At 60.2% G+C, this 57,671-nt stretch carries 49 protein-coding genes (2 of these 49 cut by a window edge); 7 read left to right on the top strand and 42 right to left on the bottom strand.

The features are described from left to right. The 11 genes from FGF54_RS24745 to FGF54_RS24695 all read right to left on the bottom strand — a co-directional run. Positions 1–479, bottom strand: partial view of a gamma-glutamyltransferase family protein gene (locus FGF54_RS24745; RefSeq protein ID WP_142781492.1) — the start only. Its footprint begins 1,306 nt before the window's first position; the window shows 479 of its 1,785 coding nt (coding positions 1–479); the start codon lies at positions 477–479; the stop codon falls past the left edge of the window. A 21-nt stretch (positions 480–500) separates the two neighbouring features. Beyond that, positions 501–1,373, bottom strand: coding sequence for an ABC transporter permease (locus FGF54_RS24740; RefSeq protein ID WP_003521670.1), 873 nt, complete (start codon positions 1,371–1,373; stop codon positions 501–503). A gap of 12 nt (positions 1,374–1,385) precedes the next feature. Next, positions 1,386–2,333 carry an ABC transporter permease gene (locus tag FGF54_RS24735; protein ID WP_020810606.1) on the bottom strand — a complete coding sequence of 316 codons (948 nt, stop codon included), beginning with the start codon at positions 2,331–2,333 and terminating at the stop codon, positions 1,386–1,388. 68 nt (positions 2,334–2,401) lie between these two features. After that, complete coding sequence (locus FGF54_RS24730) at positions 2,402–3,910, bottom strand: ABC transporter substrate-binding protein (RefSeq protein ID WP_142781491.1); 1,509 nt, start codon at positions 3,908–3,910, stop codon at positions 2,402–2,404. Between the two features lie 74 nt (positions 3,911–3,984). Next, positions 3,985–4,758 (bottom strand): FadR/GntR family transcriptional regulator, encoded by a 774-nt coding sequence (locus FGF54_RS24725; protein ID WP_142781490.1) that lies wholly within the window; start codon positions 4,756–4,758, stop codon positions 3,985–3,987. A gap of 160 nt (positions 4,759–4,918) precedes the next feature. Beyond that, positions 4,919–5,785 (bottom strand): aldose 1-epimerase, encoded by an 867-nt coding sequence (locus FGF54_RS24720; RefSeq protein ID WP_142781489.1) that lies wholly within the window; start codon positions 5,783–5,785, stop codon positions 4,919–4,921. Continuing rightward, the gene (locus FGF54_RS24715) at positions 5,772–6,959 is read right to left on the bottom strand and encodes a galactarate dehydratase (RefSeq protein ID WP_142781488.1); all 1,188 of its coding nucleotides are present in this window, start codon (positions 6,957–6,959) and stop codon (positions 5,772–5,774) included. Before FGF54_RS24715 ends, FGF54_RS24720 begins: the two co-directional genes overlap by 14 nt. A gap of 45 nt (positions 6,960–7,004) precedes the next feature. Next, the gene (locus tag FGF54_RS24710) at positions 7,005–8,729 is read right to left on the bottom strand and encodes an ABC transporter ATP-binding protein (protein WP_168208235.1); all 1,725 of its coding nucleotides are present in this window, start codon (positions 8,727–8,729) and stop codon (positions 7,005–7,007) included. Positions 8,730–8,737: 8 nt separating this feature from the next. Then, complete coding sequence (locus tag FGF54_RS24705) at positions 8,738–9,862, bottom strand: ABC transporter permease (RefSeq protein ID WP_142781487.1); 1,125 nt, start codon at positions 9,860–9,862, stop codon at positions 8,738–8,740. Between the two features lie 9 nt (positions 9,863–9,871). Next, the gene (locus FGF54_RS24700) at positions 9,872–10,858 is read right to left on the bottom strand and encodes an ABC transporter permease (RefSeq protein WP_003521681.1); all 987 of its coding nucleotides are present in this window, start codon (positions 10,856–10,858) and stop codon (positions 9,872–9,874) included. Positions 10,859–10,978: 120 nt separating this feature from the next. Then, on the bottom strand, positions 10,979–12,928 hold the full coding sequence (locus tag FGF54_RS24695; RefSeq protein ID WP_142781486.1) for an ABC transporter substrate-binding protein: 1,950 nt from the start codon (positions 12,926–12,928) through the stop codon (positions 10,979–10,981). 301 nt (positions 12,929–13,229) lie between these two features. On the opposite strand from FGF54_RS24695, the gene FGF54_RS24690 reads away from it, so the two are divergent. From FGF54_RS24690 to FGF54_RS24680, 3 genes are read left to right on the top strand one after another with little or no spacing between them, the layout of a single operon-like run. Beyond that, positions 13,230–13,949 carry a FadR/GntR family transcriptional regulator gene (locus tag FGF54_RS24690; RefSeq protein WP_003521683.1) on the top strand — a complete coding sequence of 240 codons (720 nt, stop codon included), beginning with the start codon at positions 13,230–13,232 and terminating at the stop codon, positions 13,947–13,949. A gap of 58 nt (positions 13,950–14,007) precedes the next feature. After that, complete coding sequence (locus FGF54_RS24685) at positions 14,008–14,889, top strand: SMP-30/gluconolactonase/LRE family protein (protein WP_142781485.1); 882 nt, start codon at positions 14,008–14,010, stop codon at positions 14,887–14,889. A gap of 31 nt (positions 14,890–14,920) precedes the next feature. After that, positions 14,921–15,817 carry a dihydrodipicolinate synthase family protein gene (locus FGF54_RS24680; protein WP_142781484.1) on the top strand — a complete coding sequence of 299 codons (897 nt, stop codon included), beginning with the start codon at positions 14,921–14,923 and terminating at the stop codon, positions 15,815–15,817. 91 nt (positions 15,818–15,908) lie between these two features. Here the strand turns inward: FGF54_RS24680 and FGF54_RS24675 are convergent, their stop codons facing one another. The 14 genes from FGF54_RS24675 to FGF54_RS24610 all read right to left on the bottom strand — a co-directional run bounded on the left by FGF54_RS24675 (position 15,909) and on the right by FGF54_RS24610 (position 33,212). After that, positions 15,909–17,561, bottom strand: coding sequence for an OFA family MFS transporter (locus FGF54_RS24675; protein WP_059756361.1), 1,653 nt, complete (start codon positions 17,559–17,561; stop codon positions 15,909–15,911). Between the two features lie 115 nt (positions 17,562–17,676). Next, positions 17,677–18,021 (bottom strand): formate dehydrogenase subunit delta, encoded by a 345-nt coding sequence (locus FGF54_RS24670; RefSeq protein ID WP_065657700.1) that lies wholly within the window; start codon positions 18,019–18,021, stop codon positions 17,677–17,679. A gap of 71 nt (positions 18,022–18,092) precedes the next feature. Further along, the gene (gene fdhF, locus FGF54_RS24665; RefSeq protein ID WP_059756356.1) at positions 18,093–20,975 is read right to left on the bottom strand and encodes a formate dehydrogenase subunit alpha; all 2,883 of its coding nucleotides are present in this window, start codon (positions 20,973–20,975) and stop codon (positions 18,093–18,095) included. Between the two features lie 4 nt (positions 20,976–20,979). Continuing rightward, positions 20,980–22,536 (bottom strand): NADH-quinone oxidoreductase subunit NuoF, encoded by a 1,557-nt coding sequence (locus FGF54_RS24660; protein WP_142781483.1) that lies wholly within the window; start codon positions 22,534–22,536, stop codon positions 20,980–20,982. Then, positions 22,533–23,012 (bottom strand): formate dehydrogenase subunit gamma, encoded by a 480-nt coding sequence (locus FGF54_RS24655; protein WP_142781482.1) that lies wholly within the window; start codon positions 23,010–23,012, stop codon positions 22,533–22,535. Before FGF54_RS24655 ends, FGF54_RS24660 begins: the two co-directional genes overlap by 4 nt. Positions 23,013–23,116: 104 nt before the next feature. Beyond that, positions 23,117–24,052, bottom strand: a complete 936-nt coding sequence (locus FGF54_RS24650; RefSeq protein WP_020810591.1) for a LysR family transcriptional regulator — start codon at positions 24,050–24,052, stop codon at positions 23,117–23,119. Between the two features lie 352 nt (positions 24,053–24,404). Further along, positions 24,405–25,034: a flavin reductase family protein gene (locus tag FGF54_RS24645; protein WP_142781481.1), complete on the bottom strand. Its 630-nt coding sequence runs from the start codon at positions 25,032–25,034 to the stop codon at positions 24,405–24,407. A gap of 321 nt (positions 25,035–25,355) precedes the next feature. Further along, the gene (locus tag FGF54_RS24640; protein WP_142781480.1) at positions 25,356–26,471 is read right to left on the bottom strand and encodes a porin; all 1,116 of its coding nucleotides are present in this window, start codon (positions 26,469–26,471) and stop codon (positions 25,356–25,358) included. A 450-nt stretch (positions 26,472–26,921) separates the two neighbouring features. Beyond that, positions 26,922–29,096, bottom strand: a complete 2,175-nt coding sequence (locus FGF54_RS24635) for a bifunctional diguanylate cyclase/phosphodiesterase (RefSeq protein WP_142781479.1) — start codon at positions 29,094–29,096, stop codon at positions 26,922–26,924. Between the two features lie 213 nt (positions 29,097–29,309). Continuing rightward, a complete protein-coding gene (locus tag FGF54_RS24630) occupies positions 29,310–30,245 on the bottom strand; it encodes a 2-hydroxyacid dehydrogenase (RefSeq protein WP_142781478.1) in 936 nt (311 codons plus the stop codon). A 23-nt stretch (positions 30,246–30,268) separates the two neighbouring features. Continuing rightward, positions 30,269–31,000, bottom strand: coding sequence for an amino acid ABC transporter ATP-binding protein (locus FGF54_RS24625; RefSeq protein WP_003521699.1), 732 nt, complete (start codon positions 30,998–31,000; stop codon positions 30,269–30,271). Further along, a complete protein-coding gene (locus FGF54_RS24620; RefSeq protein ID WP_003521700.1) occupies positions 30,981–31,640 on the bottom strand; it encodes an amino acid ABC transporter permease in 660 nt (219 codons plus the stop codon). The genes FGF54_RS24625 and FGF54_RS24620 overlap by 20 nt, the downstream gene beginning before the upstream one ends. Then, the gene (locus FGF54_RS24615; RefSeq protein ID WP_003505665.1) at positions 31,637–32,341 is read right to left on the bottom strand and encodes an amino acid ABC transporter permease; all 705 of its coding nucleotides are present in this window, start codon (positions 32,339–32,341) and stop codon (positions 31,637–31,639) included. The genes FGF54_RS24620 and FGF54_RS24615 overlap by 4 nt, the downstream gene beginning before the upstream one ends. 67 nt (positions 32,342–32,408) lie before the next feature. Further along, a complete protein-coding gene (locus FGF54_RS24610; protein ID WP_046801225.1) occupies positions 32,409–33,212 on the bottom strand; it encodes a transporter substrate-binding domain-containing protein in 804 nt (267 codons plus the stop codon). Between the two features lie 294 nt (positions 33,213–33,506). Here FGF54_RS24610 and FGF54_RS24605 point away from each other — a divergent pair, with 294 nt between their 5' ends. Continuing rightward, positions 33,507–33,827, top strand: coding sequence for a hypothetical protein (locus FGF54_RS24605; protein WP_003505663.1), 321 nt, complete (start codon positions 33,507–33,509; stop codon positions 33,825–33,827). A gap of 157 nt (positions 33,828–33,984) precedes the next feature. After that, on the top strand, positions 33,985–35,007 hold the full coding sequence (locus tag FGF54_RS24600; protein WP_125146216.1) for a LacI family DNA-binding transcriptional regulator: 1,023 nt from the start codon (positions 33,985–33,987) through the stop codon (positions 35,005–35,007). A gap of 204 nt (positions 35,008–35,211) precedes the next feature. On the opposite strand, the gene FGF54_RS24595 is transcribed toward FGF54_RS24600, so the two are convergent. The 7 genes from FGF54_RS24595 to FGF54_RS24565 all read right to left on the bottom strand — a co-directional run bounded on the left by FGF54_RS24595 (position 35,212) and on the right by FGF54_RS24565 (position 42,139). After that, a complete protein-coding gene (locus FGF54_RS24595; RefSeq protein ID WP_127757129.1) occupies positions 35,212–36,240 on the bottom strand; it encodes a proline racemase family protein in 1,029 nt (342 codons plus the stop codon). 10 nt (positions 36,241–36,250) lie between these two features. Beyond that, complete coding sequence (locus FGF54_RS24590; protein ID WP_142781477.1) at positions 36,251–37,960, bottom strand: aconitase X; 1,710 nt, start codon at positions 37,958–37,960, stop codon at positions 36,251–36,253. Positions 37,961–37,972: 12 nt separating this feature from the next. Further along, a complete protein-coding gene (locus FGF54_RS24585) occupies positions 37,973–39,214 on the bottom strand; it encodes an FAD-binding oxidoreductase (RefSeq protein WP_142781476.1) in 1,242 nt (413 codons plus the stop codon). Beyond that, positions 39,214–39,936 carry an amino acid ABC transporter ATP-binding protein gene (locus FGF54_RS24580; protein WP_020811659.1) on the bottom strand — a complete coding sequence of 241 codons (723 nt, stop codon included), beginning with the start codon at positions 39,934–39,936 and terminating at the stop codon, positions 39,214–39,216. Before FGF54_RS24580 ends, FGF54_RS24585 begins: the two co-directional genes overlap by 1 nt. Then, positions 39,929–40,582, bottom strand: a complete 654-nt coding sequence (locus FGF54_RS24575; RefSeq protein ID WP_080818941.1) for an amino acid ABC transporter permease — start codon at positions 40,580–40,582, stop codon at positions 39,929–39,931. The genes FGF54_RS24580 and FGF54_RS24575 overlap by 8 nt, the downstream gene beginning before the upstream one ends. Positions 40,583–40,594: 12 nt before the next feature. Beyond that, positions 40,595–41,260, bottom strand: a complete 666-nt coding sequence (locus FGF54_RS24570) for an amino acid ABC transporter permease (protein WP_003521708.1) — start codon at positions 41,258–41,260, stop codon at positions 40,595–40,597. A gap of 72 nt (positions 41,261–41,332) precedes the next feature. Further along, complete coding sequence (locus FGF54_RS24565) at positions 41,333–42,139, bottom strand: transporter substrate-binding domain-containing protein (protein ID WP_080840107.1); 807 nt, start codon at positions 42,137–42,139, stop codon at positions 41,333–41,335. Between the two features lie 442 nt (positions 42,140–42,581). Between FGF54_RS24565 and FGF54_RS24555 the strand changes: the two genes are divergently transcribed. Further along, positions 42,582–43,619, top strand: a complete 1,038-nt coding sequence (locus FGF54_RS24555; protein ID WP_142781475.1) for an Ldh family oxidoreductase — start codon at positions 42,582–42,584, stop codon at positions 43,617–43,619. Positions 43,620–43,908: 289 nt separating this feature from the next. On the opposite strand, the gene FGF54_RS24550 is transcribed toward FGF54_RS24555, so the two are convergent. From FGF54_RS24550 to ftsZ, 3 genes are all read right to left on the bottom strand, one after another. Further along, the gene (locus FGF54_RS24550; RefSeq protein ID WP_142781474.1) at positions 43,909–44,874 is read right to left on the bottom strand and encodes a dihydrodipicolinate synthase family protein; all 966 of its coding nucleotides are present in this window, start codon (positions 44,872–44,874) and stop codon (positions 43,909–43,911) included. 109 nt (positions 44,875–44,983) lie between these two features. Continuing rightward, positions 44,984–45,682: a GntR family transcriptional regulator gene (locus FGF54_RS24545; RefSeq protein WP_080820927.1), complete on the bottom strand. Its 699-nt coding sequence runs from the start codon at positions 45,680–45,682 to the stop codon at positions 44,984–44,986. A gap of 245 nt (positions 45,683–45,927) precedes the next feature. Beyond that, entirely contained in the window at positions 45,928–46,890 is a 963-nt protein-coding gene (ftsZ, locus tag FGF54_RS24540; RefSeq protein ID WP_003521714.1) for a cell division protein FtsZ, read from the bottom strand. 477 nt (positions 46,891–47,367) lie between these two features. On the opposite strand from ftsZ, the gene FGF54_RS24535 reads away from it, so the two are divergent. Next, on the top strand, positions 47,368–47,811 hold the full coding sequence (locus FGF54_RS24535; protein WP_059756315.1) for a response regulator: 444 nt from the start codon (positions 47,368–47,370) through the stop codon (positions 47,809–47,811). A 433-nt stretch (positions 47,812–48,244) separates the two neighbouring features. Here the strand turns inward: FGF54_RS24535 and FGF54_RS24530 are convergent, their stop codons facing one another. From FGF54_RS24530 to FGF54_RS24500, 7 genes are all read right to left on the bottom strand, one after another. Continuing rightward, on the bottom strand, positions 48,245–48,391 hold the full coding sequence (locus tag FGF54_RS24530; protein ID WP_003521716.1) for a DUF1127 domain-containing protein: 147 nt from the start codon (positions 48,389–48,391) through the stop codon (positions 48,245–48,247). 215 nt (positions 48,392–48,606) lie between these two features. After that, positions 48,607–49,209: a hypothetical protein gene (locus tag FGF54_RS24525; protein WP_168208234.1), complete on the bottom strand. Its 603-nt coding sequence runs from the start codon at positions 49,207–49,209 to the stop codon at positions 48,607–48,609. 137 nt (positions 49,210–49,346) lie between these two features. Next, positions 49,347–50,465 (bottom strand): ABC transporter permease, encoded by a 1,119-nt coding sequence (locus FGF54_RS24520; protein WP_142781473.1) that lies wholly within the window; start codon positions 50,463–50,465, stop codon positions 49,347–49,349. Continuing rightward, on the bottom strand, positions 50,462–53,230 hold the full coding sequence (rbbA, locus tag FGF54_RS24515; protein WP_142781472.1) for a ribosome-associated ATPase/putative transporter RbbA: 2,769 nt from the start codon (positions 53,228–53,230) through the stop codon (positions 50,462–50,464). Before rbbA ends, FGF54_RS24520 begins: the two co-directional genes overlap by 4 nt. An 11-nt stretch (positions 53,231–53,241) precedes the next feature. After that, a complete protein-coding gene (locus FGF54_RS24510) occupies positions 53,242–54,306 on the bottom strand; it encodes an HlyD family secretion protein (protein WP_020811649.1) in 1,065 nt (354 codons plus the stop codon). A gap of 439 nt (positions 54,307–54,745) precedes the next feature. After that, positions 54,746–56,119, bottom strand: a complete 1,374-nt coding sequence (locus FGF54_RS24505) for an alpha-glucosidase/alpha-galactosidase (RefSeq protein WP_137039768.1) — start codon at positions 56,117–56,119, stop codon at positions 54,746–54,748. Between the two features lie 22 nt (positions 56,120–56,141). Continuing rightward, positions 56,142–57,671, bottom strand: the 3' portion of a protein-coding gene (locus FGF54_RS24500; RefSeq protein ID WP_142781471.1) for an ABC transporter ATP-binding protein. It continues 141 nt past the right edge of the window; the window shows 1,530 of its 1,671 coding nt (coding positions 142–1,671); its start codon lies beyond the right edge, outside the window — the gene reads right to left on this strand; the stop codon is at positions 56,142–56,144.

The following is a 57,671-nucleotide window of genomic DNA, read 5'->3' as shown; positions in this document are numbered from 1 at the left end:
TCGGCCAGACCCTTGATGGTGGCGGAGACGCGCGGCAATGTCGGATGCCCGTGTTCGGCATAGTAGATGGCCGGTTCCAGCACGTCGCGCACGCTCATCGTGCCATAGTCGCGCAGCATCAGCATCCAGCCGTCGAAGGCGCCGGGAATGACGGTGGCGAGCAGCCCGTCGCCGGGGATCAGCTTCAGCCCTTCCGACGTGTAATGTTCAATCGTCGCACCGCTTGGCGCCGGGCCCTGTGCGCAGATGACTTCCACCTTGTCCTTCTGCTTCGAATAAAACACGGCGGGCATATCGCCGCCCGGACCGCACAGATGCGGCTCGACGATCTGCAGGACGAAACCGGTGGCGACGGCCGCGTCGAAAGCATTGCCGCCCTTTTCGAGGATCGCCATGCCGACGGCCGACGCGATCCAGTGGGTTGAGGTGACGACGCCGAAGGTGCCAAGGATTTCAGGGCGTGTGGTGAATTCATTCATTCGGATATTCCTTGTAAAAGATCATGCTTCGCGCGGATCGAGCGCGTCGCGCAGGCCGTCGCCCAGAAGATTGAAGCCGATGACGACGAGGAAGATGGCGATGCCGGGCCACATCGTCATCCACGGCGCCTGGCTGAGGAAATTCTTCGCGGTATTCAGCATCGAACCCCAGGAGGGCGCCGGCGCCTGCTGGCCGAGGCCGAGGAAAGAAAGGCTCGCCTCCGCGATGATGGCGGTCGCCACCGTCAGGGTCGCCTGCACGATGATGGGGGCAAAGACATTCGGCAGGATGTAACGCGTCATGATGTCGATGTGGTTGAGGCCGATGGACCTTGCGCCTTCGACATAGTCTTCGGTCTTGACCGCCAGCACCTGCCCACGCGTCAGCCGCACGAAAATCGGCATGGCGGAAAGGCCGATGGCGATCATCGCATTGGTGAGGCTCGGGCCGAGGAAGGCGGCAAGCGCAATCGCCATGATGAGAAACGGCATGGCCAGCAACGCTTCGGTGATGCGGGATATGACCATATCCACCCAGCCGCCGAAATAACCTGAAATCAGGCCAAAGGGCACGCCGATGACCACGGCGATCATCACCGAGACCACGCCCGCCATCAGCGAGGCGCGCGCGCCATAGATCATGCGGGAAAGGATGTCTCGGCCGAGATCGTCGGTGCCGAGCCAATGGGCGGCCGAGGGCGCCTTGCGGATGGCCGACCAGCTGGTCGCCACCGGATCGGCAATCGGCAGGATCGGCGCGGCGATGGCAAGGACTGCGAAAAACAGCACGATAACCATGCCGACAAGCGCCGATTTGTTGCGCTTCATCTTCTTCCAGGCGCGGCTTTCCTGCCGCGTTACCGCTACGGAGAGGTTTTGATCGAGAACGGTCATGATATCGGGGCCTCAGATCGTCGCCCTGAGGCGGGGGTTGAGCAGGACATAGGCAATGTCGGCCAGAAGGTTCATGAGAATGAAGCCGACGGCGGTGCAAAGAACGATGCCCTGCACGACGGCGTAATCGCGGGTGAACACCGCATCGACCGTCATCTTGCCGAAGCCGGGAATGGTGAAAATCTGCTCCGTCAGCACCGCCCCGGCCAGCAATTCGCCGAAGAGCAGCGCCAGCAATGTGATGACGGGCAGAAGCGCGTTGCGGAAACTATGCGACAGGATGATCTCGCGCGGCGAAAGACCCTTGGCGCGGGCGGTGCGGATATAGTCGGAACTGAGCACCGCCACCATCGCCGAACGTGTATGCCGCATCAGCGTCGCCGCAAGCGCGTTGCCCAGCACGAAGGCGGGCATGATCATGGTTTCGATGGAACGCACGGGATCGACAAAGATCGATTCATAACCGGATGCCGGTAACCAGCCGAGTTTCACCGACACCAGCAGGATCAGCATGATGCCGAGCCAGAAATTCGGGATGGAGAGGCCGGAAAGCGCCACGATATTGGCCGTGTAGTCGATCCACGTATTCTTCTTGACGGCGGCCAGAATGCCTATGGGAATGCCGATGACCATGGCAAAGAACATCGCCATAACAGCCAGTTGAATGGTGACCGGCAGCTTCTGACCGATAAGCTCCAGCACCGGCTGGTTGGTGCGCAGCGAAATACCGAAATCGCCCGTCACGACGCCGCCCAGCCAGTTGACATATTGCAGCGGCACAGGGTCGTTCAGGCGATATTTCTCCCGCAGGAATTCAATCGTCGCCGGATCGCGCTCCTCACCAGCCATGGCGAGCACCGGATCGCCCGGCAGCAATTTCTGCAGCGAGAAGACGAAGATCGAGATGATCAGAAGCGTCGGGATCGCGACCAGCAGTCGCTTGCCGATATAAACAGGCATGGCATGGCCCTCGTTCGTGCCAATTCGTGAGGGCCGCACGGCAAGGCCGTGCGGCGCATGCGAAGCGTTCAGTCCTTGGAGACGCCGAGAAGGCGGATCATGCCATCCGGCGACGGCGCCCAGTCCTTGACCTTGTTGGAAATGGCATAGGCATAGGGCTGGTGACCGAGATAGATGATCGGCATGTCATCGTTGAGGATGACGCTTGCGGCATCGTATTTTTCCTTGCGCACCGCATCCTCGGTCGAGGCGCGGGCCTCGTTCAGCAGCTTGTCGACCTCGGGATTGCAATATTTCACATCGTTGATGCCGCCCTTGCAGGTGACGAACTGATGCAGATTGCCATCCGGATCGATACGTCCCGACCAGTCGGAACGGCTGAGCTGGTAGTTGCCGGCCGTCTGCTCGGACAGAAGCGTCGCAAATTCCGTGGCCTTCAGGGTGACGTTGAAGCCCGCTTCCGCGACCATCGACTGGATGACCTGCATCATCTGCGTCTGCGTCGTGTTGTTGGCGTGTTGAAGCTCGATGTCGAGCTTTTCGTAACCCGCCTCCTTCATCAGTTGCTTGGCCTTGTCGATATCGCGCGCCGGCACCGGCAGATTCTGGTTGAACCACGGGCTTGTGGGCGGGAAGGCCTGATTGCCTGCCTTTGATGTGCCCTCGAAGACGATCTGGCCGATCGCTTCCCGGTCTATCGCATAAGAAAAGGCCTGACGCAGGCGCTTGTCCTTGCCGAGCGGATTATCCGCACGCGAACCATTGTTGATATTGACATACATGGCCATGTAGCCCGGTCCGATGACATCCGCATAGGTCAGATTGGCGTCGTTCTTGACGGACTCGGCATCGGAGGCCGAGATGCGCTCGGCGATATCGAGGTCTCCCGAGCGAAGATTGGCAAGCTTCACGGTCGTATCCGGGATCGGCAGATAAACGACCCTGTCGACCAGAATCCTGTCCTTGTCCCAATAATCGGCGAATTTCTCGAGCACGATACGGTCCTGCTGGATGCGCTCGACGAATTTGAACGGCCCGGCGCAAACCGGCTTCGAACCGAAATTCGCGCCCAGTTCCTTGGCCGCCTTCGGCGCGACGATCATGCCGGCGCGGTCGGAAAGCTGCGCAAGCAGCGTGACATCCGGCGTCTTCAGGGTGAATTTGACGTCCAGCGGCCCGGTGGCTTCGACCTTTTCGACCGAGGAAAGCTCGCTCTTGCGGCGGGATTCCGGCAGGGTCATGTTGCGCTCGATGGTGGCGACCACAGCCGCCGCATCCAGTGTCTCGCCGTCGTGGAATTTCACGCCGTCGCGGATCTTCATCGTCAGCACCTTGCCGCCCTCGGACCAGGCCCATTCGGTGGCAAGCTGGGGAACGATCTTCATGTCTTGCGAGATGTCGACGAGCTTGTCACACATGGCGGTGTAAACGATACGCCCGACGAAGGTGCGCGATTGCGCGGGGTCGAGAACGTCGGCGTCATCGTTAAGGCCGATGCGCAATTCGGACGAGATGGCTGGCGTGGACAGGAATGCACCGGCCAATAAGGCGGCAGTCAATGTCTTGATTTTCTTCATGTTCTATCCTCTGGTCAGGTTATCTTTGTTTTTCATTGGCCGGCCCGGAAAGGCCGGCAGGTCTGCCCTGCTGCCTATGAGGCCGGCGTGAGCGGATTGTCGGCATCGCCCGTGCTGCGGGCGGCAATCTCTTCTGCGGTTTTCTCCTCCAGAAAGCCGAGCGAGGTGGCGCGGATCAGCCTTTCCTGATGCATGAGAAGGTGCTGGCGCATCGCTTCGCCGGCTCTTGCGGGGTCGCGGTCGGCGATGGCATCGACAATCGCTATGTGCTGCTCGAAGGAAGCCTTGCCGTTCGTGCCGCTGCGGCGCGCCAGTTCCCGTATCGATTGCCATGCATCGTCCTGGCGAATGCGGTTGACGACATCGAAGATGGACAGGAACAATTTGTTGCCGGCGCTCTGGGCGATCTGGCGGTGAAGCGAACCATCCCACAACTCTTTGGCGTCGGCATCCGTGCTCTGGCCGGTCTTCTGGACGAGGGCGCGCATGCGCTCCACCTCGGCGGGTTTGGCGCGCATGGCCGCAAGCTGCGCCAGTTGCGGCTCGATGCGCAGGCGCACTTCCATGATTTCCATGATGTCCGTGCCGGCGACCAGTTCCGTCACCTGGGCGGACCAATCGTCCGGCTTTTCGCCCACAAAGGTTCCCGCCCCCTGCCGTCGCCAGATCAGACCTTCGGCTTCCAGAACCTCAAGAGCACGACGGACTGCACGCCGGCCGACATTGAAGGTTTCCGCGAAGGCCCGTTCCGTCGGCAGGCGACGGTCTTTCGCAAGATCTTGCGTTTGAATGTACTCCCGCAACTTCGCCAGCGCGTAGTTGGAGTTATCGTTGGGGTTCACCGTCAAGTCGCACCATTTACTGAACCAATCCTATATTGGTTCATTTGGTGAGAAATTTTTGCCGTCGTCAAGCTTATTTTTGAGCGGCAATAATTGGCGCTCAAAATATGGGCATACGGCTTTTTTTGAAGGTGAAGGGTGGGCGTCATAGACGCACCCACCCCTCCTAAAGATCAAGGAAGAGCCTGATGCGCCCCGACAGGCGCTCGCCGGGGGCAACCGTCCCTAGACCCTGCCCTTCCCGCTGCGCCTGCGGCAAACCAAGCGCTCCGGCGGCCATGGAAACGGGCTCAAGACAGAGATAGCGCTCCATGCGGTGCACGGCGAGATGGCCGAAAACAGGATCGGCCTTAAGCCGTAGTGAAAACCTGTCGAAGTCTACCTGTGCGCTTGACCAATCGGCGAAATGCAATGTGTATCCCGTTGCGGCGGGAATGGCGGGCTTCGGGCGAGGTGCCGGCGGCTGGCCGGTTGGCACGTTCTGCGCGTCCAGAGGATATTGCAATTTGGCGTCCGTTCGCGCATCGCAACCGAGCCCGGCCGCCAGATAGGGATGCCAGCCCAGCGACATCGGCGCTGGCCCGTTCGCGCGATTGGTTATCGACAGTTCCACGGTAAGGCTGTCGTCTTCCAGCAGAAAAGACTGCTCGGCGCGGAAGGAAAAAGGCCACTCCCCGTCAGCCTCGTAGTCCAGTGCCAGTGAGACCCGATCCGAAGACAGATCTGAAATCTCCCACGGCCGGCGGTGAGCCGGGCCATGCATGGCGTCAGGCGCAAGCGCCGGATGCGGCAGCAGGTCATGGCGGATACCCGCATGGACGAAGGACCCGCCATATAGGCGGTTGTGATAGGGAAACAGCGGGTATGCGCCGGCCCTCGGCCAGTTGAACGGCTCGAACTCCTGCTCCGTTGTCGGCACCAGAATATCGCCGTAGTCCTTGTGCCGCAGATGGGTCATTCTGCCACCCCAGGCGGGGCGCAGGCGGGCAGAGAGCCGCCCGCAGGCAATCACAACGGTTTCAGGCGAAGGCATAGGAGCCGTCAGGCCGTTTCGGCACCCGTCTTTGCCAGTGAACATAGCCATCCTCCTGCATGGCTTTTTCATCCATCTCCACGCCCCAGCCGGGGCGGTCCGGCCTCAGTTCCAGATATCCGTCCTTCGGCAGGTAGGGGTCGACGACATAGCGGGTTTCATCCTCGCGTTTTTCAAGATCGGTGCCGCCATAAACGTAGCATTGCCCTTTCGGCAGCCGGTATTCGAGAATGCGGAAATTCTGCTGGGCGGCGGAGAAGTGCACATTGACGGCGGTGGCGAGCGGTCCCATCGGGTTATGCGGCGCGATGCTCACGAAATGCGCTTCCGCCAGCGTGGCGATGCGGCGCATCTCCGAAATGCCGCCAACAACGCAGATGTCGGGCTGGATGATATCCGCACCCTTTACCTGAAGAAGACGCAGGAACTCATTGCGATTATAGAGACTTTCACCGGTTGCCAACGTGCAGCTCAGCCCCTGTTTCAGGTCTCCCCACATCTCGATATTTTCGGGACGCAAAGGCTCTTCGAAGAACAGCGGGTCGTAAGGGGCAAGCGCATTGCCAAGCTGGCGGGCGGCCGCTGGCTCGAAAATCTTGGCATGGGCGTCGAAGGCGATGTCGTAGTCGGGCCGCACCGTTTCGCGAAGCGAGCGGAAATATTCGGCCGAACTGCGCACCACCTCCCCCCAGCGATGGGCGTGAATATCGACGCGCCATGGGCTGAGCTTGAAGGCCGTGAAGCCCCAGTCCTCGTTCAGACGGTCGAATTCCTCCTTTGCCGCCGGCGCATCCGGGGCCGTATAGACACCGGCATAGACCTTGATACGGTCGCGCACTTCGCCGCCCAGCAGCTTGTAGACGGGCACACCCGCCGCCTTGGCTGCGAGGTCCCAGAGGCAATGATCGAGCGCCGAGATGGCGGACAGACCGAGCGCTCCGGGCGGAAAGCGGTTCTGCTGGAGCAGGAGGTTGTAGAGATACTCCACCCGTGTCGGGTCCTGCCCGGCAAGGAAGCTGTAGAGGTAGTCCAGCACCGGCGGCAGGGCGAGATCGGGGCCGTGATTGTAACATTCACCCCAGCCGGTCAAACCGTCATCGGTATCGAGAGCGACGATGACGCGGGGGCGGTCCTTGTCGCGGGTGACGAATACCCGCATGCGATCGATTTTCATGCTTTTAGTCTTCCTCGTGAATGACAGCGTGCAACAGACCCGGCACTATCGGGCCACGGCCCCGTTCTTGACTTCTGATGGTTCGACGTAGCGGAATCTGCGGGTACGATCCCGGTCACGCGGGTCCGGGCGCGGAATGGCGGAAAGAAGCGCCTGCGTGTAGGGATGATCCGGCGCGTTGCAGACCTTTTCGGCGTCTCCCACTTCCACCAGCTTGCCGCGATACATCACCCCGACGCGGTCGCACATGTAGCGGATGACGCCGATGTCGTGGCTGATGAAGATATAGGCGAGCCCCAGCTCATCCTGCAGCCGCATCAAAAGATCAAGCACCTGGAACCGCACCGAAACATCGAGCGCCGAGGTCGCCTCATCCGCCACGATGATGCGCGGCTTCAGGGTGATGGCGCGGGCGATGCCGATGCGCTGGCGCTGGCCGCCGGAAAAGGCGTGCGGGTAACGTTCACGCCCGGCAGGGTCGAGACCCACCTGCTCCATCAGCGCGCAGACGCGTTCATCCAGTTCCCTGCCCCTGGCAATGCCGTTAACCAGCAACGGCTCGCCGATGACCTGCGCCACCGTCATGCGCGGATTGAGCGAGCCGAAAGGATCCTGGAAGACCATGCGCAATTCACGCCGCGCGGCTTTCAGCTCCGGACCTTCGATCCTGGCCAGATCGACCACGCTACCATCCGCCCGGCGATAGAGCATCGCGCCACCGCTCGGATCGTAAAGACGCATGATGGAGCGACCCATCGTGGTCTTGCCGGAGCCGCTTTCGCCGACGATGCCGAGCGTCTCACCGGGCAATAGCTTGATCGACACGCCATCCAGCGCCTTCATCTCGCCGAAATGCATGGAAAGGTCGTTCACTTCGAGCACCGGCGCAGCCGTTAGATCGAGCGGAGGCCGCGCAAGCCGGATTTCCGCCTTCTGCTCCAGCTTCAGCACGGAGCCGATCAACATGCGGGTGTAGGCGTCCTGCGGGCTGTGGAATATCTGTTCGACGGTGCCATATTCCTTGGCGACGCCGTGATGCATGACCAGCACGTCATCGGCAATCTGCGCCACCACGCCCATGTCATGGGTGATGAACAGCACCGCCATGCCATGCGCCTTTTGCAGCCGCGATATCAGGTCGAGGATTTCGGCCTGTGTGGTGACATCGAGCGCCGTCGTCGGTTCGTCGGCGATCAGGAGCTGCGGTTTGCAGGCCAGCGCCATGGCGATCATGGCACGCTGGCGCATGCCGCCCGAATATTGGAAGGCGTAACGATCCAGCGCCTTTTCGGGATTGGGGATTTCCACCTGCCGCAGCAACTCGATGGCCTCGGCCCGCGCCTGCGCCTTGCTCATCTTCAGATGCAGACGCAGGACTTCGGTGATCTGGTCACCCACGGTATGCACGGGTGAAAGCGACGACATCGGCTCCTGAAAGATCATCGCGATATCAGCGCCGCGCACCGAGCGGATTGCCCGGCTGCGCGGATCGAGCTTTGCCAGATCCAGAGAGGTGCCGTCGGCGCGGTTGAGGATGATCGATCCGGACGCAATGCGGCCGGGGCTGTCGATGATCTGCAGGATCGAGCGGGCGGTGACGGATTTGCCGGAGCCGCTTTCGCCGACGACGCAGAGCGTCTTGCCGGGATCGATAGAGAAAGACAGATCGTTGACCGCCCGGAAAACGCCGTTTCTGACCGGAAATTCAGTGACCAGATTGCGGACTTCAAGCAGCGGCTTGGCTGGCTTCATGGAGAGAATGTCGCTCATCCGGGGCCTCACTTATTATAGGGGTCGGCTGCGTCGCGCAGACCGTCGCCGAGCAGATTGAGCGCCATGACGGCAATGACGACCGCCACACCGGGCAGGAACAGCCAGGGTGCAGTCGCTATCGAGCGGATATTCTGCGCCTCGCGAAGCAGCACGCCCCAGGAAATGGTGGGCGGCTGGAGACCGAGGCCTAGGAAGGAGAGCGATGTTTCCGCAAGGATCATGGCCGGAACCGCAAGCGTGACCGAAGCGATGATGTGGCTCGAAAAACTCGGCAACATATGGCGGAAAATGATGCGCCCTTCCGGCACGCCATCCAGCCGGGCCGCGGCCACGAATTCTTCGGTCCTGAGCGACAGGAACCGGCCGCGGACGACGCGGGCAAGCTGCGCCCAGCCGGTCAGGGACAGGATGATGGTAATCATCATATATTGCAGCGTGGCAGGCCAGCCCTGCGGCAGGGCGGCGGCCAGCGCCAGCCAGATGGGAATGGTGGGCAGCGACAGCACGAAGTCGATCACGCGCTGCATGACGAAATCGATGCGGCCGCCGTAATATCCTGAAATGCCGCCGAGAACGACGCCGAGCAGCAACGAGAAGAACACGCCGACAAGACCGATCGACAGGGAAACCTGCGCGCCCTGCACCACGCGGCTGAAGACATCGCGCCCGAGACGATCCGCGCCGAAAAGGAAGAGCGGGCGCGTTTTATCGGTGGAGGCCAGCAGATGGATATCCGTGGTGAACAGGCCGAATACGGAATATTCGTAACCGCGACCGAAAAGCTGGACCGGGATTTTCTTCGCCGTATCTTCGACGAAGACCGCCGCCAGTGTTTCAGGATTGCGGGTCAGCTTCAGCGGATAATAATGCAGCCCGAGCGAGAAACCCTCGGTCGTATCGATGAAATGAACACGCTGCGGCGGATGGAAGGTGGCGCGGGCATTCTGCAGCACCGGATCGTTGATGGCGAAGAAGCCGGGCATCAGCGCGACGATATACATGGCGATGGTGATGAACAGGGCTGCCATGGCCAGCTTGTGGCGCTTGAAAGCCCACCAGATGAGCTGCCACTGCGAGGCGACGGCGGCGCGGTCCTGCCGGGCATTGGTGGTCATGGTGATATCGCTCATGGCGCCCTCCTATTCGAGACGGATGCGCGGATCGACCAGCGCAAGCAGGATGTCGCTGATCAGCGATCCGATCAGCGTCAGCGCGCAGATCAACAGCACGAAAGCGCCGGCGAGATACATGTCCTGCGCCATCAGCGACTGCAGGAGCAGAGGCGCGGCCGTCGGCAGATTGAGCACGATGGCGACGACCACGGAGCCCGAAATGAGGTTGGGCAACAGCCATGCAATGGTGGAGATGAACGGATTGAGCGCAATTCTGAGCGGATATTTCGTCAGCAGCTTGAACTCCGACAGTCCCTTCGCCCGCGCGGTGGTGACATAGGGCTTGGGCAACTCGTCCAGCATATTGGCGCGCATGACACGGATGAGACTTGCGGTGGAAGACACGGCAAGAATGGCGACCGGCAGCCAGATATGGGCCATGAGGTCCATCATCTTGGCGATGCTCCACGAGGCGGTCTCATATTCCGCGGAAAACAGCCCGCCGACATCGGCCCCGAACTCCACCGCCGCGACATACATCAGCACCAGCGCCAGCAGGAACGAGGGTATGGAAAGGCCGAAGAAGGAAAAGGCGGTGAAGAGATAATCGCCAATCGAATATTTGCGCACGGCGGAGAAGACGCCGATGGGAAGCGCGATGGCCCAGGTTGCGAGAAGGCTTGCGATGGCCAGAACCAGTGTCAGCGCCATGCGCTCCCAGATGAGGCCTGAAACCGGCTGCTGCCACTCGAACGAAATGCCGAAATCGCCGCGGCTGACGATGCCCCATATCCATTTCAGATATTGCACGATCATCGGGTCATCGAGGCCGAAACGTTCGCGCAGCTGCGCCGCCGTATTGTGGTCGATAACCTCGTTGGAGGCGGCCAGTGTGGCGATATAGGTCGTCACATAGTCGCCGGGCGGCAGCTGGATCAGGACAAAGGCAAGGAAACTGACGGCAAACAGGGACGGTATCATCCACAGCAGGCGTTTTACGATGAAAAGCAGCATGTCGTTCTCGCAATCACATTGTGCCGCACGCGCCGCCCTCCACTAAGGAGACGGCTGTGGGTGGTCGAAGCAACCTGAGAGGCGTCGCCGCGTTACGGCAGCGACGCCCATGTGGCGATATCAGCTTGTGAAGGTGAACTGTTGCGGCAGCGCCGGGCCGGGATTGGGCCAGGTCCAGCTGTCGGGTTCCGTTTCCGGCACATTGCGCAGATTGTTGCGGATGATGCCGAAACCGCCCACCGCAAGGCAGAGGCCGATTGTCTCGAACTCTTCCGCCGCAATGTCGAAAATCTGCTTCATCTTCTCGCCGCGCTTGGCAAGGTCGGCCGTCGAGCGCGCTTCATCGAACAGCTTGAAGCGCTGCTTCTGGCTTTCCGGCGGCTCTTCGCCCTTCTGGCCATTCGAGGTGTACCAGAGCGCCCACGGAATGGCGTAACGCGACCCCTGCGGGTGGAAGGCGAAGAAATCGCGCGGGTCGAGCATCGGATCGAGACCGCCGGGACCGGGCCAGACGGCGGCATCATGGGCGTTGTCATCGCCGCGCGTATAATAGAGCGCGCGTTCGATGGTGTTGACCTTGATGTCGACGCCGATCTGCGCCCATTGCGCCTTCACCAGCTCCAGCGCATCGACCAGATCGGGATAGAGCGTCGGGATGACGTCAATCGAGAAGAAGACAGGCTGGCCGTCGGGCCGCAACCGCATGCCGTTGCCGTTCTTCTTGTCGTAACCGGCCTTGTCGAGAAGCTCGTTTGCCTTGTCGGCATCATATTCGGTGAATTGCCGCGCCAGCTTTTCATTATACCAGGGGTGTGTCGGGCGTGGCCCGGCCTGATAGCCCTCGCTCTGGCCGAAATAGACGATGTCGATGATTTCCTGCCGGTTGAGCGCGATGGACAACGCCTGACGGAACGACTTGTCGGCAAACATCTTGCGCATCGCCGGGTCTTTATGGGTGATGTTCAGGTAAATTTGGCACTGCTGCGCGGCAGACGGCACCAAAGTCAGCAGACGGTAGTCACCCTTCTTCATGTTCTGAGACAGGGTCGGCTTGTTGGCGAGAACGCTGATATGGCGCTCCTGAATGTCGATCTTGCCGGAAATGACGTTCAGCATCAGCGATTCGACATCCTGCGAAATGCCGAAATTGATTTCGTCGATATAGGGTAACTGGTTGCCTTCGGTATCGACCTGCCAGAAGTAGGGGTTGCGGGTCATCACCACCCGGGTCGCACCGCCCGAATAGGGTTCCTTGACCACCCAGGGATCGAGCGTCGGCTTGTCGACATTCGACCAGCGGGACGGAATTTCGATATCGCCGCATTTGGCGCGGAACAGCTCTGTCCAGCTGGAGACACCCGCCGCCTTCACATCGGCATCGAGCGCCGTGTTGTATTTCGGCAGGAACTTGCTGCAATAGTGCTTTGGAAACAGCGTCGGATGCTGGCCGAGCGGCGTGGCGAGATTTTCGAGATAAAGCGCATTCGGCGCTGCGAATTTGAACTTTACCGTGAAATCGTCGACTTTTTCGACATCGACCGCCTTGCCGGCCACGGAAAGCTGCGCCGGCGTGGCGCTGTAAAGCTCCTTGTTCTTGATGCAGTCCTCGATGGCGAACACCACGTCATCGGCTGTGAAGGGGTGGCCGTCCGACCATTTTGCGCCCTCCAGCAAATGGAAGGTGAATTGCGAGGCATCGTCGTTGACTTCCCATTTCACCGCAAGGTTCGGCAGAACCTCGGTGAAATCCATGTTCCAGCGGACAAGGCCCTGATTGCCGACCATGCGCAGGATGCCGTTATGGTCCGACGAACCGCGCAGGCCACGGCGCAATGTGCCGCCATAGGTGCCGATTTTCTCGTGCGGCGTCACCACCATCGGATTTTTCGGCAGACGTTCGGCCAAAGGCGGCAATTTGCCGTCCTTTACCAGCGCCTCCAGTTCCGGCGCCTGTTTGCCGGCAGCAGCCCGCGCCGAGGTCCCGATGACGGAAAGGGCGGCCACGCCGCCAATACCCGCCATAAAGGTTCGGCGCGTTACGCCCAGTGAAAATGCTTCGCCATCGCGCATCGACAATCCTCCCAAAAAATCACCGGCAGCGAGACGGCTTTCACCGAACCGCGACGGCCCTCCCGGCCAGCCAGCACGCCGATCCTCCATCGGCAGGGGCAGACCATATGGGCGTTTTCAGATGATTACAAGTATTGACATATTTTTACATCTTTTTTATTTGTAGGCCGGTTTTCAGGATCAGGCTTGAAGAAAAAATCAGTACGACAGCCCCCTCGCGCACAAAAACCCCGGTATTTCTGTTGCGATTGAAATGCAGGAAACCCATTAACTTCAGCGATTTGCAACGGAAGGGCTGCTGATGGACAATCACACTGCATCTGCCGCCGCTCGAGGCGAAACTCGGCTGAGCGACATCATCTACGAAAAAATCGTCGGCATGATTTCGGACGGGCGGTTTCCCGTGAACGAGCGGCTGCCATCGGAACAGAATCTGGCGTCGCTGTTCGGCGCGTCGCGGCCGGTTGTGCGGGAAGCGCTGGAGCGGCTTCGGAACGACGAGCTTATCGTTTCGCAAAAGGGATCCGGCTCCTATGTACGCCAGCAGCCGGATTCTTCCGTGTTGCAACAGGTGCCGGTCGGCTCGCTGGCCGACGTGCAGCGGTTTTTTGAGTTCAGGGCCGGATTGGAGGCTTCCGCGGCTGAGCTTGCGGCGCGCAACTGGCAGGCAGCGGACAGGGTGCGTATCGAGCAGGCGATTGCCGCGCTGGAACAGTGTCTCGAGCGCAACGATCTCGGTGCTGAGGAAGACTTCGCCCTGCACGAAGCCATCGCGAAGGCGAGCCATAACCAGTTCCACATCACGGTGCGGATATGGTTCAAACCCCATTTCGCCATCGGCCAGTCGGTGACACGCAGCCTCAGCCTCAAGCGGACGCCGCAGCATGTGCGCGAAGTCCAGAACGAGCACACGGCCATCGTGGAAGCGATTTTTGCGCGGCGCGAGCAGGCCGCGCATGACGCGATGAAAGACCACATATTGAAGGCGCGCGCCCGCATGTTTCAGGGCGTCGGCAGTTAGGCCGCACTCTGCAATGTCGAAAATAGAATCATAAAGGGCGGATGAGGGAGAGGAACCAGTGAGCCAGCCGCACATCATAGAACCGAAGCTCCGTTCCCTGATCGATACCCCGCTGAAGGTCGGCGAATCGCCTGCCTGGGACGAGCGAACCGGCGATCTGTGGTTCGTCGATATTCTCGCGCCCGCCATTTTCCGCCTGCATCCCGGCGGAAAACTCGACAGATACGACATGCCGGCCCAGGTGGGCTGTCTCGGCCTTTGCGACAATGGCTTGATCGTGGCGGGCCTCAAGACCGGCGTGCATCTTCTCGATCCCGCGAGCGGCAAGCTCGATCTTCTCTGCGACCCGGACGACGGGCGGCCCGACAGCCGCCTCAACGATGGAAAGGTTGGTCCGGACGGCCATTTCTGGGTGGGGACCCGCGACGAGGCCGCGATACAGACAGGCAATGCACGCCTCTATCGCATCGCCCCGGATGGCGGCGTCGAACGCATCATCGATGGCGACATGTTCACATCGAACGGGCTTGCCTGGAGTCCGGACGGCAGGCGCATGTACCATTCCGACAGCAGCGGGCTGATGTATCAGGTATTCGATTTTGACCCCGCGACCGGCAGAATCGGCCCGGCCGAACGCCTGCACGATTTCGCGCCCGATGAAGGCAGGCCGGACGGTGCGGCGACCGATTGCGAGGGCTGTTACTGGAGCGCCGGCGTTCAGGCGGGACGTCTCAACCGCTTTTCACCGGACGGCAAATTGTTCGAGGTCTACAGGCTGCCGTTCAAGGGGCCGACCATGCCGTGTTTCGGCGGTCCCGACCTCAAGACGATATACCTCACAAGTCTCGTCACCGAGACGGACGGAATAACCACCGCAGGCACGGTTGTCGCATTCGATGTCCCGGTCGCCGGCACGCCCGTTCACAAATTCTCCATCTGAAGATGACTTTTGATCCTAAGGAACCCAGTTGATGACGACATTCGATTTTCGCCAGGCCCTGCAGGGCATCTCCGGCGTTCCGGTAACGGCTTACGATGCAAGCGGCGAAGTGGAGACCGGTGTTACCGCCGAGGTTTACGCCCGTGTCGCAAAAGCGGGCATCCATAATATCGTCGCGGCGGGCAATACGGGCGAATTCTACGCCTTGACGCCCGCGGAAATTCTGAAGGTTTATGAGGCCGCGATAAAAGGCGTCAGCGGCAAAGCCCCGGTTACGGCGGCGATTGGACGCTCGCAGCGCGAAGCGCTCTCCATGGCGCGTCAGGCAAAAGAAATGGGCGCATCCGCCGTCATGTCGCATCAGCCGGTCGACCCTTTTGCAGCCCCGCAATCGCAGATCGACTATTTTATCGGTCTTGCGGAGGGCAGCGAATTGCCGCTGGTCGCCTATGTCCGGGCGGACGGCTTTTCGGTCGATGACATGGTACGGCTTGCGAGCCACCCGAATGTCGCCGGCATCAAGTTCGCAACGACCGACATCATGCTTCTGTCGCGCGCAATTGCCGCTTCCGATCCGAACGGCGCTCTATATGTCTGCGGACTGGCTGAAAGCTGGGCACCTGCCTTCGCGGCGGTTGGCGCGCGCGGCTTCACATCCGGTCTCGTCAATGTCGCGCCGCAATTTTCCCTGCAGGTTCACAACGCCCTGACGGCCGGCGATTTCCCGGCCGCACGGAAGATCATCGAAAAGATCGAATTGTTCGAACGGCTGCGGACACGATATCGCAACGGCGCAAACGTGACCGTGGTGAAGGAAGCGATGGAAATTCTGGGGATGACGGTTGGCCCCGTTCGCGCTCCGGGACTTGCCCGTCTGGACAAAGAGGACCGCGCAACACTCGAAGGACTGCTTGCCAGCTGGCGTTGATGGACGCCTTGCCGGCAAGCTGCACGTTTTCGCTTTTATCAGATCATATGCCGGCCATGAGCCGGCATATGTTTTCCGGGCCGATGGATGCTCAGCCGAACAGTGCAAGGCTGCTTTTCACGGTAACCCATACGCCCCACAGAAGCGGAATACCGACAGCAACCCAGGCAAGTGCCGCCTTGGTGTCCAGCCCGCCACGACCGATGCCGAAGGAGCCTGTCGGACCGGCATTGGCGGCGGCCGTCTTTGCCTGCAGCGTCGCGACCTCCGCATCCGACATGAACCACTTGTCCGAAAGCGGCCGCACGAAGGCATTGGCCACGAGGCCGATCGCCAGCATGCCCGCCAGAATATACATGGTGCTGGTGTAGAGCGCGGGTCCTGGCGCCACGCCCGCCGCGATCTGTGCTTCGCGGATGTAGTTGACGACGACCGGGCCGGCGATGCCCGCAGTCGCCCACGCCGTCAGCAGGCGGCCGTGGATTGCGCCGACGAACTGCGTGCCGAAAATATCCGCAAGATAAGCGGGAATGGTCGCAAAACCACCGCCATACATCGACAGAATGATACCGAAGGCCAGAACGAAGAGCGCCTTGTTGCCCATCGTCGCAAGCGTCGGCGCCAGCGCATAAAGAATGATGCCGAGAATGAAGAAGCAGAAATAAGTGTTCTTGCGGCCGATCTTGTCGGACATCGACGCCCAGAAGAAGCGGCCGCCGATATTAAACAGGGAAAGCAGCCCGGTGAAACCGGCAGCAATGGCCGCGATCTGCGCCTTCTGCCCGGCGTCGAGATCCGCAAAGCCGACGCCGGGCAGGCCGATCAGCGATCCCGCGAAGATTTCCTGCAGCATGGGCGAGGCCATGCCGATGACGCCGATACCCGCCGAAACGTTGAGGCACAGCACCGCCCAGATGAGCCAGAACTGCGGCGTCTTGTGCGCATCGCGCAGATGCACGTGACGATGGGTTATCATCGCGCTTTTGGCGGAAGGCGCGGTCCAGCCTTCCGGACGCCAGCCCGACGGCGGAATACGGTAACCGAAAGCGCCCGCCATCATGAAGACGAAATAGATCATGGCCATGACCACGAAAGTCTGCCAGACGCCGACCGAAACATCCGTCTTGAAGTTGTTCATCAGCAGATTGGCGAGCGGCGCGCCGATCATCGCACCACCGCCAAATCCCATGATCGCCATGCCCGTCGCCATGCCGCGACGGTCCGGAAACCATTTGATCAGGGTCGATACGGGCGAAATATAGCCAAGGCCGAGGCCGATACCACCGATGACACCGGCGCCCAGCCACATCAGCCAGAGTTGATGCGTGATGACGCCGATTGCCGCCACCAGAATACCGCCGCACCAGCAGCAGGCGGAAACGAAGCCGGCCTTGCGTGGCCCCACTCTTTCCAGCCAGCCGCCCCAGATGGCCGCCGAGCAGCCGAGAAGAACGAAGAAAAGCGTATAGATCCAGCCGAGATCGGCCACACGCCAGTTGCACTCAGTGGTGAACAGCGCACCCAGAAGGGTGAGGCTGGAGCAACTGGGGTCCGTGGCCGGCAGCGCCTTCGACAGCGGCAGCCAGAACACGCTGAAGCCATAGGCCATGCCGATGCATAGATGAATGGCAAGGGCCGCCGGCGGCACCAGCCAGCGATTGAAACCCGGTCTTGCGATTATTCGTTCGCGGTCCAAAAACCCGGCTTGCGCCGCCTCTCCCGCTGTCGCACCTGCTACTGCCATTGACATTACCTCCCTCGTGGATGTCTGGACATGTCACGTTCGCCCCGCCGGGCGAACACCGATATCGCCGGACGTCCCCCGTCCGGCCGAAAGTGTGATTTTGCGGTCGCGCCGCTCAAGCCTCTGTGCTTTCCGGTACGCTCGGTTCCGAAAGAGACTCGCCCGCAATTGGTCCTTTGCCGCCCGGCGCGCCCTTGGCATCGTCGCCGAGCCCCACGGCATCGGCCGCCGGATCGTCGGGCCGCTTGATCTTCTTCGATGCGGCAAGCACAAGCGGCAGAAAATCACCGGCCCCGGCATCCACCATCTCGAAGAACCGGCGTCGCATGCGCGGTTCCCAGAACTTGTTGATGTGGGTGGCGACACCTTCGATGCGTATATCTTCCGGCTGCGACAGAAAGAACGTCGCGATCTGGTTCGCCATTCTCACCAGCTTTTCATCGGTGTGGTTGAGCAACATGACCTCTTCCCCCGCGCCGCCTGCCGGCCGACGCCTCTGTGTGTGACAGGGCCGGGCGCACCCGGCGCTCCTTATTCCGCCGCTTCGAGCTTGCCGCTGATCCGCCGCGAACGGCGGCCGAGCGCATCATATTCCTCCTGCCATTCCGTCGGCCCGTTGGAAGGCGATACCTGCACGGCGGTCACCTTATATTCGGGACAGTTGGTCGCCCAGTCGGAGAAGTCGGTAGTGATGACATTCGCCTGCGTGCCGGGATGGTGGAAGGTCGTATAGACCACGCCCGGCGCCACACGGTCGGTGATCAGCGCCCGCAGCGTCGTGTCGCCCGACCGGCTGGCGAGCTTGATCCAGTCGCCGTCCTTCACGCCGCGCTGTTCGGCATCGTGCGGGTGGATTTCGAGCCGATCCTCCTCATGCCAGACAACGTTTTCGGTGCGCCGTGTCTGCGCGCCGACATTGTATTGCGACAGGATGCGGCCGGTGGTGAGCAGCAGCGGGAAACGCGGCCCCGTGCGTTCGTCCGTCGCCACATATTCGGTGCGGATGAATTTGCCCTTGCCGCGCACGAAACCGTCCACATGCATGATCGGCGAACCGTCCGGGAATTTCTCGTTGCAGGGCCACTGCACCGAGCCCTTTTCTTCCAGATAGTCATAGGAAACGCCGGCAAAGCTCGGTGTCGTCGCGGCGATCTCGTCCATGATCTCGGACGGATGCGCGTAATTCCACGCAAGACCCATGGCCTGCGCCAGCTTCTGCGTCACTTCCCAGTCGGCATAGCCGTTCTTCGGGGACATGACCTTGCGCACGCGGTTGATGCGGCGCTCGGCATTGGTGAAGGTGCCGTCCTTTTCGAGGAAGGTGGAACCCGGCAGGAAGACATGGGCGTAATTCGCCGTCTCGTTCAGGAAGAGATCGTGCACCACGACACATTCCATCGCGGCGAGACCGGCCGAAACGTGCTTCGTATCCGGATCGGACTGGAGAATATCCTCGCCCTGAATATAGATGCCCTTGAAGCTGCCATCCACGGCCGCATCGAGCATGTTGGGAATACGCAGCCCCGGCTCGTTGTTGAGCTTCACACCCCAGAGTTTCTCGAAGATGTCGCGCGTGGCATCGTCGGAAATATGCCGATAGCCCGGAAGCTCGTGCGGGAAAGACCCCATGTCGCAGGAACCCTGAACATTGTTCTGACCGCGCAGCGGATTAACGCCTACACCGGGGCGGCCGATATTGCCGGTCGCCATGGCCAGATTGGCGATTGCCATCACCGTGGTAGACCCCTGGCTGTGTTCGGTGACACCGAGCCCGTAATAGATGGCGCCATTGCCACCCCTGGCATAAAGACGTGCGGCGCCGCGCACCTCTTCCGCCGGCACGCCGGTGAAGCTTTCGGTTTCTTCCGGGCTATGCTGAGGCTCGGCGACGAAAGCGGCCCAATCCTCGAATTCCGACCAGTCGCAGCGCTCGCGAATGAAGGCTTCGTTGAACAGCCCTTCCGTGACGATGACATGCGCAAGCGCTGTCAGCACCGCAACATTCGTTCCGGGCTTCAGCGGCAGGTGGAAAGACGCCTCCACATGCGGCGTGCGGACGAGATCGATACGGCGCGGATCGATGACGATCAGCTTCGCGCCCTGTCGCAGCCGCTTCTTCAGCCGCGAGCCGAAAACAGGATGCCCATCCGTCGGATTGGCGCCGATGACCAGCACCACATCGGACTGCTCGACGCTATCGAAATTCTGCGTGCCGGCGGAGGTGCCGAAAGCCTGGCCAAGACCGTAGCCCGTCGGCGAATGGCAGACGCGGGCGCAGGTATCGACGTTGTTATTGCCGAAGCCGGCGCGGATGAGTTTCTGGACGAGGAAGGTTTCTTCGTTCGTGCAGCGGGACGAGGTGATGCCGCCGATGGATTCCCGGCCATATTGACCCTGGATACGCCGGAACTCTGACGCGACATGGGAGAAGGCCTCCTCCCATGTGACTTCCCGCCATGGATCGCTGATCTTCTCGCGGATCATCGGGTTGAGAATGCGGTCCCTGTGGGTGGCATAACCATAAGCGAAGCGGCCCTTGACGCAGGAATGGCCGCGATTGGCCTGCCCGTCCTTCCACGGCACCATGCGCACCAGCTCCTCACCGCGCATTTCCGCCTTGAAGGAACAGCCGACGCCGCAATAGGCGCAGGTCGTGACCAGCGAATGCTCCGGCTGGCCGATCTCGATCACCGATTTCTCCGTCAGCGTCGCCGTCGGACAGGCCTGCACGCAGGCGCCGCAGGAAACGCAGTCGGAATCGAGGAACGCCTCATGCGCGCCGGGCGACACACGGCTTTCAAAACCTCGTCCTTCGATCGTCAGCGCGAAGGTGCCCTGCACTTCCTCACAGGCGCGCACGCAACGCGAGCAGACGATGCATTTGGAAGGATCGTAGGTAAAATAGGGATTGCTCTCGTCCTTCGGCATCCAGCGGGCATTGAGATCGCCATCGCCGGTGCGGGCCTTGACGTGGTTGTCGCCTTCGTAACCGTAACGCACATCGCGCAGGCCAACGGCGCCGGCCATATCCTGCAGTTCGCAATCGCCATTGGCGGCGCAGGTCAGACAGTCGAGCGGGTGATCGGAGATATAAAGCTCCATCACGCCCTTGCGAATCTGCTTCAACCGCTCGGTCTGCGTGTGCACGACGAGACCGGGGGCGACAGGCGTGGTGCAGGAGGCAGGGGTACCGTTGCGGCCCTCCACCTCGATGAGACAGAGGCGGCAGGAACCGAAGGCATCCACCATGTCGGTGGCGCAGAGTTTCGGAACATCGATACCCGCTTCCCGCGAGGCGCGCATGATCGAGGTTCCCGCAGGCACAGTCACCTGCCTGCCGTCGATGGTGAGCGTCACCATGTCCGTTGCGTGGGATTTGGGGGTTCCATAGTCGAATTCTGTTACAAGGGCCATGGTCTTACTCCGCCGCTTCAACACGTGGGGTGGGGGCAAAATCATCAGGAAAATGCCGGAGTGCGCTCATGACGGGATAGGGCGTGAAACCGCCGAGCGCACAGAGCGAACCGAATTTCATGGTTTCGCAGAGGTCTGCGAGGAGTGCCGTATTTTTCTCCCGCTCGATGCCGAGCGCAATCCTGTCCACCGTCTCGACGCCGCGTGTGGAGCCGATGCGACAGGGCGTGCACTTGCCGCAGCTTTCGACGGCGCAGAATTCCAGCGCGAACCGGGCCTGATGGAGCATATCGGCGGTATCGTCGAAAACCACGATGCCGGCATGGCCGATCAGGCCACCGGCGGCGGTGAAGGCTTCATAGTCGAAGATCGTATCGAACAGCGAAACCGGGAAATAGGCCCCGAGCGGCCCGCCCACCTGCACCGCCTTGACGGGGCGGCCGGTGATCGTGCCGCCACCGATATCATTGACCAGCTGCCCGAGCGGCAGACCGAAGGCGGTCTCGTAAAGCCCGCCATGCCTGATGTTTCCGGCAAGCTGGATGGGGATGGTGCCATGCGAGCGGCCGACGCCGAAATCGCGATAAAACGCCGCGCCGCGATCCATGATGACCGGAATGGAGGCGAGCGAAATCACATTGTTGACGACGGTGGGCCTGCCGAACAGGCCCTGCAAAGCAGGAAGCGGCGGCTTGGCGCGCACGGTGCCGCGCTTGCCTTCCAGACTGTTCAGAAGCGAGGTTTCCTCGCCGCAGACATAGGCGCCGGCACCCATGCGCACTTCGAGATCGAAGGCCCGCCCGGAACCGAGCACGGATGGGCCGATGATGCCTTCGCGGCGGGCGATCTCGATCGCCTGCTCCATGACCTTGATGGCGTAAGGATATTCCGAGCGCGTATAGATGAAACCTTTCGTCGCGCCGACGGCGAGGCCGGCAATCGCCATGCCTTCGATCAGCACGAAGGGATCGCCTTCCATGATCATGCGGTCGGCGAAGGTGCCGCTGTCGCCCTCATCGGCATTGCAGACGATATATTTCTGATCGGCCACCGCATCGGCGACGGTCTTCCATTTGATACCGGTCGGGAAACCCGCGCCGCCGCGTCCGCGAAGGCCGCTTTCGGTTACTTGGGCAACGATATCGAGCGGCGCCATGGCGACGGCTTTTTCGAGGCCTTTCAAGCCCTGATAGGCGCGATAATCCGCAAGCGACAATGGATCGGTAACGCCGCAGCGGGCAAATGTCAGTCGCGTCTGGCTTTTCAGGAACGGTATGTCCTTCGTCGGCCCGAGACAGAGACGATGCTCGCCGCCGGTCAGAAAACCCGCATCGAAAAGCGAGGCAACGTCGCTGGCCTTGACCGGCCCATAGGCAATACGGCCATGTTCGGTGCGCACTTCCACCAGCACTTCAAGCCAGAGCATGCCGCGCGATCCATTGCGGACAATATGCACATCAAGATTGCGGCTGACCGCCTCGCGGCCGATCGCTTCGGCGACACGGTCTGCGCCAACGGCAAGCGCGGCGGAATCGCCCGGAACAAAAACGGTGACACTCATCGGCGCGCCTCCGCCAGAATGTCGCCAAGACAGTGCTCGTCCAGTCTGGCATGTAGCTCGCCATCCAGCATCAGCGCGGGCGCCTGCGCGCAAAGCCCGAGACAGAAGACCGGCTCCAGCGTGACGGAACCGTCGGCTGCCGTTTCGTGCCAGTCGAGACCGAGCCGGGACTTGATGGTTTCCGCAAGAGGCTCGCCACCCATCGACTGGCAAGCCTCGGCGCGACAGAGCTTCAGCACATGCCGGCCGGACGGATGATCGCGAAAATCAGGATAGAAGGTCACGACGCCATGAACCTCGGCGCGCGATATATTCAGCGCGGATGCGACGATCTGCTTGGCGCTTTCCGGTATGTAGCCGAATTCTTCCTGCACCGCGTGCAGAATGGGCAGCAATGGCCCCTCCAGGTGGAGAAGTTCGTCAATGATAGCGGAGACACGGGCCGCCTCATCTGCGGCAACCGCACGGATATTCATAAGCCAGTCCTCCCAAACCGACAGGGGCAGGTTTGGCGAGCGGCACATGTTTCAGTGCCAGCGCAGCCCCTGCATGGTTCGGGAGAATGGCGAGGTCGGCCGGATCAGGTCAATAATGTGTTTTCGTCAACCGATAGGAAATTCCTATCAAAAACCATCGCCGCTGCGCGCTGGCGCGCCTCATGAAGAAGCGCGGAAACGAGTGGCGTGTGTGGTTCGCGATAGGTCGCGATCAGCCCCACCAGATGTTCCGCATCCGGCTCGGTGATCGGTATCATTCTGATCTGCTTTGGAAAACCAAATGATTCCGCTATGTTACGCGGCATTATTGAAGCCCATTGTCCGGTTCGGATATGCGAAAACAGCACAATCATGGAGTTGGATTCCAATGTCGGCTTCACCTCTACGCCCGCTTCAGCCATATGCTTATTGATGATACGGCGGTTCTGCATATCCGAAGTCAATAGGCATAACCTAAGACCTGAAACCTGCTTCCAGGTAACGCTTTCCTGATCGGCGAGCGGCGTTCCGGCTGCTGCAATCAGGTGATATCGCTCCGAATAGAGCGGCACTGTGGTCACTCGGCCAAGAGGTTCATTGTCGAGATAGCTGATTCCCGCATCGATCTCGAGGTTTTCGATCTGGCTCAGGACCTGAAGCGAGGTGCGTGACGTCACGGAAAAGGTCACGTCGGGATGCCGCGCCTGAAAGGATTCCGTCAATCGCGGCACCATCGCAAGCGCCGTCGGAATGACCGCAAGGCGGATGTGGCCCGCCAGACCCTTGCGCGCCGCCCGCATTTCCTCACGCATGGTGCGCGTATCGGCGACGATGCGACGCGCCCATTCGAGAACGCGCTGGCCTTCCGGTGTCAGACCCTGATAACGCGCCGCACGCACCACAAGGACGACACCAAGCTGGTCCTCCAGCTGCCGGATCGCGGCCGAGAGACTGGGTTGGGAAACGCCGCACTCCTCCGCCGCGCGGCCAAAATGCCCTGCGCGCGCCAATGCAATGAAAAATTCCAGCTTGTCGATCATGCGTCCTCCCGCGTCGCTCGCGACCCTGCGGATGGTGCGAGCAGGAGAACACTAGAACGAGGCGGGGAAGCCCGCAAATGGATGCCGTTGTTTTCCTGAAACCGCGCGGGGTGGCAAGACTGGATTCCGTCAGGCACGGGCAGTCATGGGCGTCGACGTTCGGTCGTCCACTCCAACCGCACTGGACGCAGCTTTATGGCGGCATTGACCCATCCGTCGTTTCGCCTGACCTGCCGCACAGCGCCGGGAAGCGAAACCAATCGTCATCGCCGCCTCGATGCCCTACCCTCTCATTTTCTCAAGTCTGCGGCGGCAGGCAAAAAGGTATTCGGCGCTTCAGTCGCAAGAACCCTCACTCGCCATCAGGCTTAATGAAGTCGGTCATCGCGGGCGCCTTAAGGACAAACTGGCGATCCGAGCTGATGTAATTATCGGCATGCAGGCGCGCGATCGGCTGATATCGGTCCGGATCGACATAGCGCCCCCCCGCATCGAGGCAATCCTTGTGGACATGCATGTGCACCACTTCCCCCAGGACAAGGGTACGGCGCGGATAATCGATCAGGCGCTCCACACGGCATTCGAAGGCGCAGGGCGATTCCGCCGCAAAGCTTGCATCGATTTTGCTGCAGGGCGTGGCCGTCAGTCCGGCAATCGAAAGTTCATCAACTTCGCTGTCGAAACCCAGGCCACAGACGAGCATTTGTTCAGACAGAGCCATATCGACCATGTTGATGACGAATTCGCCGGTGCGGCGAATATTGGCCATCGTATCCTTCTCCTCGCCCGTCACACGCGGCTGGATGCCGAGAACAACGATTGGCGGATCATGGGAGAAAACGTTGAAAAAGCTCATCGGCGCGGCATTATTGTGGCCAGCGGCCGAGCGCGTCGTGACAAGCGCTATCGGCCGTGGACCGATAAAATTGGTCAGCAAACGATAACGGCTCTGCGGCTCAAGCGCGGTAAAATCGAATTCCATGGGAGCACCTGATTTATTGTATACAATAATATTTCATACTGCAGACAATTACTCAATCGCCCTGATCACGGGATAGCGGATTTTGCTGCATGGACATTTGGGGGAGCAAAGGAAGAGTAGCAAGCCCGCACGCATTCTCCAACCAAATGGACGGAGCCGTCATCCACGCATCGACTATAAGCGCAAAAACTCCCCGGCCTGGAGGGGTCCGGGGAGTAAACCTGACATCATGTCAGAAACTTTGACTGGAGCTAGTTACTCACCCGTTCGGAAACGGGGTGGATCTGAGTTGTCTAACCCTACTATGCTTTTTGTAGACTATTAGAACGAACGCTGCAGGCGAACGAAACCGGTCCACTGGTCGCCAGCGCCGCTGCCGATGCCGCTACGAACGCGCTCGTTGCCGTCAACGCTCTGGTAGTTAACCGAAACGAGCGTGGAGAGGCCGGAAGTGATCTTGTAGCCAACTGCTACACCAGCGCGCCATGCATCGCGGTTGCCGGTGAAATCACCATCGGTGCCGATATCGAGCGTACGGAAGTACTGAACACCGGGGGTGATGGTCAGCTTTTCAGTTGCCTTGACGGCGTATTCAGCAGCAACGGACCACTCGGATTCTTCGTAGTACGCATTGGCGCCAGAAGCCCATACACCGGCGAGGCCGAACGTACCCGGGCCAACTTCAGCCGTTACGATGGCGCGGATCGCACCGTTTTCAGCGTCGGTGTCATAACCACCAAGCAGGTTGGCCTTAACGCCGCCGAACTTGGCGCCGATGATGGCGCTGACGCCGACATTGTTGTCGCCCTGGCGGTTCTGCGTCGTCCAGTTGAGCTGGTTTACGCCCAGATTGTTGCGCTGGATCGTCGTTCCGCTGATCGAGTTGCCGGCGATAACGCCTTCCAGTTCTTCAACGGCAACACCAGCGTAGAAGGAGCCAGCGTCGTAGGTGTAACGGATAGCATTCAGACGGGTCTGGTTCGAGCTGAGGTTATCGACTTCACCAGAGAGACCGTCATCCCACCAGTTATAGTAGAAACCGACCTTCAGGCCGCTGATTTCGATGAAAGCCTGGTCAAGAACGACAGCGCGGCTGCTGTCCTGGTCGGCCTGACCACGGAAACCGAAGTAACCGCGCAGAGCGCCGAGCTCGGTGTCCGAACGCGTGTCGACGTTGAACTGGGCGCGGGTGAAGGAATCCCAGTCGGATGTGCCGGACTGGTCACGACCGAAGTCGGTCTGGAAACGAACGTAACCGTCGAACTTCAGGCAGGTTTCGGTGCCGGGGATGTAGAAGAAGCCGGTGCCGAAAGCGTCGCAGACGCGAACATATTCCATGGGCTCGGGCTCGGCAGCGACGATGGCGTCAGCGGCCTGTGCGCCGGATACTGCTGCGAGAGCCGCAGCGGAGCCGATCAGAAGGCTCTTGATGTTCATTTGTAATCTCCAGTCAAAAATTTTTCAACGAATGCGCAAATTTGAGGGCTGGTCTTTTCCCTGCCGCCCGCTTCCCTGCGCTGATTCAGCAAATGACAGAAGTTGCTGTAGACTCGCAATTTAAATCGGCGAAATACAAATACATATAAAGTAAGCATTTTAATTTCGTAGTAAAATTACAACAAATTAATAGTTTAAAATATAATATTTTGAATTATTATTTCGAAATAATACAATTTATTACTTATATAATTATCCATATAATACTAAATTGCAAATCAATAGAATGAAAAATCTCCCGCTCCGCACGAGATCGGGAGACATCTTACAGGCTAGGGGAAACGAAGTGGTTTCGTTACAGAACCGCACAGGGCAAAGGCGGCAAAGCCGCCCGGCCTCTCCGGGAAAGCCATATCTGGCCGATCTGAAACAACCGGTCGTCCGGGCAGCCTATGGGCTGTTTTCGGGTAAACCAGTCGCGAATATCGTCGTCTTCGCCAGCATGTCTTCGATCGCCTCTGCCGGCACCGGGCGGCTGAAGTAATAACCCTGACCGTAGGGGCAGCCAGCATCACGCAGAAATGTCGCCTGTTCGCCGGCTTCCACACCTTCGGCAATGACATCAATGCCCAGAGACCCGGCAAGCTGGATCATGATCGAGACGATGGCGCTGTCCTTGGTCTTTTCCGGCAGATGGGTGAGGAACGAGCGGTCTATCTTCATGCAGGACAGCGGGAATGTCTTGAGCATGCCGAGGCAGGAATAACCGATACCGAAATCATCCAGCGCCAGGCTGACACCCATCTGTTTGATGGCCCGCATGATCCGGACCGATGTTTCGACATCCTGAATGATAAGCGTCTCGGTGATTTCGATTTCCAGGAGCGATGGCGCAAGGCCGGTTTCCTTCAGCACCGACCTGATCTGCTGCACCAGCCCGCCCTGAAACTGCCGCGGCGAGATATTGACCGCCATCTTGACGGGCAAGAGGCCGGCGGCCGCCCATGCCTGCGCCTGACGACAGGCCTTCCTGAGAATGCTTTCTCCGAGTTCCACAATCAGCCCGGTTTCTTCCGCAAGCCCGATGAATTCCGCAGGGCCAAGCAAACCTTCCGTGGGGTGCTGCCAGCGCACCAGCGCCTCCACGCCGCTGATTGCGCCACTGACAAGATCGACCTGCGGCTGGAAGTGCAGCACGAACTCGTCTCTCTTGACGGCTTTGCGCAATTCCTCGATGCGGGTGAACTTCTTCCTCAGATCATCCGCCATATTGGGGGTGAAGGTGGCAATGCTGTCGCGCCCGTTATGTTTGGCTTCATACATGGCAAGATCGGCGGCCGCGACGATTTCCGCCGTGGTTTCCCCATGCTCCGGGAAAAAGGCCATGCCGATGCTGCATGTGACCTTGATATCGTAATTGCCGATACGCAATGGCTGCGAGACAGCGGCGCGGATGCGCTGCAGGCGGTTTTCGACATCGTCCCTGCGCTCTTCGAGAATGATGACGAACTCGTCGCCGCCGACCCTGAGAACGAGATCGTTCTTCCGGAGGCTTTTCGCAATGCGCTCGGCGGTTTTCGACAGCAACGCGTCGCCGATGCTGTGGCCGAGCGTATCGTTGATCTGCTTGAAATTGTCGAGATCGAGAAAACCGATACCGACCCTTCGGCTCGCCTTTGCCGCCGCCGCCAGTATTTCCGGCAGCCTCGTATCGAGGAAACGACGGTTCGGCAGCCGGGTCAGCATGTCGTGGTCCGCCAGGAAAGCGATATGTTCCGCCGCCCTTTTGCGGTCGATGGCCAAACCCGCCATGCGCGCTGCCGCGCCTATGAATTCCACCAGCGCCGCATCCGGCTGGCGGCCGGCCAGCATGCACCAGACGAAACCATGCGCCTTGCCTTCGCTGGCCGGAATATCGAAACTAAACGCAATATTTTCTGCCGGATGGACAAGGCTCTCAGGATCGCTGACACTGGAGACAAGCGCGGCCAGCCCTTCCTGCTGCGCCAGTGCCGGCGAGGCATAAACGGAAGGCTCCCCTTCCGCCGCATCGAACACCCGCACCGCGCAGGCCAGTCCGGTCGCGAGATTTTCGATGGCCTTGACGAATTCCTCAAGAAAATCCTCGATACGCGCCGCCGCGACGATCATTTCCAGAATATGCGCCTGCGCCTGAAGCAGTCTTTCGGAGGCCTTTTTCTGGGTTATGTCCCGCGAGGCGCCGACCACGCCGATAATGTTGCCGGCCTTGTCCTTCAGCGGCACGCGCGACATCATGAGCCAGCGGTCGATATCCCCGCGCATGGCGCGCTCTTCGTAACCGAGATCCGGTTCGCCGGTGCGCATCACCCGCGCCTCGGTATCGGGAATGCCGGCGCGCTGCGCCGCCTCACCATTGATATCGTAGTCGGTGAGCCCGATCAGTTGCTCGACCGTGTCAAAGCCGTTTTCGGTGACGATGGCGCGATTGGCGAAAAGAAAGCGCCCTTCCAGATCCTTGGCATAGATAAAATCCGGCACGTGGTCGATCATCGCTTCCAGAAGCGCGTGCCGGTCGGAAGGATTGCTGTTTTCGCTCATGTCAGGAGTGGCGGATGGCGTGACATCGCGCTTTTTTCGCGACATCCGGTTCTCTTCGGGTGTCTTCGGGCCTTTGGAACGCACCTCTCCGCCTCATCATTTTATAAGGAAGCAGAATAGTAGGATTATACGTATTATATAAATATGAACAACGACAGTAGATTGCCGGGAAACCAGCCTTTTGCAGCAACCTCCCTGAATCAAAACGGCGCAACAGAAGCTGCGCCGTCAAAACCACAGGCGGCAATTCGTTGACCGTCACACCACCGGCGTCGGCAGTTCTTTGCCGGCAAAATGGGCATCGAGATTGGCGAGAACGAGATCAGCCATGGCGCGGCGCGTCTGGTGCGTGCCGCTGCCGACATGCGGGGCGAGCGTGACGGTGTCGAAGGCGAAAAGCGCTTCCGGCACGCGCGGTTCATCCTCGAAGACATCCAGCGCCGCGCCACCGATCGTGCCGCTGGCAAGAGCCTCGACAAGCGCCTTCTCATCCACCAGCGAACCGCGCGCCACGTTGACGAGCACACCCTGCGGTCCAAGCGCCTTCAGCACATCCGCATTGACGATATGGCGGGTTTCGGCCGTAGCGGCGGCGGCGATGATCAGCACGTCGCAATTGGCGGCCAGCGCCTCGATGCTGTCATAATAATCATAGGCAACATCGCGACGATTTCGGGCGGTGTAGGAGATACGCGCATCGAAACCTTCAAGCCGCTTTGCGATTGCCTGACCGATGCGGCCGAGGCCGAATATGCCGTAACGGCGGCCGGCCACGCGAGTAGAAAGCCCCATATCGCCCTTCAGCCATTGACCGGTGCGCACATGCTGATCCGCCTGCGGCAGCTTGCGCGCCTGCGCCAGAACGAGGCCGAGCGCGAGGTCGGCGACATCGGCCGTCAGCACGTCAGGCGTATTGGAGACGCGAAAACCGCGTCGCTTGGCGTCAGTCAGATCCACCTTGTCGAAACCGACACCGTTGATGGCGACGATTTCAAGATTGGGAAGTGCAGCGCCAATATCCGCCGGCAGGCCGATATGGCCGCCAGTGACGACGCCGCGGATTGAAGCACCCTTTTCAGCAAGGAACGCCGCCTTGTCAGCAGCCTCGAACAGGCGATGCACGGTGAAGCGCTGCGCGAGTTCTTCTTCCAGTGCCGGGATGAGCGGGCACAATTGCACGATTTCAGTGGTCATGAAGTTTCCTTTGCGCCGGTGAACTACTTCACATCGGCCTTGACGAATTGCCGGAGTTCCGGCGTTTGCGGATTGGCGAAGAGTTCCGAAGAACGGCCCTGCTCCCAGATCTTGCCCTTGTGCATGAAGATGGTTTCGGTCGCCACGCGGCGCGCAAAGGCCATTTCATGGGTCACGAGGATCATGGTCATGCCGTCTTTGGCGAGGTTTTCCATGACGGTCAGCACTTCCTCGGTCAATTCAGGATCGAGCGCCGAGGTCACCTCGTCGAACAGCATCACCTTCGGCCGCATGGCGAGCGAACGGGCAATCGCCACGCGCTGCTGCTGGCCGCCGGAAAGCTGGTCCGGATAGGAATCGAATTTCTCCGAAAGGCCGACGAGTTGCAGAACTTCGCGGGCAATATCCTTGGTTTCCGATTTCGCCACATCCTTGACGATACGCGGCGCGAGCATGATGTTTTCGCCGACCGTCAGATGCGGGAAGAGATTGTAGCTCTGGAACACGATGCCGACATCGGTGCGCAGCTTGCGCAGCGCCTTGGCATCTTCCCCGATCGCATGACCTGCAATTTCGATACGGCCGGAATTGATCTTCTCCAGCCCGTTCATGCAGCGCAGCAGCGTGCTTTTGCCCGAGCCCGAGCGGCCGATGAGGGCGAAGACTTCACCGCGGCCGACCGTCAGCGACACGCCTTTGAGGACTTCCAGAGCGCCAAAGCTCTTGTGAACGTTTTCAACGATTACTTCCGGCATGAAGCCTCCTTTCCAGCCAACGCGAGAGCTGGGACAACGGGTAGCAGACGATGAAATAAAGCACGGCCACGGCGACGAAGACGCGGAACGGCTGGAACGTGGCATTGTTGATGAGCTGCCCCGCTCTCGCCAGTTCGACGAAACCGATGATCGATGCGATGGACGTATTCTTGACGACCTGAACGGCGAAACCGACGGTCGGCGGTAGCGAAATGCGAATCGCCTGCGGCAGGATGACGTAGCGATATTGCTGGGCGCGGGTGAGAGCCAGCGATTCCGACGCTTCCCATTGCTGCTTCGGCACCGCCTGGATGCAGCCGCGCCAGATTTCCGCGAGGTAACCCGATGTATAGATCGTCATCGAGGCGCCGGCGGCAAAGAGCGGCGGCAGTTCCAGCCCGGCAAGGCTGAGGCCGTAATAGGACAGGAACAGTATCATCAGCACCGGAATGCCCTGGATCACCTGGATGTAGGTGCCGGCGGCAATGCGCAGCGCCTTGAAATTCGAGGTGCGGGCGAGCGCCACGAAGAAGCCGACAATGCCGCCGCCGATAAGCGCAATGATCGTCAGAAGCACGGTCCATTGCAGGGCGGTCAGCAGGAAGCCGAATTCGTTCCAGCCGAAAGTTCGAAGAGTCATGACTGCACCTCCGGCATGGCGGTCATCGTCTTGCGGGCAACGCGACGGCCGAACAGCCACATGCCGACAAGGGCAAGGATGAGCCGCAGCGAAAGCGCCAGCGCAAGATAGATGAGCGTGACGACGATATAGACCTCGAAGGAGCGATAGGTCTGCGATTCCACGAAGGCTGCGGCGGCCGCAAGCTCATGGGTGGAAATGGCCGAACATATGCTCGATGCCAGCATCATCAGCACGAACTGGCTGCACAGCGAGGGATAGACCTTGGCGATGGCCGGCACGATGATGACGTGGCGATAGATCTGGTACTTGGTGAAACCCAGCGCCTCGCCCGCCTCGATCTGCGACTTGTGCACCGCCTCGATGCCGGCGCGGATGATCTCCGTCGAATAGGCAGCAAGATTGATCGTCATACCGATCAGCGCCGCCGTATCCGCCCCTACCCTGAAGCCGAGGCCCGGCAGGCCGAAATAGACGATGAAGAGCTGCACGAGAAACGGCGTATTGCGGATGACTTCCACATAACCGTCCACGATGATGCGGACGATGCCGCCATTGATGGACCGCAGCGAAGCCAAAAGAATGCCGAAAGCGCAGCCAAGCACGATGGACAGGACCGACAGCTTGATCGTCAGCCATATGCCGTTCAGAATCTCGTTCTGATACTGGGCGAGCGCGCCGAATTGGAATGTATAGGACATGCGTCACTCCGTTGACATTTCCCGGGCCCGCCGGAAGCCTTCCCGGCGGGCGCGTTGAAAGGCTCAATCAGAAGCTTGGCAATTGCGGCAGCGGACGGCCGGTCCACTTGACCGAGATGCGGTCGAGATCGCCGGACATCTTCATGAGGTAGATGGAAGTGTTCAGCCACTGGCGCAGCTCGAAGTCCTCAAGCTTGGTCGCCATGGAATTGCCCTGCTGGAAGAAGGTGAAACCAACCTGCAGACCGGCTTCCGGACGCTGTTTGATGATTGCTTCGCCAACCGTGGACGGCAGGGCGACGGCATCCACCTGACCGGCGAGCAGTGCCTGGGCGCTGGTGGAATCGTCTTCGTAAACGACGATTTCAAGACCTTCGACATTGGCCTTGCGCAGCGCGGTTTCCTGCGAGGAGCCGCGATTGACCGAAACGCGCTTGCCCTTCAGGCTGTCGAGATTTTCGAACTTCTGGTCCTTGCCCGAGATGATGTCCATGTTGAAGGCGCTATAGGGCTGCGTGAACATGACGGTCTTGGCGCGCTCGCCGGTCGGCGCAAGCGTCGCAACAAGGAAATCGACCTTGCCGGTCTGAAGGGCCGGAATACGCGCAGGCGGCGTCAGCGGCACCAGCTCCACCGGCAGCGACAGGTAAGAGCCGATGAGATTGGCGACATCGACGTCGTAACCAGAGGGATTGCCCTTCTCATCCACCATGCCCATCGGCGGCGCACCGGTCAGAACACCAATCTTGACCTTGCCGCGCGCGGTGATCTCGCTGAGCGAGACGGCATGGGCGGACGTGGTGGCGGCAAGCGTTGCTGCTGCAACACCGACGGCAACGGTCATGTTCTTCAGAAATCTGGATATGCTCATGGTTTCTCCTCCAACCTTATAGTGGCTGCCCATAATGGAACAGCGGCCTTGCGCAAACCGAAAAATGTTCTCGATAACATTTTAACGCGATTGACTAAAAACTCCTCCCAAGAAACCGCGAAAGCACAAAACTGGATGAATTTCCCATTAAATTCAATGTTTTTGGCTGGTTATCGATTTTCCTCTGTTCGACACCGTTTCACGTTCTTGGCAGGATCAATAATGCATGTTATCGGTATCATTGCAAGTCCGATCTACAGAACTGTTTCGGTCGGCAATCATTCGGGAGGAAACATGTACACACGCTCGGCAATTTTCGAAGGCAGGATTCACCCCGGCCGGGAGGAGGAGTTTTTCCGCATCGTCGAGGAGAAATTGCTGCCGGTCTGGAAACGCATGCCGAATGCCCAGGCGGTGCGGGTGATGCGCACCGAGCGCACGGACCCGGACGCCGCCTCGATCATCATGGTGCAGGAAATCGACTATCCGTCGATGGAAGCAGTGGAGGAAGCGCTGGTTTCGCCGGTCAGGCTGGAAGGTCGGGTGCTGACGGATGAGATGATGAGCATGTGCGACGGGCGTTTTTATCATCTGGTCTATAGCCGCGTCGCATAAATCCGGTGCACGCCGCATCGATCTGCAATCATACGGCGTGCTTTCCCTTGATATCTTCGTGTATGTCTTGTCCTGAACCGGTTCGAATTTAGGGAGACATGCTTTGGTGGAGCGCACGCCCTTGGCCGCAGCGTTAGTCACGTCAAAAAAAGCAACCATGAGCGATGTCTCGAAACTCGCGGGCGTCTCCAAGATGACCGTTTCGCGGGTACTGGCCGATCCTGCCCTGGTGTCGGAAGAGACACGTCAGAAGGTGATGAAAGCCATCGAGAAGCTGGGCTATGTGCCAGACCGGATCGCCGGTTCGCTATCCTCCCGCCGCACCAATTTCATCACCGCCATCCTGCCGACGCTCACCAACTCCAACTTCGCCGATAGCGCTCAGGGGCTCGCCAATGCGCTGCGCGCCGCCGATTACCAATTGCTGATCGGTTACACCATGTACGATCTGCAGGAGGAGGAACGCGTCATCCGCACCATGATGGAGCGCCGCCCCGATGCCATCGTCGTCGCCGGCACGGTGCATACCAAGATGGCGAGCGAGGTGCTGATGCGCGCCGGTATCCCGATCGTGGAGATCTGGGATGTTCCCGAACACCCGATCGACCATGCTGTCGGTTTTTCCAACTACGAAGTGGGAAGAACCGCCGCCAAGCATCTGATATCGCTTGGATTCAAGCGAATCGGTGCGCTCGGATCGAGGGCCGATGGCGATGTGAAGGACTGGCGCGGCGAAAGCCGCCTGCTCGGTTTCGGCGCGGCCCTGCGGGAAGCCGGCATTGCCGACGATCTCATCATCCGCGAAGGCAGCGCCCCTGTCTCCTATGACCACGGGGCAAAGACCCTCGGCTCGCTGCTGGCCAAGGCGCCAGATGTCGAGGCCATCTTCGCCGTATCGGATATTTCCGCCGTCGGCGCACTGATGGAATGTCATCGAAGGGGAATCAGTGTCCCTGACCGCATTTCCATCCTCGGCTTCGGCGACTTCGATATCGGCCGGCAATGTTACCCGGCGATTTCAACGATCCGCGTGGACGCCCAGATGATCGGCCGCAGGGCGGGCGAGTTGCTGCTTTCGATACTGGAGGCGGAAAAGGATGCCATTGTTCCCGAAGGCGCAAGGGTGGATGTCGGCTTCGAGCTGATCGTGCGGGAAACGACGAAACGGCTGGGTGGGTGAGGCTCTAGCTAGAGCGGGCGCCACTTGTTTCTTCTCCCCAAGGGGGGAGAAGTCCGCGGCAGCGGGATGAGGGGGCAGGCTCTCCGAAATCCGGCAACGTTGCCCCCTCATCTGACCCTTCGGGCCATCTTCTCCCCGACGGGGAGAAGAAATACGCCGAACCGATGCAGCCCGATCTGGGCTATAGACCTTTAAAGGCCCAACTTACCGCGCACCCCACGTATCCGTCAGACGATACCCCTCCGGCCACGGATCGGACGGATCGAGCATGTGCTGGTGAATACCGGTGATCCAGCCGCGGCCGGAGATTTCCGGCAGGATGGCCGGACGGTCGCCGACCGTTGTCGTTCCAAGAATACGGCCGGTGAAGGTAGAGCCAATCAGCGACACCGCCGTCAGGGTTTCGCCCTCCTTCATCTCGCCACGCGCATGCAGCACCGCCATGCGGGCTGAAAGCGCCGTGCCTGTCGGCGAACGGTCCACCTTGCCCGGCTGGATGGCGACGGCCGCCCCTGCCCGCAGACCTTCAGCCGTGCGCTCCACCTTACCCGCAAACAGGCAGAAGGAAAAATGCCGCCAGTCCGGGTTTTCGGGATGGTCGAAGCCCAAAGCCTTGTTGGCGGCATTGGTGATGCGCACGCCGAGGCGGGCAATCTCATGCGCCTCTTCCGGCTTCAGGCTAAAGCCCATCGCCTCGGCATCGACGATGACGAAGCTGTCGCCGCCATAGGCCGTGTCCACTTTCAGCGTACCGAGGCCTTCAACCTCGAGTTCGACATCGAGTTTTGCGGCAAAGCTTGGCAGGTTCTGCACAAAAATGCGCTCGGCCTTGCCGTTGCGGCATTCGGCGCGCACCTTCACCAGCCCGCCCGGCGCTTCCAGCAGCATATGGGTTTCCGGCTCCTGCATCGGTACGATGCCGCCATCCAGCAGCACGGTGGAAACGCAGATGGAATTGGAGCCGGACATGGGCGGCGTGTCTTCCGGCTCCATGATGATGAAGGCGGCATCCGCGTCGGGATGCTTCGGCGGCACCAGCAGGTTGACGTGGCGGAACACGCCGCCACGCGGCTCGTTGAGCACGAAATTGCGCAGGGTCTCATCGCGGGCGATGAAGCGGCTCTGCTCCCAGATCGTTTCGCCCGGCGGCGGCCTGACACCGCCGACGATCACGTCCCCGACTTCCCCTTCCGCATGGGCGGAAATGACATGAACGGTCTTGATACTGCGCATTCAAAACTCCTTAGGAAAGCCATGAAGGAAGAAGGGATGGGGCACGGCCGGTCAGCGCGCTTTCAACGCAATCGGCAAGGCTGCCGAAGCGCACTGCGCGGCCGCTGAGGCCGGGTCCGTAATGGGCGTATTTGCCGGAATTGGTCATCAGGGCACGGGTCTTCGTCGGGAAGACCGGCTCGGAAATGGAGCACCAGCAAAGATCAGGCAGCACCTGCACACCGCTGTCGCGCAGGCTTTGCAAAGTGCCGTCCTGCCCGGCCGCATCGATGACCTGCTGGCCGGCTGTGACGATGACGGCGACATCCGCGTGACGCCGGCGGCCGGCAAATTCAGCCGCAAGCGCGCGGCACTCCTCCAGCGAGGCATGCGGGCTGCCGATGGCGACAAGTTGCACCTCTTCCGGTCCTTCATTGAGAAGCGACCAGCCGGCGGCCATATCGGAGGGTGAGACAGTGACGATATCGGCCGTTTCGAGAGGCGGAAGAGCGGCTTCCGGCGTTACGCCCTCTATATGAAGCATGGGCGCAGCGGAGGTGGTGCCGAAAGCGGCGCAAAGCGCCTTTAGATCATCCCGTGACGGCTTCGCAGGGCCAAGGCCGCGCAGCAGCGGAATGCAATCCGGCGCGGCCTTGCCCGCCAGATAACCGATGAGCGGCCAGAAGGCATCATCCACGCCCTGCGGCAACGCCACATTGACGATGCGCTGAGGACGGCGATTTTCCTCCAGATAAACGCCGGAAAGCGGCGCCCTGCCCGTCATCGCGATGCAGAGATCGAGAAAGTCCGGATGCTTGGCCGTGCGCGCGCCAAGAACCGTATTGGCGAAAATCACGGCATTCGATTCGGCCCAGGCGATGGATTCACCGGCCTGCGGCGCGCTGTCGAGCAGGTAAGGCGAACAGGTGAAAGTCGGGCGACAGCCCATGCGCACATAGGCATCCGCCAGCCTTGCGGCCGGGTCGCCGAAATCCTCCGGCATGCCCTGCGAACGCCAATGCACCTTGTCCACCGAAATGGCGTTCATGGTCGTCGGCACCCGTACCTTCGCGCCCATCTCCGCCATTTTTTCCGCGAAGGTGAGATTGGCGGGGCTGGCATAGATGCAGCCATCGATGTGACCCTGCGTGACATCGACAAGCGCCGACGCCCCCTGCTGGGCGGCCATGGCGACGGTGATGCGCATGGCCTGCTGCACGGCGACGCCATCACGCCCTTCGAGCATGGCCCGGTCGTCACCCTTAAGATCGAGATGCGCCGTCGCCGGCGGCGTGATGGCAAGGGAAACGCCATCGGCTTCGATGGCCGTCTCATCGATACGGATATCAACGGCTTTGGAGAACCGGGCGAAATTTTCCGCGTCGAGGCGCAGCACCGGCAAAGGCTTGCCGAACATTTCGGCGGCGATCAGCGCGCCCAGCGTCAGCACGTCCTCGGCCTCGCAGAAGACCAGCGCCGAGGGCGCGCGGCCCGTCAGGATAAGATCGAGCAGCACGCCCGAACCGGTGCACGAGCCACGACTGGTGGGCATGAACAGCACGCCGCCGGTGAGACAGACACCATGCAACGGGTGGTGCACGTCGATCACCCTGCCGGTGGCGGGATCGACGCCGCCCCAGAAACTCAGCGCTTCGGTCGTCGCAATCACGGGACCTTCGGCCGAACCGGCCAAAATGCTGCGGGCTTCAGGAACGGCTGTTGTCGAGAGGGAAGAAGACATCGGAAATCCCCGTCAGAAACGTTGCGGCGAAAATGCCCTTGTATCGATGGCGGGTTTTTGCCCCGTCAGAAGATCGGCGACGATGCGGGCCGTGCCCGCCGATTGCGTCAACCCCAGATGCCCGTGGCCGAAAGCGTAGACCACCCGCGCCGTGTGCCTTGCTTGACCGATGGCCGGCAGGCTGTCCGGCAGCGAGGGGCGAAAGCCCATCCACTGCTTGCCGCCTTCGGTTTTCAGGCCCGGCAGGAAGGCTTTCGCCTTGGTCAGCAACGCTTCGGAACGGGCGAAATTGGCCGGAAGCTCCAGCCCGCCCAATTCAACCGCGCCACCGACGCGGATGCCGGAGGAAAGCCGCGTGACGACGAAACCATGGCCGCCGAAAGTCACCTGCGTGCGCAGATCGAAGGCCCCAGACGGCAGGGTTGTATTATACCCCCGTTCGGTTTCCAGCGGAATTTTTTCCCCGAGCGAACGGGCGATGCGATGCGAAAAGGCGCCGGCCGCCAGCACCACCCTGGCGGCCTTGCGGGTGCGCCCATCATGGCTCACCACCTCGACACCGTCTTCCAGTGGTCGAAGCGAAGCGATATCGAGGCATTCGATACGGCCGCCAATGGTGCGGAAATGCTCGGCCAGCGCCAGCGTATAAAGCTTGGGATCGGCGATGGAATACCAGCCGGGCGTGAACGTGCCGCAGGTGAAACGCGGCGCGATGCCGGGCTGTATCTCGGCCATCTGTTCGGCATTGAGATGCCGGAACTCGATGCCGTGCCGCTCGCGCGCCTTCCAGCCGGGAAGCGAGGCCTCGAATTCCGCCTCGCTTTCATAGACCTGGAGGTTGCCCTCCTTGCGCAGCATGGCGATGGTATCGGTCTTTTTCAGGAACGGCTCCAGCTCGGCCTTGGCGAGATCCATCAGCGCCGTCTGGGCGGCGGTGGAATGCTCCACCTTCGAAGCCGCACAGGCTCGCCAGAAGCGGAACATCCACGGCGCAATTTTCAGCGCATAGGCCGGCGGCACGCTGAGCGGACCGAGCGGATCGAGCAGCCACTTCGGCGCCTTCCACAGAATGCCGGGCGATGCCAGCGGCAGGATATCGGTGAAGGCGAAGGCGCCGGCATTGCCGGCCGAAGCGCCCGCCGCCGGTCCCTCGCGGTCGATGACCGTGACCGAGAGGCCACGGCCCTGCGCCGCGATTGCCGCCGAGAGGCCGACGACGCCGGCCCCGATGACGATGACATCATTGGCTGGCATTACCGCACGCTCGCCAGGAACTTCTGGGTCTCGGCATGCTGCGGCGCGCCGAACAGCTGATCCGGCGTGCCGATTTCCGCCATCACGCCCTGATGAAAGAAGGCGACGCGGTTCGAGACATCACGCGCGAAGGCCATTTCATGGGTGACGCAGATCATCGTCATGCCCTCATCCGCCAGCATCTTCAGCGTATCGAGTACTTCGCCAACCAGCATAGGGTCGAGCGCCGAGGTGACTTCGTCGAACAGCATATATTCCGGCGACATGGCAAGCGCGCGGGCAATCGCCATACGCTGCTGCTGGCCGCCCGACATGCGGTTCGGATAAACCTTCAGCTTTTCGGCAAGACCCACATGGGTCAGTTGCTTCACCGCGATTTCCTCGGCCTGCTCCTTCGAGATGCCGAGCACCTTGCGCGGCGCGAGCATGACGTTTTCGAGCACCGTCAGATGCGGGAAAGCGTTCCATTGCTGGAAGACGATGCCGACCTTGCGGCGCAGCTTGTTGAGGTCGGTGGACTTCGCATGCACTTCCGTGCCGTCGATAACGATCTTGCCGCTGTCGATCGGCTCGAGGCCGTTGATGCAGGTCAGCAACGTCGACTTGCCGGAACCGGAGCCGCCGATGATGGTGACGACCTCGCCCTTGTTGACGGTGAGGTTGATCCCTTTCAGAACCTCCAGCGGGCCGAAGGATTTGCGGACGTTTTCGATCTCAATCATTGGGGGACCACCGTCTTTCGAGATACCCGCCGAAACGGGCGATGGGGAAGCTGATAAGGAAGTAGATGGCGCCGCAGATCATCAGAATGGTCAGCGGTTCCTGCAGGCGGGTGACGAGGATCTGCGAGGCGCGCAGTAGCTCGATGAGGCCGAGCCACAGCACCAGCGCCGAATCCTTCATCACACCAAGGGTAAGGCCGATCCACGAGGGCAGCGACACGCGGGTAGCAAGCGGCAGCACGATGTAGCGCATGTCCTGGGACCAGGTCATGCCGAGCGACCGGCAGGCGCGGCGCGTATTCGACGGCACCGCATCGATGCCGCCGCGCACGATCTCGGTGCAATAGGCCGCCGTATAAAGCGACAGCACTACGCAGGAAGTGGTGAATGGCGGCCAGCCGAGCTTGGCGATCGACTGGAAGGCATTGCCGAGCACGAGCTGGATGAGCAGCGGCACGGAACGGAAAATATCCAGCACGAAGGTCAGCGGCAGCGACCAATAGGGGCCGAACTGGAAACGGATGATACCGAAGATGATCCCCATGACGGTGCCTGCCGTGACGGCGACGGCGGTGACGGCAAGCGTCATGCCGGCACCCTTGGCGAGGAAGGCGAGATCACTCCAGGTGAGAGCGGTTTCAAACATGGCTCACCTCTCTCAATAACGGAACAGACGCGCGGCCAGCAATCTGGCGGCGAGCGTGACGATCTTGGCGATCACGTAATAGATGACCGCGGCGAGCGCAAAGAATTCGAAGGTGCGGAACGAGCGCGCATTGAGTGCCTGCGTGACGCCGGCAAGATCCGTATTCATGCCGACGGTAACACCGAGCGAGGTCATCAGGATCGCCCAGACCATCTGGTTGGTGGCAGGCAGAAAAGCGACGCGCAGCATCTGCGGCAGGATAATGAGCCGGAAGGTCTGCATCGAGGTCATGCCGAGCGAACGGCCGGAGCGCGTCTGCGTATCGGGAATGGCTTTCAGCGCGCCGCGGAAATTTTCCGCAAGATAACCGGCATTGTTGAAGGCGATGCCGACGAGAAGCGCGGTATAGGGGCTCAAATGAATGCCGAAATTGCCAAGGCCGAAATGGGCCATGTAAATCTGGAACAGCGCCGGCGTGTTACGGGCGATTTCCACCCAGACGGCGGCGAAAGCGCCGAGAATGCGGTTGCCGGAGAGCCGGAACAGCGTCAGCACGATGGCGCAGGAAAGACCGATCACCATCGACAGAATGGCGATCTGCAGCGTCACCACCGCACCGTCCAGAAGCTGCGGCAAAGCCTTCAGCGCCTGATTCCAGTGAAATGTATAGTTGAACATTAAGCGTCCCGCCTCTTCAGAAACGATCAACGGCGCGATCATCTTGACCGCGCCGTTTACGAAAAGTCCTGATCAGCGATAAACGCCGTTGACGGTGAGCGAGGGAACTTCGCCGCCAACCCATTTTTCATAGAGTTCGGCGTAACGGCCGGTGCGAACCTGCTGGTTGATGAAGAGGTTCAGGTAGTTGATGAAGCCGTATTCGTCACGGTTGGTGAAGAGCGCGACATAATCGATGTCATAGGGCGCCTTGCCGACCACGGAGATGCCCGCGAACTTGCCGCCCTTGACGTTGGACTGCGCAACCGTCGAGGTGGAAACGGTGGCGTCGATCTGGCCCTGGCTGAGCGCGAGGAACACGTCTGCCTGCGTCTGGTACGGACGGAATTCGCCGACGCCCCACTCCTTGACCGTCTTTTCGAGCGCGATGGCTTCGAACGTACCGGCCGTTGCGCCGACCGTCTTGCCCTTCATGTCTTCGAAGGACTTGATGCCCGACTTGTCGTTGGCGGTAACGGCCATTTCGAAAGCGAAGTAAGGCACGGTCATGCCGACCGTCTTGGCGCGCTCCAGCGTATCGGAGGTCGAGGCAACACCGACATCGACGCGGCCGGACATCAGCGCCGGAATACGCTCCGGGAACGGCGTTTCGACGATTTCAGCGGTAACGCCGAGCGCCTTGGCGAGATCGTTGCAATAATCGACATCGAAGCCGATCGGGTTGTTGGCGTCATCACGCGCGCCCATGGGCGGGAAATCGAGCACGACGGCGCAACGCAGCGTGCCGGACGAAATGATGTCGTCAAGTTTGTCGGCCTTGGCCGGCGTAATAGCGAAAGTGGCGGCCAAGAGGCCGGCGACGATGACCGATTTTTTCATTCTTTATTTGCTCCCACAATTGGTCTGCCCTTGAAGGCGCGGTCACTATTTCCCCATGGCGGCGATAAATCAACATAAAAATACAACGAGTATACAAAAAGAATTTTTGCATGTGCGAACTGATGAGGTGTCGCGGATGATTGCGCAAGCCGGCGCGGGGGGAGCGGACAAGGTGGGCGAAACATCCAGCATCCCTCATTCCTGTGCTTGTCACAGGAATCTAGCCAGCCCAAGTCTTTGGGCTGAAAGAGGCTTTCCGACGCGCAGACGCGCGCCGACTGGATTCCTGTGACAAGCACAGGAATGGGGGCTTAAGGTATCTTCGTGTCTGGCAGGGTGGCCTTCTGCTCTGACTGAGCTTGATCGAAAAGACACGTTGCAATACTCACGCCTTTGTATACTTTATGTATTCAAAATGTGCGAGCCCTATCGGAGGACTATGATGAGCGACACGACCACCTTGACCATTGAGGCACTTTTCCAGCGGGTCGAGTCGATTTTTTTGAGGGCCGGGGTGAATGATGTACAGTCGGGTGCATTGGCGCGCGTCATCACGGCGGGCGAGCGGGACGCCTGCAAGTCCCACGGCATCTACCGTATCGAAGGCGCGCTCCGCACCGTCAAGGCCGGCAAGGTGAAGCCCGATGCGATACCTGAAGTGGCGGAAGACGACGGCACGGCCATCGTGAAGGTCAATGCCCATGGCGGCTTCGCCAACCCCGCCTTCGAACTTGGTCTGCCGGTTCTGGTGGAGCGGACGAAACGCGCGGGCATCGCAGCGCTCGTCATCAATGACTGCACGCATTTCTCGGCGCTCTGGCCGGAAGTCGAAGGGCTGACCGAAAACGGTCTCGCCGGGCTGGTAATGTGCCCGAGCTATTCCACCGTCGCGCCTACCGGTGGCATCAAACCGTTGCTCGGCACCAACCCCTTCGCCTTCGGCTGGCCGCGCAAGGACACCTCACCTTATGTCTTCGATTTCGCGACGTCGGTTGCGGCACGCGGTGAAATAGAATTGCATCGGCGTGCGGGAAAGCCCCTGCCGGAAGGCTGGGCTCTGGATGCCGACGGCAAGCCGACGACCGACCCGGAAGCCGCCCTTGCCGGCTCCATGTTGCCCTTTGGCGGCCACAAGGGATCGGCCATCGGCACCATGATCGAGCTTCTCGCCGGCATCATGATCGGCGATCTCACCAGCCCCGAAGCGCTCGAATTTCTCGGCACCACCACACTTGCCCCCACCCATGGCGAGCTGATTATCGCTTTTTCGCCTGAGGCCTTCGCCAAGGGCCGCCCCGGCGATCCCTTCCAGCGCGCGGAAGTGCTGTTCGACGCCATCATCGGCCAAGGCGCCCGCCTGCCCTCGGGCCGCCGCTTCACCGCCCGCGCCAAATCCGAAAGCGAAGGCATCACGCTTACCGCCGCCGAAATGGCCGGGCTCGACCGGCTGCTGGAAAAGGGGCTGGACGCGGTTTCCTGATTGCGTTTGGATGTGGAAATGAAAAGGCCCGCATATGCGGGCCTTTTCATGGTGATAATGTCACTCAGCGTTTTTTTGCGACTGCATAACATCCCGCTCCGTCACCCCGGACTAGATCCGGGGTCCAGCGCGATCAAGTTCTTGATCGCGGAAGAGTCCTTTCACAGCGCAGACGCGCCGTGGCTGGATGCCGGATCAAGTCCGGCATGACGGAGGAGAGATATCAGATCTCATCACATGCAAAAAAGGCCCGCATTTGCGGGCCTTTTGTTTTCACGTCAGCGACTACTCAGGCCGCCTTGCAGGCCTGCACGGCGCCCGGAAGCTTGCTCCAGTCGGCGTACCAGCTGTTGAACAGCTTGAACTGCGCCTCGACATAACCGCGCTGGCTGTCGGTCAGGGCGTCGGTTTCGTTGAAATGCAGCGTGTATTCCTTGTCGCCCTTCAGCACCATCATATGCTTGAAATAGAGCACCAGATCCGGGCCTTCATCGAAGGAAGAGAGAACGGCCAGCGCCTGTTCCAGTTCCAGCGCGCGAGCGCGGGCATCCGCGTCACCCTTGGCGGCGGCCTGCGACAGCTTGCAGAGGTGAATGACTTCCTTCGGCAGAACATTGCCGATGCCGGTGATGGCGCCGGTGGCGCCGCAATTGACGAAACCGTGGAAAACGGCGGTATCGACGCCGATCATCAGGGTGACGTCGTCATCGCGGCTGGTGATGTTTTCAGCGGCGTAACGCATATCAGCCGGGCCGCCGAATTCCTTGAAGCCGACGAGGTTCTTGTGCTCGGCGCGCAGTGCGAAGAAGAGATCGGCGCGGGTGGCGAAACCGTAATAGGGGCTGTTGTAGATGACGGCCGGGATTTCCGGGGCAGCCGAGAGGATGGCCTTGAAATGCGCCTTCTGGGCGGAGATGACCGAACCGCGCGACAGGACGCGCGGAATGACCATCAGGCCCTTGGCGCCAACCTTCTGGGCGTGAGCGGCATGGGCAACGGCAGATGCCGTGTTGACCGCGCCGGTGCCGACGATGACCGGAATACCGGCTTTCACCAGGCGCTCTACGCCTTCCATGCGCTGCTCGTCCGTCAGGAGCGGCCAGTCGCCCATGGAACCGCAATAAACGACGGCCGACATGCCATCGGCGATCAGTTCCTTGCCCTTGCGAACAAGCGCATCGAAATCAGGGGTGCGATCATCCTTGCAGGGGGTCATCAAGGCGGGAATCACGCCGGAAAAAATGCTGGCCGTCATTTCAAGCTCCTAAGGGACATGTTTTTCGGGAATGGACGCACCTCCGCGCCACCCTTTCGACAAGGACATTACAATCTTGTATTTTATTTGTCGACAAGAAATCGACAAGCTACAGATTTATTTCCAGACGCTCGTTTCGCACCAGCAGTTTCTGCACCTGCCGCACGATCTGTTCGGCATGCTCGCGGGCCAGTCTTTCGGAAAGAGCGATATCGCGCGCGGCAATCGCAGCGATGATCTCATCATGATCGTCGACGAAGCGCTTCGGCAGCCGATCATCATAGGACTGGTAATAAAGCCTGAGAATGCGTCGTCCCTCATCCAGCAGCCGCTTGAACAGGCTGGTGAAATAGGGGTTACGACCGGCTTCGGCGATGGAAAGGTGAAGGGCGGCATTGGTGGAGATCATCGCCAGCGCATCCTGCTCCTCAACCGCAATGGCGAATTCCGCATTGTGGGCGCGGATTCCGGCCAGATCTTCCGGGCGGTGATATTGCGCGGCAAGCTGCGTCGTTACCCGATACATCAACACCAGCGCATCGAAATAGGTATGCATGTTGAGGAAATCGATATTCGACACCATCGTCGAACGGTTCGGCAGCGTATCGATCAGCCCCTCGCCCGAAAGCCGCACCAGCGCCTCGCGGATCGGCGTGCGCGACATCTTGAACCTTTCGGCAAGCTGCACCTCATCGATGGGACTGCCCGGCGGCAGGACCAGATCGAGAATCTCGTCGCGCAGCAGATCATAGACCATCTTCACGCCGGAGCCGCGCTTGCGCTCGGCAGAAGCAATTATATCCGTCATCATCAAATCCCTCTTGTCGACATAAAGAGTACTATTATATTTTTTCCCGATCAACGCCGCGCAGCGCCGCAGCCTCTTCGAATGGCGGAATAATTGTTCAAAAACAACAAAAAGCCGTCGCGAAAATTGCCCGCGACGGCTTTTGATCGTTCAGTTTGTGGCGTGGACGCTATTTATAGAGCATCGCCGACTAAAGAAGGCGATTTAACCAGGGATTGAGGAGCACGCCGCGCCTCAAGCCAGCATCAGTTGCGCAGGCCGGTGGCCACGACGGAAATCTTGAAAGCGCCGTCCAGCGTCGGGTCGAAAGAAGCGCCCATCACCACATCGGTTTCCTCGCTGACCGCCTCGCGCACCAGCGTCATTGCCTCGTCAATCTCGTAAAGCGTCAGATCGTTGCCGCCGGAAATGGAAACGAGAGCGCCGCGCGCTTCTTTCAGCGACGGTTCGCCGAGCAGCGGGTTGGCGATGGCTGCGGCCGCCGCTTCCGAGGCGCGTTTTTCGCCCTTGGCCTGCGCCGTGCCCATCAGCGCCCGGCCGCCATTCTTCATGACATAGCGTACATCGGCGAAATCGAGATTGACCAGGCCTTCGCGCAGGATGAGATCGGTGATGCAGCGCACGCCAAGCGACAGGACCTTGTCGGCCGTTTTCAGCGCATTTTCGAAGGTCGTGCCGGCATCGGCAATGCGCAGCAGGTTCTGGTTGGGGATGACGATGACGGTATCGGCCGTGTTGAGCAGGTTGGCAAAGCCATATTCGGCAGCCCGCATGCGGCGCGCGCCCTCGAAACTGAAGGGAAGTGTCACGACACCGACGGTCAGGATGTTCTTCGCCCGGCAGGCTTCGGCGATGACGGGAGCAGCGCCCGTGCCGGTGCCGCCGCCCATGCCGGCGGTGATGAAACACATGTCATAACCGCTCAGGTGATCCATGATCTCGTCGAGGGAATCAATCGCCGCCTGCCGGCCAACCTCGGGATCGGCACCCGCGCCAAGCCCGCCGGTCAGCTCGGAGCTGAGCTGCACGAGCCGCGGCGCATTGGTCTTCTTCAGCGCCTGCGCGTCCGTATTGGCGGCGATGAAATCGACGCCGCCGATGCCCTCGGCAATCATGTTGTTGATCGCGTTGCCGCCACCGCCACCGACGCCGACGACGGCGATATTGGGCGTGTTGCGGGCAATGGTGGCGCGCGGAGACTGGGTCATCGTCTTATTCTCTTTCTAAACTCATAGGGTCCCGCGCCGTTTTTTGACTGCGGCACGCGAATGATCGGCAAGGTTCCAGCGCTTCCTCCCCGATAGGGGAAAGAGGCTGTAACGCTTTGAATTTTCATGCCGGCCTTTCACCCCATAATGGCGAAAGAACGGTGTTCCAGGGGGCGAAAGATGCTCCACGGCGACGTTCTCCGACCCCTTCCCCGGATGAAAACCGAACCGAATCAACTGCTTCGCTCTTGAAAGGTGATAGCCGAAAAGGCACGCCGTTTACACTCCATTCACTATGTTTATCTCACTTTGGAACGAGTTGCGCCGAGAAGTGTTTGCATGCCGACCGCGCTGGAGCGGCGGGAAATAAAACGGAACCGGTCCCGCCGCTGCGGGTTTAGTTGAAGCCTCGGATGATCCGCAGCCGCGCTACAGTTTTCAATCCGATGCTCTGAAACACAGAATGGAGGCAGGCATATGTTGGCAGACGTCTTGCAAAACGAACCGGGTTTCCGCACGGAACAGCCGCGTGTGCTGATCGTGGAAGACGAATTCCTCATCGCCATGGATATAGAGGATTCCATTTTGCAGGCGGAAGAAGAGGCGGATGTCATCGGCATCGCCAACCGGCTGGAAGACGCCGTGGCGCTTGGCAGCCGCGCCGATATCGCCTTTGTCGACGTCAACCTTGCCGACGGACAGACCGGTCCGGAGATAGGACGGCGGCTTTCCGAAGATCATGGCGTGGTGGTGATCTTCATGACAGCAAACCCCGAAGTCGTCGTCAATCTCGGCATCGGCGCCGGCGTGATCGCCAAGCCCGTGCCGCAGGATGCCGTGGAACAGTGCCTCGCCTACGCCCTTGCCAAACGTGCAGGCACCCATGCCGTGACGCCCATCGGCATGATGGCTTTCGACTAAGATATTTCCTGAAGACAAAGGAAAGACGCTGAAAACAAAAAAGCCTGCCGCGGGAGGAGGTGCGGCAGGCTTTTTGAAAAGATGAACAGCGATATGGGAGGAGGAAAACCGCTGTCCCCGGGGCAATCCTTTGGGAGGAGGAGTAGGATCACCCGCTTTACCAAAAGGATGTGGGAGGAGGTACATCCCTTTCGATGATTGGAAGATAGCATTTTTCTGCGCATTTGACAGGCATAAGCTTGCAGCACAGATATGCATTCAATGCATGGCGATATTTATCGCCTGACGTCGAGAAAACCCCACCTTTCGGCTCGGACTTCCACATCGCCGGATTATCTGGCGGATATTCGCGGTAGAAGCGTCCCATATCCCCAAAACAAAAACGCCCGCTGAGCGGGCGTTTGGGCATTCAAAAGAGGCGATATCGCCTTGATTACCTGCCAACGGCGGCGCGGGCAACGCTGGTGATCTGGCTACGATCGATACCGAGATCGTGCAGTTCACGGGTGCTCATACGGCCGAGTTCGTTGATGGTCTGACGATATTTGCGCCAGTTATTGAAGCTGCGTGCTACGTTCATGACATTACCCTTTCTGAGGTTTAGGTGACGTCAGTAACGTTTTCGTTCCGGCGTCCTTTGATGCCCCCTATATGCGCTTTTCGATGACGAATTAACAGGCAGAATAAGGCAATCCACCCATGCGCTGTGTGCACGGGTTCCAATCTGCGACCTGCGAAAATGAGAAAGGCAGCTGAAATTTTGGCAGCCTACTGAACCAGACCCCGTCCAGCAGCCTAGAATTTGTAGCGGACACCAAAGACATTGGCGTTTGTCGCGCCTTTCATATTGCCCAGCGTCTTGCCGCCGCCGGAGCGGTGGTGAAGCCGCCAGAAGAATTCCGTCGAGGAATCCTCGCTGAAGGACACATTGATCTCAGGCCCGAGATAAAACAGGACATTCGCGTTACCGTTGTCCTTGATTTCCTGTTCCCGCTCGCGGCCGGGCTGCGCATCCGTCACAAGGCTGAGGCCTGCCGTGAAGCTCGGCGTGATGAACAGCCGCTCTCCGAGCCTGATCTGCTCGTAACGTGCAACCGGACCCGCCCATACTTCACCCGTAAAGCCCTTGCCGAACCTGGCGGCGACGCCGATTTCGCCACCGAGTTTCAGATTGCCGATATGGTAGGGATAGAACTGATAGCCGCCGCCCAGAATGGCGTTGCGCTCATATTCCACCGGAATGAGGGCCGCACTTTTCAGCATATCCTCTTTCGTCAGGGCGCCGCCGAAACCGAATATCGCTTCGCTCGTCTCCGATGTCATATCTTCTGACGCGAGAGATGGCGTTGCCGCCAGTGCGATCATGGCTGCCAGTGACAGACGTGCTGCAATATTCATTTTGCTACTCCTGAACAAAGCCCGCTTACCCAGCCGTCCTCATAGGCATATTCCCGGAAGGCGAACATACCGTTACCGAACACAATTAATTCAACTTGCGCGGAGATGGGCGAAATAAGCGCACGATCCCGCTGCCGTCAGCGCAGGAACCGCCTGAAACGGCGAAGCGCGAAAACGAAAAGCGCGGAGCCGATGGCCAGCAGCGCCAGCAATTGCGGCCAGACCACATCCAGCCCCGCCCCCCTGAAAAGCACCGATTGCGCCAGTATGACGAAATGGGTGTTGGGTGCGAGAAGCATGATGTACTGGATGATATCAGGCATGCTTTCACGCGGCGTCATGGCGCCGGAGAGCACCTGCAACGGCAGCAGGAACAGGATCAGCAGCATGCCGAATTGCGGCATGGAGCCTGCGACGGTCGCAAGGAAGATACCCATCGACGTCATGGCGAAGAGCTGCAAGGCGGTGCCGAGCAGGAAGAGCAAGAGCGAGCCTTCGATTGGAATGGCGAGCAGGCCCCTGACGACGACGAACAGGGAAAATGCCGAGGCCACCAGCACGACAAGGCCCATGGACCAGACCTTGCTGAGCATGATTTCCAGCGGCGTGACCGGCATGACCAGCAGATGCTCCACTGTGCCATGCTCGCGCTCGCGAATGAGCGCCGCCCCCGTCAGCACGATCGACAGCATGGTGATGGCAGTGATGATGTTGTTGATCGACCCGAACCACGACTTGTCCAGTTCCGGGTTGAAACGGGAGCGTAGCGTCAGGTCCACCGGCACCGACGTCGCACCGCGATAGCGGTTGATATATTCCTGAACTTCGCTCGTTACGATGTTCTGCACATAACCGCCGCCACTGAAAGCCTGGCTCATGCGGGTGGCGTCGATATTGAGCTGGATAGCGGGTTGCTGCCCGGCCATCAGCCGGCGCTGGAAATCCGGCGGGATGTTAAGCGCGAAGGTATCGAGGCCCGCATCCATGCGCTTGTCCATTTCCGCAATGGAAATCTGCTTCGGCGGGGAGAAGTAAGGCGGATAAAAAGCCGTGCTGATGCGCCCGGAAAGCGGCGACTGATCCTCGTCGACAATGGCGATGGCGGCATTGTTCAGCGTCTCCGGCAGCGCGCTGGAGCCGGTGTAGATTTGCAGCGTGAAGGCGTAGACGATGAGCAGCAGCAACATGCCGTCGCGCGCAAGGCCGCGCAGTTCCTTGATGCCGAGCTGGAAGATGTTGGACGAAAACAGCTTCATGACGCCTGTTTCCTCAAAAGTGCGGCGCCGGCAATGAGAAGCAGCGGAATAGCGATGAGGAGCGGCAGGAACGAGCCGGAGAGCCCGGCGAAATCCAGCCCCTTGGAGAAGGTGCCGCGCGAAATGGTCATGAAATAGGTGGCGGGATAGATGTTGCCGATAAAGGCGCCCGCCCCCTGCAGCGACGAAACGGGATCGATCATCCCCGAATATTGCGTTGCCGGAATGAGCGTCAGCAAAGCCGTGCCGAAGATCGCCGCGATCTGGCTCTTCATGAAGGACGACATGAGAAGGCCGATGGAGGTGGCGATGATGACATAGAGCAGCGCTCCCGTCGCATAGGCGAGATAACTTCCGGTGAAGGGCACCTGGAAGATGAAGATGGCGAAGGCCGTCAGAAGCAGGAAATTGAGCATGCCGAGGGCGATATAAGGAAGCTGCTTGCCGATCAGGAATTCCAGCCGTGTGGTCGGCGTCACGTAAAGATTGACGATGGAGCCGAGTTCCTTTTCCCTGACGACGCTGAGCGCCGCCAGCATGGCGGGAATGAGCATGAGCAACAGCGGAATAACCGCCGGCACCATGGCGACAAGGCTCTTGACGTCCGGATTGTATCGATAGCGCGTTTCGATGCTGAAGCTGCTTTGCGTCGCCGCGCCGCCATATATCTCGGCGGCCTTGCGCGCCAGCCATGTCTGGTGCATGCCCTGCACGTATCCGCGAACGGTTTCCGCCCGCTGCGGCATGGCGCCGTCGATCCAGGCGCCCACCTCCACCGTCTTGCCGCGCAACACGTCGCGGCCGAAACCGGGGGGAATTTCAATCGCAAGGCTGAGTTCCCCGTCGCGCATCCGCCGGTCCATATCGGCATAATCGCGGATCGGTTCCTTCTCGATGAAATAACGGGAGCCGGCAATGTCGAGCACGTAATCGCGGCTGATGGTGGAATCGTCACGGTCCAGCACCGCGAAGGTCAGGTCCTCGACATCGAGATTGATACCGTAACCGATGACGAACATCAGGATGACGCTGCCGAGCACCGCCAGCGTGCCGCGAATGGGATCCCGCTGCAGTTCCAGCGCCTCGCGGCGGGTATAGCTGAACATGCGCCTGAAATCGAAAAACCTCTTACGATTGGGTGCAGCATGTTGCGTCGCCGACACCTGCGCTGCCGCGACGGGTGCTGCCGCGGGCTCCGCCTTTTTCACGCCGGAAGCATCTTCGAGATAGGCGACAAAAGCCTCTTCGAGCGTTGCGGCATTTCGGCTCTTGGTAATCGCGTCAGGCGTATCGCTGATCAGCACCTTGCCGGCATGCATCAGCGAAATCCGGTCGCAGCGCTCCGCCTCGTTCATGAAATGGGTGGAGATGAAGATGGTGACATTGTCGTTGCGGGAGAGATCGGCGAGGATTTGCCAGAACCCGTCCCGCGCCACCGGGTCGACGCCGGAGGTCGGTTCATCGAGGATGAGAATATCAGGCGAATGGATCATCGCCACCGCCAGCGACAGCCTCTGCCGGATGCCGAGCGGCAGGTCGTCCGGCAGGGTTTCCATGACCGCACCGAGATCGAAACGCTCGGCCATTTCGGCGATACGCGGCTGAATGGTCTCTTCCGGCAGCTTGAACAGCCGTGCGTGAAGATCGAGGTTCTGCCGCACCGTCAGTTCGGAATAGAGCGAGAAGGCCTGGCTCATATAGCCGACGCGGTGACGGATCGCCATGTCGCTGGCATCCACCTTGTGCCCGAAAAGCTTCGCCTCGCCTTCGCTGGCGGCCAGAAGCCCCGTCAGCATCTTCATGGTGGTGGATTTTCCGCAACCGTTCGAGCCGAGAAAGCCGAAAATTTCGCCGCGCGGAATCTTGAAGCTGACATTGTCGACGGCGGTAAAATCGCCGAAGCGCATGCTGAGATGCGACGCCTCGATGGCATAATCGCCCTCACCCGCCACCTTGCGCGGCGCGATATGGACTTCGTGGTAACCCTTGCGCTTTTCTTCTGGAAGGAGCGCGATGAAGGCGGCATCGAGATTGGGTGCGGAGGTGCGCTCAAGAAGTTCGGCAGGCGAGCCAGTGGCTAAAATCTCGCCGCCATCCATGGCGACCAGCCAGTCGAAACCGGCGGCCTCTTCCATATAGGCCGTGGCAACGATGACGCTCATGCCCGGACGCCCGGCGCGGATGGAATCGATCAGTTCCCAGAATTGCCGCCTCGACAACGGGTCGACGCCCGTGGTCGGCTCATCGAGAATGAGCAGGTCGGGATCGTGGATCAGCGCGCAGCAAAGCCCCAGCTTCTGCTTCATGCCGCCGGAAAGCTTCATCGCGGGGCGGTCGGCGAAGGGCTCGAGCCCGGTACTTTTCAGCAGCTCGGCAATGCGCGCCTGCCGCTCCCTGCCGCCCTGCCCGAACAGCCGCCCGAAAAAATCGATATTCTCGAAGACGGACAGGGTGGGATAAAGGTTTTTGCCGAGACCCTGCGGCATATAGGCGATACGCGGGCAGGTATCCTCGCGGTGGCGCGGATCGGACATGTCGCCATCCAGAACCTCCACCCTGCCTTCCTGGATGGCGCGCGCGCCGGAGACGAGCGACAACAGGCTCGATTTGCCGACGCCGTCCGGCCCGATAAGCCCGATCATCCGCCCGGCGGGGATCTCGACCGATATGTCGGCCAGCGCAATGGTGCTTCCGAAGGTCAACCGCACATCGGCCAATCGCGCGACCGGTGCATGCCTGTCATTCGTTGCGGGAGACGCGACCATGGTGGCCACCGTCACTTGACGAGATTGCGTTCGAGGTTTTCCGGCCAGGCGGCCTGCGGATCAAGCCGGACATAGGCCATGCCGGGCAGCCCGGTTTTGACATATTGGATATATTTCTGCAGCAGCTCCTGCGGGATTTGCGCCCTCACCCGGAATGTCAGCTTCTGGCGTTCTTCTTCGGTCTCCACCGTTTTCGGCGTGAACTGCGCGACATCGGCGACGAAGGAAACCTTGGCGGGGATGGTATATTGCGGGGCGGCATCCAGTATCAGGCGAACGTCCGAGCCCATGGACGTGCGGCCAGCCTCGGCCGTCGGCAGGAAGAACGTCATATAGACATCGCCGAGATCGACCAGGTTCAGAACCCGTCCGCCGGCGGACAGCACCTCTCCGGGCTGAGCGATCCGATATTGCACGCGGCCGTCGCGGGGCGATTTCAGCGTCGCATCGGCGATATCAGTCTCGATGCTTTCAATATCGGCCTGCGCGGCATCCACCGCCGCCTCGGCATCAACGATCTGCGCCTTGGCGGCGTTGATTGCGGCATCGGAGGCGGCAAGCGAGGCCTCAGCGGAGGCGAGCGTGGCGCGGGCGGACTGCTCGGCGGCCTCACTATCATCGACGATCTGCTGCGAGACGGCGTTGCCGGTCAGCAGCTGTTTCGAGCGCGCATAGGTCTTGGAGGCGGAATCGAGCTGGGCCTTGCGCTGTTCCACCACCGCCAGCGCCGAGGTCTTTTCGGCCTCCCGTTGGGCGACAAGGCTGTGGGCCGTATCGATCGCTATTTTCGCGCGGCGAAACTGTGCTTCCGCCTGACGCTTCCTCGCCTCCAGTTGCGCCGTATCCATCTGGGCAAGCACCTGCCCGGCCTTCACGAAATCGCCTTCACGCACCATGATGTCCTGAAGGCGACCGGCGGTCTTGGTGGAAATGTCGATCTCGACGGCCTCGATCCGGCCGTTGCTGGCCACAAATCCGGCGGGAAGGCCCTCACCCTTCAGCTTTGACCAGGAGAAATAGGCGACACCGGCAATAACCAGAATCACCAGACCAACGAGCAAGCCTTTTTTAGACATCCGTCTTCCCCATGAACCCTTCGAATTTCAACCCTAATACGATGAAACCGAAGAAGCCAGCCACCATTGCGTTTAGTATTCGCACCCGACATTTCTCCTATTTAAGAGGGGATAGATCGGGTTCAGGTGATGTCTAGACGTCAAGGTGTTTTGTAGCCTTGACACAAGTCAAATGCTTTGAGGGTTTCGGACAGACGCCTAAACCGGCTGATGATGGCAGGCCTCAGGGGTTGCAAAGCCCTATGAAACGGCCTCGTTTGGCAAAGCCGCATCATCCGCCCCCCGTCACCCCGGACTTGATCCGGGGTCCAGCGCGATCAAGTCCTTGATCGCGGAAGAGTCCTCTCATGACGCAGACGCCGTGGCTGGATGCCGGATCAAGTCCGGCATGACGGAGGAGAGGGCCTGTACCTTCGTATTTTGTCGCAGCAACCGCGCCTTACACCGCCCGCGCCCGCTTCACCTCTACCTGCGTCCATTCCGGCAACCAGTCGCGATGGGCCAGCAGCAGATCGTCCACCAGCGACCATATCTGGTCGAGATCCAATTCCGCTGCCGTATGCGGGTCCATCATCGCCGCGTGGAAGATGTGCTCGCGGTTTTCGGTCATCAGCGCCCGCACCGTCAGTTCCTGCACATTGATGTTGGTGCGCATCAGCGCGGTGAGCTGCGGCGGCAACTCGCCGATATAGGTGGGCTGCACGCCGTTATGGTCGACAAGGCAGGGCACTTCCGCCGCACAATTGGCCGGCAGCGAGGTGATGCAGCCATTGTTGCGCTGGTTGCCGTAAATAACCGAAGGTTCGCCGGTCCAGACCGAGTTGATGATCGAAGAGGCATATTCCTTTGACTGCTTGACCTCGATCTTCTCGGCTGAGCGATAGGCCGCCGCCTGCCCCTTCCAGCGTTCGATCTGCTCGATGCAGCGCTTCGGATATTCATCAAGCGGGATGCCGAATTTCTCGATCAAATCCTCGCGCCCTTCCTTGATGAAATAGGGCGTATATTCGGCGAAATGCTCGGAACTTTCGGTGACGAAATAACCAAGCCGCGTCAGCATCTCGTAACGCACCTTGTTGGGGCAACGCGGGTTCCAGCCAGGCTTTGGCGCACGGCCTTCGCGGTAGCCGCGCACGAGGTCGGGATAAAGGTTCTTGTAGCTGCCATCCGGCTGGCGGTGCTCGAATTCGAGGAAAAACGCCATGTGGTTGATGCCGGCCGAACGGTAACGGATTTCCTCATAGGGAATATCGAGATCGTGGGCGAGTTCCATGGCCGTGCCCTGCACCGAATGGCAAAGGCCAACCTGGCGGATCGTCGGATATTTCTCCGCAATCGCCCAGGTGTTGATCGCCATCGGGTTCACATATTGCAGCATGATGGCGTTGGGGCAGACGGCCAGCATGTCCTCGCAAATCTTCCACAGATGCGGCACGGTGCGAAGGCCGCGCATGATGCCGCCGACGCCGAGCGTATCGGCAATGGTCTGGCGCAGTCCGTATTTGCGCGGCACCTCGAAATCGGTGACCGTGCAGGGCTCATAACCGCCGATCTGGAAGGCCACGACAACGAAATCCGCACCGGCAAGCGCCTTTTTCTGGTCCGTATAAGTTTCGGCTTTCGCCTTTGCGCCAAGCGTCGAAATCAGCTTGTTGACGACGATGGCGCTTTCTTCCAGCCTCTCGCGATTGATATCCATCAGCGCGATGGTGGCCCCCGAAAGGGCCGGACGCTGCAGCACGTCGCCAATGATGTTCTTCATGAACACCGTGGAGCCTGCGCCGATGAATGTGATCTTGGGATCTCTTGCCATATCTACCTCCAGCATTGGGAATTCAAGCGATTTCGAAGGCGGCCCGTACAAGCCGCTGGGTATATTCGGTTTTCGGATTGGTCAGCACGTCCTCGACAGGCCCCTGCTCGACGATCCTGCCGCGCTGCATGACGATGACGCGGTGGCAGAGCGCGCGGACCACTTTCAGGTCGTGCGAGATGAACAGGTAGCTCAGGCCCCGCTCATCCTGCAGCTTGCGGAGCAGGTCGATGATCTGCGCCTGCACGGAAAGATCGAGCGCCGAGGTCGGCTCATCAAGAAGGATGAATTCCGGCTCCAGCACCACTGCCCGGGCAATGGCGATGCGCTGGCGCTGGCCGCCGGAAAACTCGTGCGGGAAACGCGAGAGGATGTTGCCGGGCATGCCCGCTGCCTCCAGCGCGTCGCGCACCCGGTCCAGCCTTTCGGCCCTGGTCCGGCCAAGGCCGTTGATGACAAGCCCTGCCTCGATGATCTGGCCGATGGTCATGCGTGGATTGAGCGAGGCGAAAGGATCCTGAAAGACGATCTGCATACGTGAACGCAGGGGCCGCATTTGCGCGCGGGAGCGGCCATCGACCCTCTCCCCGTCAAAGATCACCTCCCCGGCCACCGGCTCGTTCAGCCGCAGCAGGGATTGGCCGAATGTCGTCTTGCCGGAACCGGATTCACCAACGAGCCCAAGCGTCTCGTGCCTGTTGAGGGTGAGGCCCAGACTGTCGACGGCGATCAGTTCCTTCAGTTCCGGTTTGAACAGGCCGCCGTAACGCATCATGAAAGAGACCCGCACGCCATTCGCCGTCAGCAGCACGCCGGAATCTACCGGCAGCGGCTTTGCCGTGCCATGCGGTTCGGAGGCAAGCAGCTTTTTCGTATAGGGGTGCTGCGGCGCTTCGAAGAGCTTTTCCGTAGTGTTGTGCTCACGCATTTCGCCATGCTGCATGACATAAACGTAATCGGAAAACTGCTTCACGATCGTCAGATCATGGGTGATGAGAACCACGGCCATGCCGCGCTTCTTCTGAAGGTCGCGGATGAGGTTGAGGATCTGCGCCTGGACGGTGACGTCGAGCGCAGTGGTTGGCTCATCGGCGATCAGCACATCCGGATCGTTGGAGAGCGCCATGGCGATCATCACACGCTGCCGCTGGCCGCCGGACAGCTGGTGCGGATATTGCTTCAGCCGCGCTTGCGGTTCGGGTATCTGCACCTGCCGCAGAAGATCGAGCGCCCTCACCTCGGCCTCTTTCCGGCTCAGTTTCGAATGAACGCGGATCGCTTCGACGATCTGGCTGCCGATCGTATAAATCGGGTTCAGCGAACTCATCGGCTCCTGAAAGATCATCGAGATGCGGTTGCCGCGCAGCGCCCGCCGCTGGCGGCTGGAAAATTTCAGAATGTCGTCGCCGTTGAAACGCACGGTCGCGGATTTCGAAACGGACGCCCGCTTCGTCAAAAGCCCCATGATGGTGCGGGCCGTGACGGATTTTCCCGAACCGGATTCGCCAACGATGGCAATCGTCTCGCCCCGGTAAAGCTGGAAGGAAATATC

The sequence above is a fragment of the Agrobacterium sp. T29 genome, from assembly GCF_006970545.1.
GTDB lineage: Bacteria > Pseudomonadota > Alphaproteobacteria > Rhizobiales > Rhizobiaceae > Agrobacterium > Agrobacterium leguminum.
This window is presented reverse-complemented; position numbering and strand designations above follow the sequence as displayed.

Bases quoted from the DNA above. Each gene is read 5' to 3' on its own strand.
- FGF54_RS24690 (WP_003521683.1), top strand. From the start codon at position 13,230: ATGGACAATCACACTGCATCTGCCGCCGCTCGAGGCGAAACTCGGCTG.
- FGF54_RS24675 (WP_059756361.1), bottom strand. From the start codon at position 17,561: ATGGCAGTAGCAGGTGCGACAGCGGGAGAGGCGGCGCAAGCCGGGTTT.
- FGF54_RS24565 (WP_080840107.1), bottom strand. From the start codon at position 42,139: ATGAAAAAATCGGTCATCGTCGCCGGCCTCTTGGCCGCCACTTTCGCT.
- FGF54_RS24595 (WP_127757129.1), bottom strand. From the start codon at position 36,240: ATGCGCAGTATCAAGACCGTTCATGTCATTTCCGCCCATGCGGAAGGG.
- FGF54_RS24655 (WP_142781482.1), bottom strand. From the start codon at position 23,012: ATGAATATCCGTGCGGTTGCCGCAGATGAGGCGGCCCGTGTCTCCGCT.
- FGF54_RS24555 (WP_142781475.1), top strand. From the start codon at position 42,582: ATGAGCGACACGACCACCTTGACCATTGAGGCACTTTTCCAGCGGGTC.
- FGF54_RS24600 (WP_125146216.1), top strand. From the start codon at position 33,985: ATGAGCGATGTCTCGAAACTCGCGGGCGTCTCCAAGATGACCGTTTCG.
- FGF54_RS24575 (WP_080818941.1), bottom strand. From the start codon at position 40,582: ATGTTTGAAACCGCTCTCACCTGGAGTGATCTCGCCTTCCTCGCCAAG.
- FGF54_RS24605 (WP_003505663.1), top strand. From the start codon at position 33,507: ATGTACACACGCTCGGCAATTTTCGAAGGCAGGATTCACCCCGGCCGG.
- FGF54_RS24510 (WP_020811649.1), bottom strand. From the start codon at position 54,306: ATGTCTAAAAAAGGCTTGCTCGTTGGTCTGGTGATTCTGGTTATTGCC.
- FGF54_RS24715 (WP_142781488.1), bottom strand. From the start codon at position 6,959: ATGAAAATCGATCGCATGCGGGTATTCGTCACCCGCGACAAGGACCGC.
- rbbA (WP_142781472.1), bottom strand. From the start codon at position 53,230: ATGGTCGCGTCTCCCGCAACGAATGACAGGCATGCACCGGTCGCGCGA.
- FGF54_RS24630 (WP_142781478.1), bottom strand. From the start codon at position 30,245: ATGACCACTGAAATCGTGCAATTGTGCCCGCTCATCCCGGCACTGGAA.
- FGF54_RS24735 (WP_020810606.1), bottom strand. From the start codon at position 2,333: ATGCCTGTTTATATCGGCAAGCGACTGCTGGTCGCGATCCCGACGCTT.
- FGF54_RS24580 (WP_020811659.1), bottom strand. From the start codon at position 39,936: ATGATTGAGATCGAAAACGTCCGCAAATCCTTCGGCCCGCTGGAGGTT.
- FGF54_RS24545 (WP_080820927.1), bottom strand. From the start codon at position 45,682: ATGACGGATATAATTGCTTCTGCCGAGCGCAAGCGCGGCTCCGGCGTG.
- FGF54_RS24625 (WP_003521699.1), bottom strand. From the start codon at position 31,000: ATGCCGGAAGTAATCGTTGAAAACGTTCACAAGAGCTTTGGCGCTCTG.
- FGF54_RS24700 (WP_003521681.1), bottom strand. From the start codon at position 10,858: ATGCTGCTTTTCATCGTAAAACGCCTGCTGTGGATGATACCGTCCCTG.
- FGF54_RS24590 (WP_142781477.1), bottom strand. From the start codon at position 37,960: ATGTCTTCTTCCCTCTCGACAACAGCCGTTCCTGAAGCCCGCAGCATT.
- FGF54_RS24585 (WP_142781476.1), bottom strand. From the start codon at position 39,214: ATGCCAGCCAATGATGTCATCGTCATCGGGGCCGGCGTCGTCGGCCTC.
- fdhF (WP_059756356.1), bottom strand. From the start codon at position 20,975: ATGGCCCTTGTAACAGAATTCGACTATGGAACCCCCAAATCCCACGCA.
- FGF54_RS24530 (WP_003521716.1), bottom strand. From the start codon at position 48,391: ATGAACGTAGCACGCAGCTTCAATAACTGGCGCAAATATCGTCAGACC.
- FGF54_RS24710 (WP_168208235.1), bottom strand. From the start codon at position 8,729: ATGAGCGACATTCTCTCCATGAAGCCAGCCAAGCCGCTGCTTGAAGTC.
- ftsZ (WP_003521714.1), bottom strand. From the start codon at position 46,890: ATGACCCAGTCTCCGCGCGCCACCATTGCCCGCAACACGCCCAATATC.
- FGF54_RS24640 (WP_142781480.1), bottom strand. From the start codon at position 26,471: ATGAACATCAAGAGCCTTCTGATCGGCTCCGCTGCGGCTCTCGCAGCA.
- FGF54_RS24620 (WP_003521700.1), bottom strand. From the start codon at position 31,640: ATGACTCTTCGAACTTTCGGCTGGAACGAATTCGGCTTCCTGCTGACC.
- FGF54_RS24505 (WP_137039768.1), bottom strand. From the start codon at position 56,119: ATGGCAAGAGATCCCAAGATCACATTCATCGGCGCAGGCTCCACGGTG.
- FGF54_RS24705 (WP_142781487.1), bottom strand. From the start codon at position 9,862: ATGAGCGATATCACCATGACCACCAATGCCCGGCAGGACCGCGCCGCC.
- FGF54_RS24520 (WP_142781473.1), bottom strand. From the start codon at position 50,465: ATGAAGCTGTTTTCGTCCAACATCTTCCAGCTCGGCATCAAGGAACTG.
- FGF54_RS24720 (WP_142781489.1), bottom strand. From the start codon at position 5,785: ATGCCTTCGCCTGAAACCGTTGTGATTGCCTGCGGGCGGCTCTCTGCC.
- FGF54_RS24525 (WP_168208234.1), bottom strand. From the start codon at position 49,209: ATGAATATTGCAGCACGTCTGTCACTGGCAGCCATGATCGCACTGGCG.
- FGF54_RS24680 (WP_142781484.1), top strand. From the start codon at position 14,921: ATGACGACATTCGATTTTCGCCAGGCCCTGCAGGGCATCTCCGGCGTT.
- FGF54_RS24635 (WP_142781479.1), bottom strand. From the start codon at position 29,096: ATGTCGCGAAAAAAGCGCGATGTCACGCCATCCGCCACTCCTGACATG.
- FGF54_RS24670 (WP_065657700.1), bottom strand. From the start codon at position 18,021: ATGTTGCTCAACCACACCGATGAAAAGCTGGTGAGAATGGCGAACCAG.
- FGF54_RS24550 (WP_142781474.1), bottom strand. From the start codon at position 44,874: ATGACGGCCAGCATTTTTTCCGGCGTGATTCCCGCCTTGATGACCCCC.
- FGF54_RS24740 (WP_003521670.1), bottom strand. From the start codon at position 1,373: ATGACCGTTCTCGATCAAAACCTCTCCGTAGCGGTAACGCGGCAGGAA.
- FGF54_RS24615 (WP_003505665.1), bottom strand. From the start codon at position 32,341: ATGTCCTATACATTCCAATTCGGCGCGCTCGCCCAGTATCAGAACGAG.
- FGF54_RS24650 (WP_020810591.1), bottom strand. From the start codon at position 24,052: ATGATCGACAAGCTGGAATTTTTCATTGCATTGGCGCGCGCAGGGCAT.
- FGF54_RS24695 (WP_142781486.1), bottom strand. From the start codon at position 12,928: ATGCGCGATGGCGAAGCATTTTCACTGGGCGTAACGCGCCGAACCTTT.
- FGF54_RS24535 (WP_059756315.1), top strand. From the start codon at position 47,368: ATGTTGGCAGACGTCTTGCAAAACGAACCGGGTTTCCGCACGGAACAG.
- FGF54_RS24645 (WP_142781481.1), bottom strand. From the start codon at position 25,034: ATGGAATTCGATTTTACCGCGCTTGAGCCGCAGAGCCGTTATCGTTTG.
- FGF54_RS24660 (WP_142781483.1), bottom strand. From the start codon at position 22,536: ATGAGTGTCACCGTTTTTGTTCCGGGCGATTCCGCCGCGCTTGCCGTT.
- FGF54_RS24730 (WP_142781491.1), bottom strand. From the start codon at position 3,910: ATGAAGAAAATCAAGACATTGACTGCCGCCTTATTGGCCGGTGCATTC.
- FGF54_RS24610 (WP_046801225.1), bottom strand. From the start codon at position 33,212: ATGAGCATATCCAGATTTCTGAAGAACATGACCGTTGCCGTCGGTGTT.
- FGF54_RS24570 (WP_003521708.1), bottom strand. From the start codon at position 41,260: ATGTTCAACTATACATTTCACTGGAATCAGGCGCTGAAGGCTTTGCCG.